The sequence below is a fragment of the Streptomyces sp. NPDC003379 genome (assembly GCF_053589195.1).
Genome location: NZ_JBSFRK010000003.1, coordinates 230687 through 286288, shown reverse-complemented (window position 1 = coordinate 286288; position 55602 = coordinate 230687). Strand labels below are relative to the sequence as shown.

The 55602-nt window shown below is 72.0% G+C and carries 52 protein-coding genes and 1 pseudogene (1 of these 53 running past the window's edge); 31 read left to right on the top strand and 22 right to left on the bottom strand.

Annotated elements, in window-relative coordinates; all coding sequences use genetic code 11:
* The 7 genes in view from ACWDVB_RS04945 to ACWDVB_RS04915 are tightly spaced (at most 48 nt apart) and all read left to right on the top strand, a layout consistent with a single transcriptional unit that may run on beyond the window.
* On the top strand, positions 1–604 hold the 3' portion of the coding sequence (locus ACWDVB_RS04945; protein WP_451513851.1) for a terpene synthase family protein. Its footprint begins 440 nt before the window's first position; only the last 604 of its 1044 coding nucleotides appear in the window; its start codon lies beyond the left edge, outside the window; its stop codon occupies positions 602–604.
* A gap of 38 nt (positions 605–642) precedes the next feature.
* Positions 643–1554, top strand: coding sequence for an oxygenase MpaB family protein (locus tag ACWDVB_RS04940; protein WP_451513852.1), 912 nt, complete (start codon positions 643–645; stop codon positions 1552–1554).
* Positions 1555–1561: 7 nt separating this feature from the next.
* Positions 1562–2596, top strand: a complete 1035-nt coding sequence (locus ACWDVB_RS04935; RefSeq protein ID WP_451513853.1) for a cysteine synthase family protein — start codon at positions 1562–1564, stop codon at positions 2594–2596.
* The gene (locus ACWDVB_RS04930) at positions 2593–3654 is read left to right on the top strand and encodes an ornithine cyclodeaminase (protein WP_451513854.1); all 1062 of its coding nucleotides are present in this window, start codon (positions 2593–2595) and stop codon (positions 3652–3654) included. The genes ACWDVB_RS04935 and ACWDVB_RS04930 overlap by 4 nt, the downstream gene beginning before the upstream one ends.
* A gap of 29 nt (positions 3655–3683) precedes the next feature.
* Positions 3684–4871 (top strand): CaiB/BaiF CoA transferase family protein, encoded by a 1188-nt coding sequence (locus ACWDVB_RS04925; RefSeq protein WP_451513855.1) that lies wholly within the window; start codon positions 3684–3686, stop codon positions 4869–4871.
* Between the two features lie 20 nt (positions 4872–4891).
* Positions 4892–6526 carry an AMP-binding protein gene (locus tag ACWDVB_RS04920; RefSeq protein WP_451513856.1) on the top strand — a complete coding sequence of 545 codons (1635 nt, stop codon included), beginning with the start codon at positions 4892–4894 and terminating at the stop codon, positions 6524–6526.
* Positions 6527–6574: 48 nt separating this feature from the next.
* Entirely contained in the window at positions 6575–7621 is a 1047-nt protein-coding gene (locus tag ACWDVB_RS04915; RefSeq protein WP_451513857.1) for an LLM class F420-dependent oxidoreductase, read from the top strand.
* 14 nt (positions 7622–7635) lie between these two features.
* On the opposite strand, the gene ACWDVB_RS04910 is transcribed toward ACWDVB_RS04915, so the two are convergent.
* Positions 7636–8256, bottom strand: a complete 621-nt coding sequence (locus tag ACWDVB_RS04910) for a DUF6875 domain-containing protein (RefSeq protein ID WP_451513858.1) — start codon at positions 8254–8256, stop codon at positions 7636–7638.
* 242 nt (positions 8257–8498) lie between these two features.
* Between ACWDVB_RS04910 and ACWDVB_RS04905 the strand changes: the two genes are divergently transcribed.
* Positions 8499–10577: a BTAD domain-containing putative transcriptional regulator gene (locus tag ACWDVB_RS04905; RefSeq protein ID WP_451513859.1), complete on the top strand. Its 2079-nt coding sequence runs from the start codon at positions 8499–8501 to the stop codon at positions 10575–10577.
* Between the two features lie 37 nt (positions 10578–10614).
* Here the strand turns inward: ACWDVB_RS04905 and ACWDVB_RS04900 are convergent, their stop codons facing one another.
* The 3 genes from ACWDVB_RS04900 to ACWDVB_RS04890 all read right to left on the bottom strand — a co-directional run bounded on the left by ACWDVB_RS04900 (position 10615) and on the right by ACWDVB_RS04890 (position 13818).
* Positions 10615–11847: a cytochrome P450 gene (locus tag ACWDVB_RS04900; protein ID WP_451513860.1), complete on the bottom strand. Its 1233-nt coding sequence runs from the start codon at positions 11845–11847 to the stop codon at positions 10615–10617.
* 85 nt (positions 11848–11932) lie between these two features.
* Complete coding sequence (locus ACWDVB_RS04895) at positions 11933–12592, bottom strand: response regulator (RefSeq protein WP_451513861.1); 660 nt, start codon at positions 12590–12592, stop codon at positions 11933–11935.
* A gap of 5 nt (positions 12593–12597) precedes the next feature.
* Positions 12598–13818 carry a histidine kinase gene (locus ACWDVB_RS04890; protein WP_451513862.1) on the bottom strand — a complete coding sequence of 407 codons (1221 nt, stop codon included), beginning with the start codon at positions 13816–13818 and terminating at the stop codon, positions 12598–12600.
* 109 nt (positions 13819–13927) lie between these two features.
* On the opposite strand from ACWDVB_RS04890, the gene ACWDVB_RS04885 reads away from it, so the two are divergent.
* The 4 genes from ACWDVB_RS04885 to ACWDVB_RS04870 all read left to right on the top strand — a co-directional run bounded on the left by ACWDVB_RS04885 (position 13928) and on the right by ACWDVB_RS04870 (position 16965).
* Positions 13928–14851: an ATP-binding cassette domain-containing protein gene (locus ACWDVB_RS04885; protein ID WP_451513863.1), complete on the top strand. Its 924-nt coding sequence runs from the start codon at positions 13928–13930 to the stop codon at positions 14849–14851.
* Positions 14852–14853: 2 nt separating this feature from the next.
* Positions 14854–15591, top strand: a complete 738-nt coding sequence (locus ACWDVB_RS04880; protein WP_451513864.1) for an ABC transporter permease — start codon at positions 14854–14856, stop codon at positions 15589–15591.
* A 124-nt stretch (positions 15592–15715) separates the two neighbouring features.
* Complete coding sequence (locus tag ACWDVB_RS04875) at positions 15716–16234, top strand: methanogen output domain 1-containing protein (RefSeq protein ID WP_451513865.1); 519 nt, start codon at positions 15716–15718, stop codon at positions 16232–16234.
* The gene (locus ACWDVB_RS04870; protein WP_451513866.1) at positions 16231–16965 is read left to right on the top strand and encodes a hypothetical protein; all 735 of its coding nucleotides are present in this window, start codon (positions 16231–16233) and stop codon (positions 16963–16965) included. Before ACWDVB_RS04875 ends, ACWDVB_RS04870 begins: the two co-directional genes overlap by 4 nt.
* On the opposite strand, the gene ACWDVB_RS04865 is transcribed toward ACWDVB_RS04870, so the two are convergent.
* Positions 16952–19561 carry a molybdopterin-dependent oxidoreductase gene (locus ACWDVB_RS04865; protein WP_451513867.1) on the bottom strand — a complete coding sequence of 870 codons (2610 nt, stop codon included), beginning with the start codon at positions 19559–19561 and terminating at the stop codon, positions 16952–16954. The genes ACWDVB_RS04870 and ACWDVB_RS04865 overlap by 14 nt on opposite strands.
* Before the next feature lie 5 nt (positions 19562–19566).
* Positions 19567–20391: an FAD binding domain-containing protein gene (locus ACWDVB_RS04860; protein ID WP_451513868.1), complete on the bottom strand. Its 825-nt coding sequence runs from the start codon at positions 20389–20391 to the stop codon at positions 19567–19569.
* Between the two features lie 71 nt (positions 20392–20462).
* Here ACWDVB_RS04860 and ACWDVB_RS04855 point away from each other — a divergent pair.
* Together ACWDVB_RS04855 and ACWDVB_RS04850 are read left to right on the top strand one after the other, a co-directional pair.
* Positions 20463–20567: pseudogene (locus tag ACWDVB_RS04855) on the top strand (LysR family transcriptional regulator); the annotation flags it as partial.
* A gap of 88 nt (positions 20568–20655) precedes the next feature.
* Entirely contained in the window at positions 20656–20964 is a 309-nt protein-coding gene (locus tag ACWDVB_RS04850) for a hypothetical protein (RefSeq protein WP_451513869.1), read from the top strand.
* On the opposite strand, the gene ACWDVB_RS04845 is transcribed toward ACWDVB_RS04850, so the two are convergent.
* From ACWDVB_RS04845 to ACWDVB_RS04830, 4 genes are all read right to left on the bottom strand, one after another.
* Positions 20946–21455 (bottom strand): flavin reductase family protein, encoded by a 510-nt coding sequence (locus tag ACWDVB_RS04845; protein WP_451513870.1) that lies wholly within the window; start codon positions 21453–21455, stop codon positions 20946–20948. The two genes, ACWDVB_RS04850 and ACWDVB_RS04845, sit on opposite strands and share 19 nt — an antisense overlap.
* A complete protein-coding gene (locus tag ACWDVB_RS04840) occupies positions 21452–22582 on the bottom strand; it encodes a zinc-dependent alcohol dehydrogenase (RefSeq protein ID WP_451513871.1) in 1131 nt (376 codons plus the stop codon). The genes ACWDVB_RS04845 and ACWDVB_RS04840 overlap by 4 nt, the downstream gene beginning before the upstream one ends.
* Before the next feature lie 48 nt (positions 22583–22630).
* Complete coding sequence (locus ACWDVB_RS04835; RefSeq protein WP_451513872.1) at positions 22631–23794, bottom strand: acyl-CoA dehydrogenase family protein; 1164 nt, start codon at positions 23792–23794, stop codon at positions 22631–22633.
* 331 nt (positions 23795–24125) lie between these two features.
* Positions 24126–24833, bottom strand: coding sequence for a response regulator (locus ACWDVB_RS04830; protein ID WP_451513873.1), 708 nt, complete (start codon positions 24831–24833; stop codon positions 24126–24128).
* A gap of 22 nt (positions 24834–24855) precedes the next feature.
* On the opposite strand from ACWDVB_RS04830, the gene ACWDVB_RS04825 reads away from it, so the two are divergent.
* Entirely contained in the window at positions 24856–26940 is a 2085-nt protein-coding gene (locus ACWDVB_RS04825) for a sensor histidine kinase (protein ID WP_451513874.1), read from the top strand.
* 53 nt (positions 26941–26993) lie between these two features.
* On the opposite strand, the gene ACWDVB_RS04820 is transcribed toward ACWDVB_RS04825, so the two are convergent.
* Entirely contained in the window at positions 26994–27170 is a 177-nt protein-coding gene (locus ACWDVB_RS04820; RefSeq protein ID WP_451513875.1) for a hypothetical protein, read from the bottom strand.
* A 603-nt stretch (positions 27171–27773) separates the two neighbouring features.
* Positions 27774–28400 (bottom strand): PepSY domain-containing protein, encoded by a 627-nt coding sequence (locus tag ACWDVB_RS04815; RefSeq protein WP_451513876.1) that lies wholly within the window; start codon positions 28398–28400, stop codon positions 27774–27776.
* Positions 28401–28592: 192 nt separating this feature from the next.
* Between ACWDVB_RS04815 and ACWDVB_RS04810 the strand changes: the two genes are divergently transcribed.
* The 3 genes from ACWDVB_RS04810 (at position 28593) to ACWDVB_RS04800 (ending at position 31587) form a co-directional block, all read left to right on the top strand.
* Positions 28593–30242 (top strand): RICIN domain-containing protein, encoded by a 1650-nt coding sequence (locus tag ACWDVB_RS04810; RefSeq protein WP_451513877.1) that lies wholly within the window; start codon positions 28593–28595, stop codon positions 30240–30242.
* 99 nt (positions 30243–30341) lie between these two features.
* Positions 30342–30485, top strand: coding sequence for a hypothetical protein (locus ACWDVB_RS04805; RefSeq protein ID WP_451513878.1), 144 nt, complete (start codon positions 30342–30344; stop codon positions 30483–30485).
* A gap of 103 nt (positions 30486–30588) precedes the next feature.
* Entirely contained in the window at positions 30589–31587 is a 999-nt protein-coding gene (locus ACWDVB_RS04800) for an SDR family oxidoreductase (RefSeq protein WP_451513879.1), read from the top strand.
* Between the two features lie 119 nt (positions 31588–31706).
* On the opposite strand, the gene ACWDVB_RS04795 is transcribed toward ACWDVB_RS04800, so the two are convergent.
* Together ACWDVB_RS04795 and ACWDVB_RS04790 are read right to left on the bottom strand one after the other, a co-directional pair.
* A complete protein-coding gene (locus tag ACWDVB_RS04795; protein WP_451513880.1) occupies positions 31707–33935 on the bottom strand; it encodes a catalase in 2229 nt (742 codons plus the stop codon).
* A 180-nt stretch (positions 33936–34115) separates the two neighbouring features.
* On the bottom strand, positions 34116–34343 hold the full coding sequence (locus ACWDVB_RS04790; protein WP_451513881.1) for a DUF5133 domain-containing protein: 228 nt from the start codon (positions 34341–34343) through the stop codon (positions 34116–34118).
* 175 nt (positions 34344–34518) lie between these two features.
* Here ACWDVB_RS04790 and ACWDVB_RS04785 point away from each other — a divergent pair, with 175 nt between their 5' ends.
* Complete coding sequence (locus ACWDVB_RS04785) at positions 34519–34674, top strand: DUF6131 family protein (protein ID WP_205035160.1); 156 nt, start codon at positions 34519–34521, stop codon at positions 34672–34674.
* A gap of 49 nt (positions 34675–34723) precedes the next feature.
* Here the strand turns inward: ACWDVB_RS04785 and ACWDVB_RS04780 are convergent, their stop codons facing one another.
* Positions 34724–35473: an iron-containing redox enzyme family protein gene (locus ACWDVB_RS04780; RefSeq protein ID WP_451513882.1), complete on the bottom strand. Its 750-nt coding sequence runs from the start codon at positions 35471–35473 to the stop codon at positions 34724–34726.
* A gap of 215 nt (positions 35474–35688) precedes the next feature.
* On the opposite strand from ACWDVB_RS04780, the gene ACWDVB_RS04775 reads away from it, so the two are divergent.
* The 8 genes from ACWDVB_RS04775 (at position 35689) to ACWDVB_RS04740 (ending at position 42062) form a co-directional block, all read left to right on the top strand.
* Entirely contained in the window at positions 35689–35880 is a 192-nt protein-coding gene (locus ACWDVB_RS04775; RefSeq protein ID WP_451513883.1) for a hypothetical protein, read from the top strand.
* Complete coding sequence (locus ACWDVB_RS04770) at positions 35877–36674, top strand: hypothetical protein (protein ID WP_451513884.1); 798 nt, start codon at positions 35877–35879, stop codon at positions 36672–36674. The genes ACWDVB_RS04775 and ACWDVB_RS04770 overlap by 4 nt, the downstream gene beginning before the upstream one ends.
* Positions 36671–37600, top strand: a complete 930-nt coding sequence (locus tag ACWDVB_RS04765; RefSeq protein WP_451513885.1) for a DUF6895 family protein — start codon at positions 36671–36673, stop codon at positions 37598–37600. Before ACWDVB_RS04770 ends, ACWDVB_RS04765 begins: the two co-directional genes overlap by 4 nt.
* Entirely contained in the window at positions 37597–38751 is a 1155-nt protein-coding gene (locus ACWDVB_RS04760) for a serine hydrolase domain-containing protein (RefSeq protein WP_451513886.1), read from the top strand. The genes ACWDVB_RS04765 and ACWDVB_RS04760 overlap by 4 nt, the downstream gene beginning before the upstream one ends.
* A 52-nt stretch (positions 38752–38803) precedes the next feature.
* Positions 38804–39496 (top strand): ribonuclease H family protein, encoded by a 693-nt coding sequence (locus ACWDVB_RS04755; protein WP_451513887.1) that lies wholly within the window; start codon positions 38804–38806, stop codon positions 39494–39496.
* 133 nt (positions 39497–39629) lie between these two features.
* Complete coding sequence (locus ACWDVB_RS04750) at positions 39630–40076, top strand: ATP-binding protein (protein WP_451513888.1); 447 nt, start codon at positions 39630–39632, stop codon at positions 40074–40076.
* A gap of 214 nt (positions 40077–40290) precedes the next feature.
* On the top strand, positions 40291–41274 hold the full coding sequence (locus ACWDVB_RS04745) for an ATP-binding cassette domain-containing protein (protein ID WP_451513889.1): 984 nt from the start codon (positions 40291–40293) through the stop codon (positions 41272–41274).
* Positions 41271–42062 (top strand): ABC transporter permease, encoded by a 792-nt coding sequence (locus ACWDVB_RS04740; RefSeq protein WP_451513890.1) that lies wholly within the window; start codon positions 41271–41273, stop codon positions 42060–42062. Before ACWDVB_RS04745 ends, ACWDVB_RS04740 begins: the two co-directional genes overlap by 4 nt.
* On the opposite strand, the gene ACWDVB_RS04735 is transcribed toward ACWDVB_RS04740, so the two are convergent.
* The 3 genes from ACWDVB_RS04735 to ACWDVB_RS04725 all read right to left on the bottom strand — a co-directional run bounded on the left by ACWDVB_RS04735 (position 42043) and on the right by ACWDVB_RS04725 (position 46332).
* Positions 42043–45210 (bottom strand): ATP-binding protein, encoded by a 3168-nt coding sequence (locus ACWDVB_RS04735; RefSeq protein ID WP_451513891.1) that lies wholly within the window; start codon positions 45208–45210, stop codon positions 42043–42045. The two genes, ACWDVB_RS04740 and ACWDVB_RS04735, sit on opposite strands and share 20 nt — an antisense overlap.
* Before the next feature lie 32 nt (positions 45211–45242).
* Positions 45243–45812: a tellurite resistance TerB family protein gene (locus tag ACWDVB_RS04730; RefSeq protein ID WP_451513892.1), complete on the bottom strand. Its 570-nt coding sequence runs from the start codon at positions 45810–45812 to the stop codon at positions 45243–45245.
* A 94-nt stretch (positions 45813–45906) separates the two neighbouring features.
* Positions 45907–46332 carry a pyridoxamine 5'-phosphate oxidase family protein gene (locus ACWDVB_RS04725; protein WP_451513893.1) on the bottom strand — a complete coding sequence of 142 codons (426 nt, stop codon included), beginning with the start codon at positions 46330–46332 and terminating at the stop codon, positions 45907–45909.
* Between the two features lie 121 nt (positions 46333–46453).
* Here ACWDVB_RS04725 and ACWDVB_RS04720 point away from each other — a divergent pair, with 121 nt between their 5' ends.
* The 4 genes from ACWDVB_RS04720 (at position 46454) to ACWDVB_RS04705 (ending at position 51086) form a co-directional block, all read left to right on the top strand.
* The gene (locus ACWDVB_RS04720) at positions 46454–47320 is read left to right on the top strand and encodes a LysR family transcriptional regulator (RefSeq protein ID WP_451513894.1); all 867 of its coding nucleotides are present in this window, start codon (positions 46454–46456) and stop codon (positions 47318–47320) included.
* A gap of 100 nt (positions 47321–47420) precedes the next feature.
* Positions 47421–47954, top strand: coding sequence for a 2Fe-2S iron-sulfur cluster-binding protein (locus tag ACWDVB_RS04715; protein ID WP_451513895.1), 534 nt, complete (start codon positions 47421–47423; stop codon positions 47952–47954).
* Positions 47951–48946, top strand: coding sequence for an FAD binding domain-containing protein (locus tag ACWDVB_RS04710; RefSeq protein ID WP_451513896.1), 996 nt, complete (start codon positions 47951–47953; stop codon positions 48944–48946). Before ACWDVB_RS04715 ends, ACWDVB_RS04710 begins: the two co-directional genes overlap by 4 nt.
* 43 nt (positions 48947–48989) lie before the next feature.
* Positions 48990–51086, top strand: coding sequence for a xanthine dehydrogenase family protein molybdopterin-binding subunit (locus ACWDVB_RS04705; protein WP_451513897.1), 2097 nt, complete (start codon positions 48990–48992; stop codon positions 51084–51086).
* 135 nt (positions 51087–51221) lie between these two features.
* Here ACWDVB_RS04705 and ACWDVB_RS04700 read toward each other — a convergent pair whose 3' ends face one another.
* The 4 genes from ACWDVB_RS04700 to ACWDVB_RS04685 form a co-directional block, all read right to left on the bottom strand.
* The gene (locus ACWDVB_RS04700) at positions 51222–52256 is read right to left on the bottom strand and encodes a PHP domain-containing protein (RefSeq protein WP_451513898.1); all 1035 of its coding nucleotides are present in this window, start codon (positions 52254–52256) and stop codon (positions 51222–51224) included.
* Between the two features lie 102 nt (positions 52257–52358).
* Positions 52359–52619: a hypothetical protein gene (locus ACWDVB_RS04695; RefSeq protein ID WP_451513899.1), complete on the bottom strand. Its 261-nt coding sequence runs from the start codon at positions 52617–52619 to the stop codon at positions 52359–52361.
* Between the two features lie 333 nt (positions 52620–52952).
* Positions 52953–54422, bottom strand: a complete 1470-nt coding sequence (locus ACWDVB_RS04690; RefSeq protein ID WP_451513900.1) for an aminotransferase class I/II-fold pyridoxal phosphate-dependent enzyme — start codon at positions 54420–54422, stop codon at positions 52953–52955.
* A 51-nt stretch (positions 54423–54473) separates the two neighbouring features.
* Positions 54474–55319 (bottom strand): SigB/SigF/SigG family RNA polymerase sigma factor, encoded by an 846-nt coding sequence (locus ACWDVB_RS04685; protein ID WP_451513901.1) that lies wholly within the window; start codon positions 55317–55319, stop codon positions 54474–54476.
* Positions 55320–55602: the final 283 nt, after the last annotated feature.

The following is a 55602-nucleotide window of genomic DNA, read 5'->3' as shown; positions in this document are numbered from 1 at the left end:
CCGCCCCTACACCTCCGACACCTGGCGGATCCGGCTCGCCGGGCACATCGGCGCGTTCTTCGACACCTGCGCGTGGGAGGCGGAGAACCGTCTGACGGGGCGCACACCGGACCCGGCCGAGTACATCGCGATGCGCGGCCGGGCCCTCATGCCGTACCTGGACCTCATCGAGGTCACCACGCACTTCGAGGTCCCGGCGGAGATCTACCGGCTGCCGGTGTTCACCGAGCTGAACCAGTCACTCTCCGACGCCGACCTGTGGACCAACGACCTCTTCTCCTGCGAGAAGGAGGCCCTCCTCGGCGACCCGCACAACCTGGTCGCCGTCCACCGGCACGCCCACGGCACCGACCTCCAGACCGCCGCGGACGCGGTGGGCGAGATGGTCCAGGGCCGCGTCACCACCTTCACCGAGCTCAGCCGGACGTTCCCCGAGGCGCCGCTGCGGGACTCCCTCGATCCGTCCCTGCTCGCTCCGCTGGCCCGCCATGTCGCGGGGCTGCGCAGCTGGCTGACCGGCCAGCTCCAGTGGCGCCATGAAACCCGGCGCTTCGACCCCACGCGCCCCGAAGTGACCAGCGCCGCCGGATCCACCCCGCTGTAGCCCACGGCCCCACCACCCGATCCGGATCGAGGAGCGACATGCGGAACCGGTATGCCACCGTTGAGTACTTGCGGTCCCTCGACCCGAAGGCGGACCACGAGGAAATCCACCGCACCTCCTCCGACCAGGAGTTCCCGTGGGACTACGGCCGGGGTCTGGAGGTGGCCATCTGGCGGACCTGCTGCATACCGAACATCTCCGAACTCCTCGACGGCACCGGCGAGTTCGCGCTGCGGGCGCAGAAGCGCTACGACGACACCCGGATCCTGCTCGGCGAGATCGTCCGCAACGGCTACACCTCCGAGCGCGGCCGGCAGGCCCTGCGGCAGATCAATGTGGCGCACCGCCGCTACTCGATCTCCAACGACGACATGCTGTACGTGCTGTCCACGTTCGTCTTCGAGCCCATCCGCTGGATCGACCGCTGGGCCTGGCGCAGGACCGTCGAGACGGAGCGGCTGTCCGCCTTCTACTTCTACCGGGAGGTGGGCGCCCGGATGAACATCCGGCAACTGCCCAGCGAGTACGGCGAGTTCGAGCGGTTCAACGTGGAGTACGAGCGGGCGCACTTCCGTCTGACCCCCAGCAGCGTGCGGGTCGGCGCCTCCGTCATGAAGCTCTACTCCTCCTGGTATCCGCGCCCCGTCTCCGACCTGGTGGCCGCCACGCTGCCGTGCCGGCTCGACGCCCCCGCACGGCAGGCGCTGGGCATACCGCGGGCGTCCGGACCGGCCAGAGCCCTGAACCGGGTGGGGCTGCGCGCCCACGCGCGGGCCGAGCGGGCGGCGCCGGCGCTGATGGCGCGGCTGATGACCCGGCCGACCGCCAGGACGTACCCGGGATATCCGCGCGGCTACCGCATCGGCGACATCGGCCCCGAGCACGCGCGGGGCACCGACCAGGACCCCCTCGCCCTCGGCCACTCCTCCGCCGAGAACCTTGAGAGCTGACCGGCCCGTGACCCACGTACCGACTCCCCTGCTGCCCGTACGCGTCCCCCTGCCCGGGCGGCGGTCGCTGCGCCTGTGGCTCAAGCTGGAGGCGCTCGGCCCCTTCGGCTCCATCAAGGCGCGTACCGCGGAGGCGCTGCTCGACGCGCTGGTGGAGGCCGGCAGGCTGCGCCCCGGGGACCGGGTGGTGGAGTCCACCTCGGGAAACCTGGGCATCGCGCTGGCCGGCCTGTGCGCGGCGCGCGGCTACCGGTGCACGCTGGTCGTCGAGCCCAGCACTCCGCGCGCGAGCGTCGCGCTGATGACGGAGTACGGCGCGGACGTGGTGACCGTGCCCGAACTGCCGTCCGGCAGGACGCTCGACGCCCGCCTGGAGGCGGTCGAGGACATCCTGCGCCGGGACGACACCGCTGTGTGGACCGATCAGTACGAGAGCAGCGCCAACCCGCGCGTCCACACCACCCGGACCGCCGTGGAACTGGCCGGTGACGCCCCCGAAGGCGGCTTCGACGCGGTCGCCGTGGCGGTCTCCACGGGCGGGACGCTGGCCGGGGTGGCCGACTACTTCCGGGCGCACCGGCCCTCGACGCGGATCATCGCGGTCGACGCCGTGGGGTCGGCGGCGCTGGGCGGGACCCCGGCGCACCGCCCGGACAAGCTCGCCGGGTTCGGCTCCGGGCGGGCCTCGCGGTTCGTGGCGCGCCACCACTGGGACCGCCTGGCGCGCGTCCGCGACCTGGACGCCGTCGCCGCCTGCGCGCGGATCCGGGAGCACACCGGCCTGTCGCTCGGCGGCAGCGCGGGCGCGTCGGTGCTCGCCGCCGTCATGGACGCGGCCCGGAGCCCGGGGACGGCCGACGCGGCCTGTCTCTGCCCGGACGGCGGCGACAAGTACCCGCAGCTCACCGGCGCCGTGACCCGGAACCCGACGGGGGTCACCGCCGAGGTCGCGGCGGCCCTGGACGCCCTGGGGCGCGCCCGCTCCGAGGAGTACGAGCACCCCGGCACACCCCCGGTCACCGAAGGAGCGGCGAAGCCATGACCGTGCACACCCAGCCCCCGCCCTCGCCCCCGTCCCCGTCCCCACCCCCGCTCACCTATCTCGCGAGCGCCGATGTGGCACGCGTCTGCGCCGAGCTGCCCGTCGTGGAGCTGGTGCGCGAGACGCTGCTGGCCGTGCGGGCGGGCAGGGCCGGGCTCACCCCCGAGGCCGCCCTGCGGTGGACCACGCCCTCGGGGGCGTCGGCGCGCAGCCTGGTCCTGCCGGGCTGGGCGGGCGACAACTACGGCTGCAAGATCATCAACGCGTCGCTGGGCAACCAGGCACTCGGGCTGCCCCGGGCCGCGGGCCTGATCGTGCTCGACGACCCCGAGACGGCACGCCCGCTGTGCGTCATGGAGGGCGCCCTGATCAGCGCCCTGCGGACGGCCGGGGTGTCGCTCGCCGCGGTGGGCGCGGTCCGTGACCTCGCCGGGATCGGCCGGGTGGCCTTCCTCGGCTGCGGCAGACAGGCCGAGGTCCATCACGGGCTCCTCGCACCCCACGCCACCGGGCTGCGGGAGGTGATCCTGCACGACCGGGACGGCTCCCGCGCCGAGCGGGCCGCCGCCACCTGGGCGGCGGCCCGGCCCGATGTGGCGGTGTCCGTGGCCGAACGGCCCGAAGAGGGCGTGACACGGGCCGAGTTGACGTTCGCGGTGACCACCACGACCGAGTCCTACGTCGAACTGGACTGGGTGCCCGAGGGCGGCACGTTCGTCAACGTCTCCCTCGACGACGCGGCCGAGAGCCTGCTGCTCGGCTGCGACCACCTGTTCGTCGACGACTGGCGGCTGGTCTCCGAGGACGACCACCGCCTGCTGGGCGTGCTCGCCGGCCGGGGCCGGGTCACCGGCCCCGGCGCCCCCGCCCCCGAGGGCGGCCGGTCCGTCGACGCCGCCCTCCCCGACCTGCTCGCGGGCGCCTACCGGCGGCAGGTGGCCACCCGGGACCGGGTGGTGATCAATCCGTTCGGCATGGGCGTGCACGACATCGCGGTGGCCGCCGCGGTGCACGCCAGGGCGGCCGAACTGGGCCTCGGCACGCGGTTGCCGCACTGACACCGACAGACCGACAAGGGGGAGCAGCCATGGACGACGTGACATCGGGCACGGCCGGGACGGCGGGGTGGCCCGGCCTGACCGGGCTGCGGGTGCTGGATCTGTCCCGCCTGCTGCCCGGCGGTTTCGCCACGCTGCTGCTGGCCGACCTCGGCGCCGACGTGATCAAGGTCGAGAGCCCCGACGGGGGCGACTACGGCAGGCTCGTCGACCCCGACACGTTCGCCGCGCTCAACCGCAACAAGCGGTCGGTCGTCCTCGACCTCCGGGAGCCCGCGGGCCGCGACACGCTGCTGCGCCTGGTCGAGCGCAGCGACGCCGTCGTGGAGAGCCACCGGCCGGGCGTGCTGGAGAAGATGGGGCTCGGCTACGCGCGGCTGCGTGCCGCCAACCGCCGCGTCGTGCTCTGCTCCATCAGCGGCTTCGGCCAGAGCGGGCCGTACGCGGCGCGGCCCGGCCACGACCTCAACTTCCTCGCCCTGTCCGGCTTCTTCGCGGTGCCGCACCGTGCGGCGGGCCCGGTGGACCGGGTCGGGGTCCGGGTCGCCGACACGGCAGGCGCCATGTACGCGGCGCTCTCCATGGCCGTGGCGGTGTTCGGGGCACGGGCCACGGGCGAGGGCCAGCACCTCGACGTCTCCCTGCACGAGGCCGCGGCCGCCTGGGCGGCCCCGCTGGCCCTGTCGCGGCACGGCCGGGCGGGGCCGGGCGAGAACCCGCTGGTCACCGGCGACAACGACGTGTTCGTCCTGGCGTGCGGGCGGCGGCTCACCCTCGCCACCTTCGAGGACAAGTTCTGGATCGCCTTCCGCGGCCGGTTCGCGGCGGAGTTCCCCGCGCTCGCGGACGACGCGTACGACCGGCGGGCCGACCGCACCCGGGCCAAGGAGAAGGTACGGGCGCTGCTCGCCGACGTGTTCGCGCGGCACGACCTCACGTGGTGGTCCGCCGCCCTGTCCGGCCTCGACGTGCCCTGGGCCCCGGTCTACGAGTCGGCGGACGAGTTCCTCGCCGACGGGCACGTGGCGGCCCGCGGCCTCGTCGGCACCGTTCCGGGCCCGCCCGGCGAGGGTCCGCGGACGCAGGTCCGCTTCCCCGTGCTCTTCGGGGCGGGGCTGGAGTCCCTGCGGGGCGCCGCACCCGCGCACGGGGAACACACCGCCGAGGTGCTGGCGGAGATCGACGCCGTAGACCGACGACATGAGGAGCCACAGTGACCGGCCGAACCGTACGGGCAGTGAACGGAAGCCCGAGACCGCGCCCGGGCTCGGTCCGCCGCGCGGACGGGCGCAGTCCGCTCGCCGACCTGACCATCGGCGCGCTGCTCCGGGAGACCGTGGCGCGCAGCCCGGAGGCCATCGCCCTGCGCGGCGTCCCGGACGGCGGCGGCACGCCCCGCCAGTGGACGTACGCGGAGCTGCTCGCCGAGGCGGAGAGTGTCGCGTCCGGCATCCTCGCCCGGGTCCCGCGCGGCGGCCGGGTCGCCATCTGGGCGCCCAACGTCCCGGAGTGGCCCGTGTTCGAGTACGCGGCCGCGCTCGCCGGGGTGACCCTGGTGACCCTCAACCCGGCGTTCCGCGCCGCCGACCTGACGCATGCCCTCGGTGTCTCCGAGGCCCAGATGCTGGTCCACGCCGACCGCAGCCGCGCGTACGACATGGCGGCCGTGGTGTCGTCGGTCGCCGCCGGGCTGCCGCGGCTGCGCCATGTCGTCTCCCTCTCCGACTGGGACGAGCTCAAGGGCGGCGGGCCGCTTCCCGTGGAGGACGAGCCGTCCTCGACCGCCCCGGCCCAGATCCAGTTCACCTCGGGGACGACGGGTGCCCCCAAGGCCGTTCTCCTGTCCCACCGGGCCGTGGTGAACGTCCCCAAGCTGACCTTCGAGGCGCTCGGGGTGCGTCCGGGCACCACGGTCGTCAGTCCGCTGCCCATGTTCCACACGGCCGGCTGCGTCATCTCCTGCCTGGGTCCGCTCTGGAGCGGCGGCACGTTCGTCCTGCTCGAACGCTTCGACCCCAAGGTGCTGCTCAGTACGTTGAGCGAGGCGCCCGGCGCGGTGCTGACCAGTGTGCCCACGGTGCTGAGCACGCTCAACGACGCCGCCCGCGACATCCCGGACCGCCCGGTGCTCTCGTCCGTCCTGACCGGTGCCGCCCCGGTCCGCGCGCAGCTCATCGCGGAGACCGAACAGCTCTTCTCCACCACTGTGTTCAACCTCTACGGCCAGACCGAGCTGGCCTCCGTCCTCACGCTCACCCGGCCCGACGACACCGTCGAGGACAAGACGAGCACCGTCGGACGGCCCCTCCCGCACGCCGAGTGCAGAATCGTCCACCCCGAGTCGGGCGCCGTGCAGCCGCTCGGGGTCCAGGGCGAGATCTGCGCCCGCGGCTACCAGCAGATGATCGGCTACTACGGAGACCCCGCCGCCACCGCGGGCAAGGTGGACGCGGAGGGGTGGCTGCACACCGGCGACATCGGCTCGATGGACGCCACCGGGGCCCTGCGGATCGACGGGCGGCTGAACGACCTCATCATCCGGGGCGGCGAGAACATCGCGCCCGCCGCCATCGAGGAGGTCCTCGCCGAGGTGCCGGAGGTGAGGGAGGCCGTGGTCGTGGGCGTCCCCGACGACGTGTGGGGCGAGGAGGTCGCGGCCGTGGTCCAGCCCGTGCCGGGTGCGGCGCTCTGCCTGGAGGCCCTGCTGGCCCAGTGCGAGGGGCGGCTCACGCCGTACAAGATCCCGGTCCACTGGTTCCTGGCGGCGGACCTCCCCCTCACCGCCTCCGGGAAGATCCAGCGGTTCCGCGTCGCCGAACTCGCCGTCAGCGGCCGCCTGGAACGTCTGGGCAGCAGCACGCCCACCGTCTGAGCCCCTCCTCGCCTCCCTGCCCCTGCCCTCCTGGACCCGGAGCACACCATGCGGATTTCCATGCAGTTGCGGTACGACGGCGACATCGTGGCCGCCGCCGAGCAGGTGGCGGAGCTCGAACGCGCCGGTCTCGACCTGATCTGGGTGCCCGAGGCGTACGGCCACGACGCCCCGAGCTTCATGGGCTTCATCGCCGCTCGCACCCGGCGGGTGGAGATCGGCTCGGGCATCATGTCCGTCTACACCCGCACCCCCGCCCTGCTCGCGATGACGGCCGCCGGAGTCGACGCCCTGTCAGGCAGGCGCTGTCACCTGGGCCTTGGCACCTCGGGCCCCCGCGTGGTGGAGGGGCTGCACGGCGTCCCGTACCGCGAGCCGGTGGCACGGACCCGGGAGACCATCGCGGTGCTGCGCGCCTTCTGGCGGCGCGAGGAACCGGTGACGTACGAGGGCCGGGTGCACCGCCTGCCGCTGCCCGCGGGCGAGGGCGGCACGGGGCTAGGCACCGCCATGAAGCTGCTGACGCCGCCGGTGCGGCCGGCCGTTCCCGTCTGGGTGGCGTCGCTGGGACCGCGCAACGTCCGGATGACCGCCGAGGTCGCCGACGGCTGGCTGCCCATGTTCTTCGACCCCGAACGGTACGACGAGGTGTGGGGCGACGACCTGCGGGCCGGGGCGGCGCGGCGGGACCCCGGGCTCGGCCCACTGCGGATCTCGGCGGGCGGGCTCCTCGCCATCGGCCCGGACGCCGCCCGGGCCAGGGAGCTGGCCCGCGGCCAACTGGCCCTGTTCATCGGCGGGATGGGCGCGGCGGGGCACAACTACTACTACGACCTGGTCTGTAAATACGGGTATCGGGCCGAGGCCGAGGCCGTGGCACGGCTGTTCGGGGCGGGTGACCGCGCGGGGGCGGCGGCGGCCGTTCCGGCGGAGCTGCTCGCGGCGACCACGCTGTGCGGGCCCGAGGGCTATGTGAAGGAGCGGGTCGCCGCGTATCGCGCGGCCGGGGTGACCGACCTCCAGGTCGTCCCCGTGCCGCAGGACGGCCAGACGGAGGCAGGGCTGCTGTCCCGGCTCAAGGAGATCTGCGGCTGACCCGCCCCTGCCGTTCAGTGGTCCTTGCCGAAGCGGCGGAGATACTCCGCCAGCTGCTCCGGGTCGTCCTTCAGAAACGGCAGATCTGTGGGCACCATGTGACGTATCGCCAGCAACGGCACCGGACTCTTCAAGGGGCGGAATTCGGGGTTCCACAAACCGCCCTTGGCCGGTGGCCCATCATGGAACTCGCCTATCATCAGCCCTTGCGAGACATAGTCCGCTTTCAGTAATACCTGGGTGTTCTCAATAATTTCGACCACCCTGTCCCGAGGCAGTTCGGGAAAGAGCACGAGAATCGTCGTGTACTGCGCGGCGCCCCCGTGCCGGTCGGCGAGTTCGAGGAACCAGTCGCGGTATCCGCGCAGCGCCTCCGCGGTCGCCGCGGAGCTTTCCGGAACCCCTGGTTCCACCGCCAGATAGAACAGCTCCCTGTTCAACGACGTCTTGACGAACGGGCAGACATGCCCTTTTCGCCCCACTTCAGGGTGGGGTCGGGAGAGGTAGCTGGACGCCCAGTCGACTATCTCACGCAGGGACTCCTCGTGCTTCGCAAGTCGCGGGGGAAGATCATTTCGCGCGAGGTCGCCCAGCTCGACCAGGCTCAGCCGCGCACTGCTTTCGCGAATCAGCATGGCTGAGTCACTCCCACCCGGGCACACCCACCCTGACGTTTCGCTTACAAGGGATCATCCAGCACAATCAATTTCAAAGCGGATCTTCGTCGACGCGCAGAAATATTTCCATGGCGCTCACGCGTCTCACTGGATAGACACTGGATGCACGATCTGCCTCTTCCGCAGCGTCGTACAGACGTGTCAAATACCTAGCTGGAATGGGTGTCAGGAATGGCTGCTCGTCGACGGACGGGGGATGAATGGCGGTCCAAGGCGCATTGCACGACCAGACCGACGATCTCGGGGAGGTGGTGAGAGACGCGAGAGACAGAGCCCGGCTGAGTCAGCGGGTGGTGGCCGAGCGGTCCGGAATCAGCCTCCGTACACTGCGGGAGATCGAGAACGGCCGGGTCCGCATGCCGCGACGGCACTCCATACAGCGCCTGGCCGAAGTGTTACAGGAGCCTCGCCTGCTCGACCAGGCGGCCGCCAAGTCCCTCCTCGACGAGGACGCGTACGGCGAGGGCGACCGGCTGACGCTCCGCGTCCTCGGTCCGCTCAGAGCGGTACGCGGCCGGAGCGTCCTCAACGCCGGCACGCCCATGCAGCAGAGCCTGCTCGGCCTGATGGCCCTGCACGCGAACGAGAGCGTCTCCCAGGCGGAGATCGTCGACGTGCTGTGGGGCGAGGCACCCCCGAACTCCTTCAACCAACTGGTCCATACCTATGTCTCGCGGCTGCGCGCCCTGCTGGCCAAGCACAGCGACCCGGGCTCCGACGCGTCGGCGATCGTGCGCCGCAACGCGGGCTACGAACTGCGGATCGGCTCCGACCAGCTGGATTTGCTGCGCTTTCGCGAGCTGGCCAAGGACGCCGAACACGCCCGAGCCGGCGGGGACCTCACCCTTGAGGTGCGGCTCCTGACGGACCTGCTGCGCCTGTGGTCCGGCCCCGTGCTGCACGGAGCGTCGCCGCGGCTCCAGCAGCACCCGCTCGCCCTGGACTCCAACCAGCGGCAGATCACCGCGGCGCTGCGCCTGTCGGAGCTGGCCGTCGCCTACGGCCACTACGAGAAGGCCATCGACCAGCTGCAGCCCCTCGTACGGCACCATCCGCTGCACGAGGGCCTGCACGCCCAGCTGATGGTCGCGCTGGCCCGAGCCGGCCAACAGGTCGAAGCCCTCGACCTGTTCGGCAAGTTGGACCGCACCCTGCGCAACGACTTCGGCATCGACCCCGGACCCGAACTGCGCGCCGCCCAGCTGTCCGTGCTGCGGGGCGTCAACCGCGCCACGGACGACAAGGCCGTGCAGGTCGCCCCGGACCGGGCGGAGGCCGAGCGTCCGTACGGGCTGCCGCCGGACACCCCGGACCTGGTGGGCCGCAGCGAGCACCACCAGGTGCTCCAGCACCTCACCCAGAGCGGTTCGCCCGGCGGCCTGTTCGGCCCCTCGCCGGTCGCCTCCATCTACGGACCGCCGGGGGTCGGCAAGTCCGTCCTCGCGGTCCGCGTGGCGAACTCGTGCAGGCTCCGGTACGTGGACGGGGTGCTCTACGCCGACCTGCGCAGCGACACCCAGGCGGACGGCCACGGCACGTACACCGTGCTGCACCGCTTCCTGCGGGCGCTGGGCATGGCCGAGGCCGAGATCCCGCGCATGCTCACCGAGCGGATCTCCGCGTACCGCAGCCTGCTCGCCGAGCGCCGTGTCCTCGTCGTCGTCGACAACGTCGTACGCGACGAGCAACTGCAGCCGCTGCTGCCGGGCGGGTTCACCAGCGCCCTGCTGTTCACCAGCCGGGCGCCGCTGTCCACGATCCCGGGGGCCCGGCACTTCCCGCTCTCCCTCTTCACCCCCGAGCAGTCGGTCAGGCTGCTGACCCGCATCGTGGGCGAGGAGCGGGTGCTCGCCGAGCGTCAGATGGCGGAGGAGACCGCCGAGTTGTGCGGGCATCTCCCGCTCGCCATCCGGATCGTGGGCCAGCGTCTGATCGCCCGCCCGCACTGGTCCCTGACGCGCATGGTCCAGCGGCTCACCGACGAACAGGGGCGCCTGTCGGAGCTGTCCCACGGCGAGCTGGACGTACGCGCCCGCCTCGACACGCACCTCGTGTCCCTGGCGAGCGCGTCGCGGCGGGCCCTGCTGGCGCTGGCGAGAGCCTGCGGGGTCTCCTTCACCCTGCGGGCGGCCGCCGCCTCGCTCGGCTGCAGCCTCCTCGCCGCCGAGGACGTGGCCGAGACACTCGTCGACCACCAGCTCCTGGAGGGGCCGGACTCCACGGGCCGCTACGCGTTCCCGGTGCTCACGAGGCTGCACGCGCGCGAGCGGTTCGCCTGACGAGGGCGGGGCCCCGGCCCCGCCTCAGGGCCCCGCCTCAGGCCGGGGTGAAGGCGACCGGAAGGCTGCTGAAGCCGTTGAGGAAGTTGGAGTGCACCCGCCGCGGTTCGCCGGTCAGCTCAAGCGCCGAGGCGTGGGCGCGCAGGGCGTCCAGTACGGCACCGACCTCCGCGCGCCCCAGGGAGGCCCCGATGCAGAAGTGCGGTCCGTAGCCGAAGGTGAGATGGCGGTTGGCCGCCCGTGACAGCAGGAACCGGTCGGGCTCCTCGAACACCTCCTCGTCCCGGTTGGCCGCGGTGTTCCAGAGCACGACGACCGAGCCGGGCCCGATCGTGCGGGAGCCGATCGTCACCTCCTCCAGCGTGGTCCGCCCGAAGTGCATGGCCGGGGTGGTCCAGCGCAGTACCTCGTCCACGGCGGTGTCCGTCCCCACCTCGCCCGCGCGCAGCAGCTTCCACTCCCGCGGGTGCTCCGCCAGCGCGTGGACCGCGCCGATCATGGAGAGCCTGCTGGTCTCGTCCCCGCCGATGACGAGGCTGTAGCAGTTGAAGACGATCTCCTCCTCCGTGAGCGGCCGGCCCCCGACCGCGCCGTCCGCGAGGGCGGAGATGGCGCCCTCGCGAGGCGTCTTCCTGATGCCGTCCAGGAGGTCCAGGAAGTAGAGGAGGATCTCGTTGCGGGCGCGGACGGCGGCCTCTTCGGTGGCGTCCTCGTGCTCCGAGCCGAGCGCGGACTTGGTGAGGGTCAGCAGGTGCGCCTGGTCGCTCTCCGGGACTCCCAGCAGATGACAGATCGTCCCCATCGGGATCTTCTCCGCCACGTCCGCCGCGAAGTCGCCGCCCCCCTCCACCACTTCACGGATCAGCCGGTCGGCCATGTCCCGCACCCGGCGCTCCACGGTCCGCAGGAACCGGGGCGAGAAGGCCTTCAACATGACGTTGCGCAGCTCCCGGTGGCGCTCGCCGTCGCTGACCGCGAGCATCTTTCCCGCCGCCGAGTCGCCGCCCGCGAGCAGCGTGGTGAGGACGTTGCCGCGCTCGGAGGTGAACCGCCCGTTGTCGCGGTAGACGCGCTGTACGTCCTCGAACCGCGTGAGCGACCAGAACCCCGGCCGGTCCTCGCGGGGTTCCGTCCAGAAGACCGGGTGCTCGGCCCGGAGCCTGCGCCACAGCTCGTACTGGTCGTGGTGCCGGAAGAACCAGGGGTCGGCCAGGTCCACCGTGGTGCAGTCCTTGGGGAGCTCCCGCACACCGCTCATCTGCTTCCTCACGTATCGCGTCGTGGGCTCGATGGACACGCAGGCTAGCCGCGCGGGCGGGCGCGGTTCTGTCGGCGGACTACACGGTCAAGTGCCGCTACTCGTCCGCCCCCGCGGTGATGAAGCCCGACTCGTACGCCGTGATCACGGCCTGGACGCGGTCGCGCGCGCCGAGCTTCGCCAGCACCGCGCTCACGTGCGTCTTCACCGTCTCGGTGCCCAGGTGCAGCTCGGCGGCGATCTCCGCGTTCGTCAGGCCGCGCGCGACGCACCGCAGCACCTGGCCCTCGCGTTCGGTGAGCGCGGCGTTCTCCAGTGCCCGCCGCGACGACTCGTCGCCGTGCGCGGCGGCCAGCGAGCGCAGCACGGGCGGGAAGAGCAGCGACTCGCCCTCGGCGACGATCCGCACCGCGTGCACGATCTCGGTGGGCCGGGCGCGCTTCAGCAGGAACCCGTCGGCTCCGGCGCGCAGAGCCCCGTACACGTACTCGTCCTCCTCGAACGTGGTGATGACGAGGATCCTCGGCGGGTCGGCGACCGTCCGCAGCACGGCCCGGGTCGCCTCGATGCCGTCCATCAGCGGCATGCGCACGTCCATGGCGATGACGTCCGGCCTCACCTTCCCCACCAGGGGGATGACGGCGGCGCCGTCCGCCGCCTCGCCGACGACCTCGATGTCGGGCTGCGCCTCAAGGATGGCGCGCAGTCCGGCGCGTACGAGCGCGTCGTCGTCGACGAGCAGGACGGTGATCGGCATGCCGGTCACTGTAGTGGCAGGGTGACGTGCACCCGCCATGCCCCGTCGTACGGCCCGTACGTGGCCGCGCCGCCGAGCAGGACGGCCCGCTCGCGCAGCCCGCGCAGCCCGGAGCCACCGCCACCGGACCCTTCGTATGCGGCCGCCCGCTTGTTCAGCACCTCCAGCTCCAGCCACGCGTCGCGGACTTCGATCCGTACGGTCACCGGCACCGAGCCCGCGTGCCGCAGTACGTTGGTGAGGCACTCCTGGAGCATCCGGTAGCCCTCGCGGGAGATCGGCCCGGGCACGGCGTCGAGGTCCCCGTCGATCCGGGTGGTCACATCGGCGCCGGCCCCGCGCGCGGAGTCCACCAGCCGTCCGGCGTGCGCGAGCGTGGGCCGCTGCGCCGTCGGGTCGGCGTCCTCGCGCAACAGCCTGAGCACGCGGTCCAGTTCGGACAGCGCCTCGCGTCCGGTGTCCTCGATGGCGGCCAGCGCCCGGTCGGTGAACTCCTGCGTCCCGGCCGCGCGCGCCGCGCCCGCCTGCACCACGGCGATGGTGAGCGCGTGTCCGATGGTGTCGTGCAGCTCGCGGGCGAGCCGTGTGCGCTCCAGCAACCGCTCGGTACGCTCTTCCAGTTCGGCGAGCCGTTCCACCGGGGACGGGCCGAGCAGCCGGGGCGCGAGTCCGGCCATCAGCGTGCCGGACCCCCATACGACGGCGGCCAGCGCGGCGCCGGAGACCGGGGCGAGCAGCGGGTACCACCATCCCCACCGTTCGGGCAGCAGCATGGGCGCGGGCCCGAACGGCGGCCACAGGGACGGCATCAGCAGACCCAGCGTCAGTACGAGGCCGTTGAGCGTGACCACGGTGACCCCGAACCCGAGCCACAGCCGCAGGGTCAGCCACACGAAGACCCGCCACCGGTCGCCCCACGAGGCCGAGGGCGAACCGGCGATGTCCGGCGCCGGATGCTCGTGCGGTGACCGCGGCCCGGGGTAGAGCAGCAACCGCGCCTGCATCGTCTCGGCGACCCGGGTGCCGGGGACGGACGCGGCGAGCGCCAGCAGCGGGAGCGGCACGAGGAGCAGCAGCAGCCACCTGCCCTCGCCGGGATCCTCAAGGCCGGGGAAGGCCACCCCGACCACCACCACGGCGGCCACCGCGCCGATGAACAGGTGCAGCCACCGGGTGTACGTGACCGCACGCGACACGGGCAGCAGCAGCCGATGGAGACGGTTCATGAGGGTCATGTTCGCAGCAGGTCAGGGCAGTTGCCTCCCCCTCGTGGGGGAGGCCGTTCCCTCCGCCGGGGGAAGCGGGCGCCGCCCCGTGGAGGGCACCGTCGTCACCATGACTGCCATCGAAGTGAAGGACCTGACCAAGGTCTACGGGCAGGTGCGCGCGGTCGACCGCCTCACCTTCTCCGTCCGGCCAGGACAGGTCACCGGGTTCCTCGGCCCCAACGGCGCGGGCAAGTCCACCACCATGCGCCTCATCCTCGGCCTCGACCGCCCGAGCGCGGGCACGGCGACGATCGGCGGCCGCCCGTTCACACGGCTCGACGAGCCGCTGCGGCATGTGGGCGCCCTCCTCGACGCCCAGGCGCCGCACGGTTCCCGCACCGCCCGCAGCCACCTCCTGGCTCTCGCCGCGAGCAACCGCATTCCCGACGTGCGGGTGGACGAGGTCCTCGAACTGACGGGCATCGCGAGCGCGGCGTCCCGCAGGGTGAAGACGTTCTCCCTCGGCATGCGCCAGCGCCTCGGCATCGCCGCCGCCCTGCTGGGCGACCCCCAGGTGCTGTTGCTCGACGAGCCGTCGAACGGCCTCGACCCCGAGGGCATCATCTGGATCCGTGAGCTGATGCGCCGCCTCGCGCGGGAGAACCGCACCGTGCTGGTCTCCAGCCATCTCATGGGCGAGACGGCCTCGTTCGCCGACCACCTGATCGTCCTGGGCAAGGGCAGGCTGCTGGCGGACACACCGACGAAGGACTTCATCGCGGCCCGCGTCAAGCCGCGGGTCCGCGTCCGCACGACGGAGCCCGCACGGCTGCGCGAGGTCCTGCTGCGGCACGGCCACACCCCCGTCGACTCGGACGACGGGCGCATCCTGATCGACGACGCGGAGATCGACGCCATCGGCCCGCTGGCCGCCCAGGAGGGCATCGTCCTCCTCGAACTGGCCGCCGAGGAGGCCACGTTGGAGCAGGCGTATCTCGATCTCACCGCCACCGCCACGGAATTCTCCGCACGAGCCCCGCAGGAGGCCTGATCATGTCCACCGCAGCCGTACTCCGCTCCGAGTGGATCAAGATCAGGACCCTGCGCGGCACCGCCTGGTCGCTGCTGGCCGTCTTCCTCCTGACCGCCGGCTTCGCCGTCGCGGCCAACGCGGCCATCGGCGACTCCGAGGCGGACAGCGCCGACTTCGACGCGCTCTTCTCCGTCTTCCTCGGCCTCAACCTCGGCCAGATCGCGGCGATCTCCTTCGGCACGATGGCCATGTCGTCCGAGTACCAGGGGGGAGCCATCCGGGCCTCGCTGACGGCGGTGCCCAACCGGGGTCTCTTCTACGCGGCGAAGCTCGCGAACGTGGCGGGCCTCGCCCTGGCGATGGGCCTGGTGACGACGCTCGTGTCGTTCCTGGGCGGCAGCGCCTTCCTGGGTGACGCGGCGCTGAGCCTCGGCGACGGGGACGCGCTGCGCGCCTGCCTGGGCGGAGCCCTCTACCTCGCGCTGATGGCGCTCTTCGCGGCCGGCCTGACCGCGGTACTGCGCAGCGGCCTCGCCGTACTCAGCATCCTGATCCCCTTCATCCTCATCGTCTCCATGATCCTGGGCGAGACCTCCGGCTCCCTGGCCGACTACCTGCCCGACCGCGCCGGACAACAGATCCTCTACGTGGACCCGCCGGGCGACCTCGCCCCGTGGGCGGGGCTCGGGGTGACGGCGCTGTGGACGGGCGCGGCGGTCCTCGCGGGATGGTGGTCCCTCAGGCGCAGAGACGCGTAGGCCGAGTGGAAATGGATCGGGGGTTGGCCGAAACCGGTCGACAGGACGCGTCACGGTACGCAATCATGTCGTGACGTTAGGCAAGTGCCGTCTGTCGTGCGGTGCGCCTCGAGGGGGCCTTCCCGTGGAACCATCCGAAGCACCCATCGCCCTCGACCGCGATGTGTTCATGCGCAGTCTGATCCGTGAACTGGCGCGTGTCCTTGAGGACGTGGTCGGCCTGGAGGAGGCGGCGGGGTACGTCAGCCTCGTCAGCCAGACCATCGGCGGTGACATCAACAACCAGTACGTCAAAGCTCTTTCGGTGGACCGTCTCGACCGTGCGCAGGTGGCGCGGACCATGGTCGATCTGAAGATGCGGCTCGGCGGTCAGTTCTTCGTCATCGAGGAGAACGAACAACGCATCGTTCTGGGCAACCGGGTGTGCCCGTTCGGTGAGAAGGTCGTGGGCCGCCCCTCGATGTGCATGATGACGTCGAACATCTTCGGGACCATCGCGGCGGAGAACCTCGGCTATGCCCGTGTGGAGCTGGAGAAGACCATCGCCCGCTGGGACGTGGGCTGTCGCGTGGTCGTTCATCTGCGCCCGCCGTCGGAGCCGGAGCACGGCACCGGGCGTGAGTACTACGGCGATCTGCTGTGATCCGCGTCGAGGCGCTCACCCTCTTCCGGAAGATCACCGGTCTGCTCACGGAGCCCGTGCTGCTCGTCGCCGCCGACACCCGGGTGCTGGCCGCGAACCCGGCGGCGGTCCGGCTGCTGCCGGGGGTCGAGGACGGTACGCCTCTGAGCGGCCTCGTCTCCGAGTCCGCCGATGATGTCGCCCTGCGCGTCCGGCAGTGGCTGCGCACCAGCCACCCGACGCCGGCGGGCCTCACGCTGCACGGCTTCGACGGCACGCGGGTGCGCTGCCGCTGCTTCGGCGCCCGCGCCCAGTGGCTGCCCACGCCGACCGTCCATCTGCGTGCGGTCCGCGTCGACCCCTGCGACCGCTTCCTCACTCTGAAGGAACGCCTCAACGCCCTGGAGCGCGAGCGCACACTCCGCTTCCGTGCCACCGAGGACCGCATCGCGCTCACCACGTCCCTCGCCGCGGCGCACGCCAGGCTCGACCGCCTGCACGCGCTCGTCGTGGCGCTGGCCACGGCCACCACACCGGCAGCCGTCGTCCGGTCGGTCGCCGAACACGCGGCGCCGGTCCTGGGCTGTACGACAGCCGACCTGCACCTCACCCCTCCGGCCCCCGCACCCGCCCGCCTCCACATCCCTGTCCCCCCGCATGCCGCCCTTGTCCTGGCGGCGGACAGCCCGCCCGCTCCGGAGCATCTGGAGTCGGTGACGGCACTGATCGGCGCCGCGCTCAGGAACGTGTAGGCGGCGCGGATCCGCAGCCTCTCCAGATACGGTCCGGGCGCAGGGGCAAGGAGGCGAAGCGGACGCCGGTGGCGTCGCGTACGGCGTTGGCCAGCGCCGGGGCCACGGGGTTGAAGGGCAGCTCGCTCATCGGTTTCGGATCCACCGCGCCGTCCCCGTCCGCGTACTCGACGAAGTGGACGTCGGTGGGCGGCACTTCACCGAAGTGAGGGATGGTGTAGGTGCGCAGGCCAGGGGTGGTGACATGGCCCGCGGGGTCGGTGGGCAGATCTTCCCGCAGTGTGGTGCCCACGCCTTGGACGACGGCTCCCTCGACCTGGCCGCGGCACTGCGCGGCGTCCATCACCGTGCCGGCGTCCGCCGCGTGCACGCTGTCGAGGACGCGCACCAGTCCGGTCGCGGTATCGACCTCGACGCGGAACCACTGGGCGCTGAACGCCAGCGACGGGACGACGTCCTCCGCGAGGCAGGTGGCGGAGGCGTGGAGCGGGATGTCGGCCGTCCGGGCGTCGGCGCGGAGCGCGGTGAGGGTTTGGCACGCCCGGGCGACGGCGCGGCCCGTGAGGGTGAGGCCGGTGGAACCGAAGCCGCCGCTGTGGTGGCCGGTCCGATCCGTGTCGGCATCGCTGAGGTGCACATGGTCGCAGCTGGTGGAGAGGGCGCGGGCGGCGATGCGGCGCAGCACGGTGCTGGTGCCGCTGCCGAAGTCGGGGACGGCGGTGGCCACGTCGTAGTGGCCGTCCGGGCGCAGGGTGACAGTTGCCTGGGCGATGTGCTGGTCGGCGGGGACGGTGTAGAGGGTGGCCACGGCCATGCCTTCGCCCACGAGGTGGCGCTGCCCGCTGCGTACGGGGTGAGTGCGCAGGCGCTCGGCACGGGCTCGGCCGATCAGGTCCAGGCAGCGGCCGAGGCCCGCGTCCATGACGGGGCGGTGCCCGCCGGCGCCGGGAAACGGGGCCTGTTGGCCGGGGCGGAGGTAGGCGCGTTCACGGATGGTGAGGGGGTCGAGGCCAAGGCGGCGGGCGAGGTCGTCGAGGGCGGATTCCAGGGCGAAGGCGAGCTGGCCGCCGCCGTATCCGCGGAAGGCGCCCGCGGGGACGTTGTGGGTGCGCACGCAGTAGCCCTCGACGGTCAGGTTCGGGCAGCGGTAGAGGGCCGGGGTCTCCGTGCAGGCGACGTTGAGGACGGACGGGCCGTGGTTGCCGTAGGCGCCGGTGTCGGCGACGATGCGCAGTTTCACAGCGGTGAGGGTGCCGTCGCGGCGTGCGCCGAGGGTGACGCGGACCTCAAAGGGGTGGCGGGTGGTGGTGGCGGTCAGCTCGTCGGTGCGCGTGTTCTCCAGCTGCACGGGCCGCCCGGTGTGCAGGGCGGCGAGCAGGGCGACGTCCTCGGTCTGCAGATCCTGACTCCGGCCGAAGGAACCGCCCAGGCGGCCGGCGGTGACGCGCAGGCGGTCCGGGTCGAGTCCGAACACCTGGCACAGCCTGCGGCGGACCAGATGCGGGGCCTGGGTGGCGCAGTGCAGGTGCAGGCGGCCGTCGGCTTCGGCCCACACCCGGCTGGCGTGGCACTCCATGGCGGTGTGCTGGACCCGCTGCGTGCGGAAGGTGTCCTCGTGGACGATGTCCGCCTCGGCCAGGCCCCGCTCGGTGTCTCCGGTGGTGTGGTGGAACTCCCCGGCGATGTTGCCGTCCTCGCACACGCGTACCGCTCGCGGGGCCAGTGCCTGGTCGGGGTCGGTCACAGCGGGCAGGACCTGGTAGGTGACGCGGACGAGGTCGCGGGCGCGGTCGGCGGCGCCGGGGCTGTCGGCGACGACGACGGCGACGCGCTGCCCGACGTGCCGTACGACGTCGTCCAGGACGCGCGTGTCGGCGGGGTCGTCGTCGGTGTCTTCGTGCAGGGCCGTGGAGAAGCGACCTCGCGGAGCGTCGTGGTGGGTGAGGACGGCGTGCACGCCGGGCGCGGCGCGAGCGGCGGTGGCATCGACGCCCAGCACACGGGCGTGCCGGTGGGGGGATCGCACCAGGGCGATGTGCAGCAGGCCCGCCGGCTCGGGGTGGTCGAGGGTGAAGCGTGCGGTGCCGGTGACGATGTCGTGGGCGACCGTGTCCCCTTCATCCCGGACGCCGGACGACTCGTATCCCTCACCGTTTGCATGCCGCGCCGCCTCTACCGCCTCGCCGATGGGCCGGTACCCGGTGCACCGGCACAGATTGCCCTTCAGGGACTGCGGCAGGTCGGCGAGCTGCTGGGAGGTCAAGGCGCCCGCGGTCATGACGAGCCCCGCGGTGCAGTAGCCGCACTGGAAGGCCCGCGACCGGGCGAAGGCCTCCTGTACGGGATGCGGTGGTCGCGCGCCGGCGCCCAGGCCCTCCACGGTCGTGACGGTCCGTCCGTCGGCGCGGTGCGCCGGATACAGGCAGCTGTGCACGGCCAGCCCGTCCACGTGAACGGTGCACGCTCCGCAGTCGCCCGTGTCGCAGCCCTTCTTCACCCCCGTCCAGCCGCGCTCCCGCAGGTAGGTGCGCAGGCACTGCCCCGGCCGTGGCGGCTCATGGCTTTCGCTGTCGTTGATCCGTACGGAGAACGTCATGCCGCCTACCGCCTCTCCCCCGGCTCGCACCTGGCCTCTTCCGCCAGGAGTTCGACCAGGTGACGGCGCCAGTCCGCCGGTCCGTGCACATCGTCGAGCAGGAGGTCTGCCGTGAGCGCCTCCCGCAGGGTGTGCCGCAGTTCGGGGGCGGACGGCCTGCGGGTGAAGGAGAGGGGTACCGGCCGTGTCGTGGCGGCGGTGACGGTGACGGCCCATCGCCCGGTCTGCCGGTCGTCGGTGCCGATCACCAGGGCGGCCGACCTGCCCCACGTGTGGGTGCTCACTCTGCGCACCGTGCAGCGTTGGGCCAGTGCGGTGGCGGGCAGCACGAGGGAGCGCAGCATCTCGCCGGGCAGCAGCACCGTGTTCCCGGGCCCGGTGACGAACCGCTCGGCGGCCACGGTCCGTGCGCTTCCGTCGAGGTCCACGATCCGGCACTCCCCGCGCAGCGCCACAGCCAGGGAGATCATGGGGCCGACAGGCAAGGCGGTGCAGAGGTTCCCGCCGACCGTGGCGGCGTTCCACACCTTGAAGGACGACGAGAACGCCCGGCAGCAGTCGGCGATGAGTGCCCGGCCCGTCGGCCAGGGCCCGCCCGGCGCCTCGGCGAACGACAGCAGCTCGGCGATGGTGCAGGTGGCCGCCACCTCGACGCCGGCCCCGGTCACGGTGACCGGCCGCCATCCGCACGGCGCCAGATCCCGCAATCGCCGCACGGTCGGCTGGGGCTCACCGAACAGTGCCGTACCGCCCGCCAGCCACGCGTCCCCCGGCAGCCAGGGCAGCCGACTGCGCCCATCCACCACATGGCGCACCGCTGTCAGATCCATACGCCCTTCCATCCCTCTGAGCATCAACCATCATCATGCTCACTTTCCGGGCGCCGGGCGAAGTCGGCGGCGGGCCGTTCGACGAGACGGGCCTGACCGGGCGCGAGCTGCGCGCCGACGATCCGTCGGCCCGCCGCTGGTTCCGCTTCCCGGAGGGCACCGATCCCCTGTGGCGGTGACACGAACCCGTTGGGCCGCTCCTTCGTACAGATGGCGACCGCCTCGCTACGGTGGTCACACCAGGACTGAACCGGGAGGCGCAGCATGCAACTCGCAGCGGAGAAGGGCGACATCACCACCATCATCGGGGGCGTCGCCCCCGACTGGGGACCCTTTGGCGCGCTGGGCACCGAGGCCAAGACCATGGTGCAGGTCGTCATGGCCCTGGCCCTGTTGCTCTGTCTGGCCATCGCCATCTGGGGCGCGGCCAAGCAACGGATCGGTGCCACGGCGCTCCGCGACACGTTCAGCGCGGAACAGGGCAAGGGGTTGATCGTCGCCGGTCTGACGGGTGTCTTCATCATCGGCTCCCTGGGGACGCTCTTCACCATCGTCTACGGGATGGCCATCTGACGGCCACGCAGGGGCGCCGGGCGGCAGAAGGAGCGGTCGCAGTACAGCAGGGGCGGTCGCTGTCCGACGTACGTGGTCTCGACGCGGCCGATCAGGATGCCGTGGTCGCCTCCGTCGACGAGCTCGTGGAGCCGGCATGCCACCCGTACCGCCGCGTCGGGCAGCCCCGGCAGTCCCCTCTCGCAGGGTTCCATGTCCCCCGCCGCGAAGCGGTCGGTGCCCCGCGCGGCGAACCGGGCGGCCACCTCGGCCTGGTCCGTGGCCAGCACGTTGACGAGGAAGTGCCGTGCCTCGGCGAAGGCGCCGTACACACTGGCCGTACGGCCGACGCAGACCAGGACGAGAGGCGGTTCCAGGGACAGCGACGAGAAGGAACTCGCCGTGAAGCCCCATGGCCGCCCCGCCCCGTCGACGGTGGTGGTGACCGTGACGGGGGCGGGGACTCGTGCCATGGCGTGGGTGAAGGCCGTGCGGTCCAGGTCGCCGGTCATCGGCCGTCCTCCTGTGCGCGGGTGTCCTCCCCGGACCGGTCGGGGCCCGCCTCCAGCAGGAGAGGCGGCCGGAAGTCCACGATGGTCTTCAGGTCGGTCGTGGCCCGGTAGTTGGCCAGGATGTCGACGAGTTGGTCGTAGTCGTCGAAGGGGCACACCGTGGACAGCAGACCCTTGCCGTCCACGATGCCCGTCGCCAGCATGTGGGCGGCGGCGACGATCACGTTGGCGGTGCGGTGCATGGGGAAGCTGCTGACGTCGAACGGGGCCGAGCTGATGTTGAGGCCCTTGGCCAGCATCAGCCAGGTGTCGAACTGCTGCATCTCCTGCGAGGCCCCGTACAGGACGTATCGCCCTTGTGGCTTGAGCTTCCGCATCGCCAGCCGGCGCGGGTCCTTCTCGCGGTCCGTCGCCTTGACCGTGGGCAGGGCGTCGAAGACGTAGTCGAAGGAGTTGTCCGGTACGCGGCTCAGCTCCTCGGGGAGATGGGCGCGTTCGGAGAAGTGCGCCTCGGCCTGCGCGTTGCGCCGCTGGTTGGCGTCGACCGACACCACGCTGTGCGGCGCGAACAGGCGCTTGATGACGCTGCCGGCGATGATGCCGATGGGCCCGGTGCCGAGGATGAGGACCCGGTCACCGACCCTCGGCGGATGTGTCAGCATGGAGCGCAGCGCGCCCGTGGTGGGCTCGATGAACGACGCCTCCAGGTCGCCGAGGGAGTCCGGGACCTTCACGGCGGCCGCGCGGCGGTCGTCGAAGAAGTCCCGGTCGGCCCAGAAGAGGTCCTCTTTGTCCTCACCGGAGAACACGGGCCGCAGGGACCGGTACTCGGCGAACCCGCCGAAGTCGGTCTGGCCCCAGTAGACGATCCGGTCGCCGATGGAGATGTCCACGGCGCTGCGGAACTCCGGTCCGATGTCGACGACTTCTCCGAGGTACTCGTGGCCCAGGATGATCGGATACTCCGAGGGATAGAGGTGCCCCTCGAAGAAGGAGATGTCCGTGGAGCAGATGGACACGCACCGTGTCTTCAGCAGCAGGCCGTCGGGCGGCGTCGCGGGGACGGGTACCTCGGCGAGGACGGTCTTGCGGGGGGCGATGAGTTGGAGCGCTTTCATGTTCGGCATGGTGATGCCTCTTCCTTTCAGTGGGATCTCAGTGGTGTCAGTGGGATTTCAGTGGTGCAGGACCGGGCCGTCACCGAGCAGGTACTGGCCCACGGTCTCGAAGTGCGCCGACGACAAGGTGATGTGCTTGACAGCCGTGTGGATGTCGCGGAAGCACCGTTCGAGCCGGCCGCTGGTGTAGACGGCGCGTGCGCCGGCGAGGTCGTAGAGGGAGTCCACGGCGGCGGTGGCGTCCTCCGCCACGGTCGCCGCGGTCAACTTGACCAGGGCGCTGAGCGGTTCACCGCCGTTCTGGCCGTGGGCCGAGACGCGCCGGGCCGCGTCGGCGAGCAGCAGAGCCGTGCGGCGCACCCGCATCTGGGCTCGCGCGTAGCCGGCGTGGACAGTCCCGCCGGGAGCGGTGCCGGAGTCCGACAGCAGCTCGCGGAACGTCTCCACCGCGTCCTGTGCGATGCCCAGGACCGTTGAGGCGGATGTGAAGGGCCCGAAGTCGTAGTAGCCGATGGCGTACGCCCGTGAGGCGCGGCTCGGCGGCGGGCGCAGCATCGCCGCTCCGTCGACGGTGAACTCCTCCGGTACGAAGGCGTCGTCGACGTCGAAGTGGTTGCTGCCGGTGCCGCGCAGGCCCAGCGAGTGCCAGGTGTCCCGCGGGCGGACCGCCGACCGGGGCACGAAGAGCATGCGCGGCGCCCCGTCCGGTACCTGTGCGGCGCACACCAGCCAGTCGGCGTGCGCGGAGCCGCTGGCGAACGGCCAGGTGCCGGTCAGCCGGTAGCCGCCCGGCACCGCGCGGGCCCGGCCCGCGGGGCGGACACTGCCCACGACCAGTCCGGTGTGTTCGGCGAAGACGGCGTGGGCCGCCGCTTCGGGGAGGTAGTCGGACAGTCGGCCTATGGCCCCCTGTACGCCCATCTGCCAGGCCACCGAGGCGTCCAGCCGTGCCAGCTGCCGCAGGACGGCGGAGCCGGTGGTCAAGCTGACGTTTCCGCCGCCGAAGTGGCGGCCGACCCACATGCGGTGCAGGCCGTTGGCCCGCAGTACGTCGATGACGGGCGTCGGGGTGACGCGGTCCCGTTCGGCCTGCTCCCGGTGCTCGCGCACCACGGGTGCGATCGCCTTGACCCGGTCAAGCCATTGCATGCCGCCGTCGGGAGCCGATGCCGTCTGGAGCAGTGGGGGGCGGCGCTGCGTGTGAACTGTGTGGGCGGTCACGGTGATACCTCCTGTGCGTGGTGACGCTGTGACTGTTACGCCGTCGCCAGGGCGATCGGCATGTCACCACCGTGGCGGCCCGGCCGTCCCGGGCGCCTGAGCCGTGCTGCCTCTTCCCGTACGTACCGAGGCCGGGACGGGGCCGGGCGGCGGGTGGGGCACGCGGCTCTGCGCGGGAGCGGGACGCGGATGAGCTGTGTGGCCCACGCGGCCGGGCGCATGGGCGCGCGAGACTGGCCTGCGGGGGACGTCCCGTGAGGAGGTCGCCGTGAGAAGCAGAAGAGTGGGCCGACCGCGATCGGCGTACCGAGCGTGTCGAGGGTGTAGGTGCTCAGTCCTGGCCGCTGGGCGACGGCGGGGCGTCCGCGCCCAGCCCCGCGTTGCGGGCGCGGACGATGGCCTGTGCCCGGTCGTTGACCTGCAGTTTGGCGAAGACGTTCGCGACGTGGTTGCGGACCGTCTTGTCGGAGATGGTCAGCCGACGGGCGATCTGACGGTAGTTCAGCCCGCCGGCCAGCAGATCGAGGATCTCCAGCTCCCGCGGGGTCAGTTCCGGGAACGCGGACCGTCCCGGCGCGGCCGCCAGCGAGTCGAAGTACGTACGCAACCGCAGGGCGACCCGGGGACCGAAGACCGCACCGCCGCGCGCGACGGTGCGCATCGCCGTCAGGATCTCCTCGCGGTCCGCGCCCTTGACCAGATAGCCGTGGGCGCCCGCCCGCATCGCCGCCAGGACGTTGTCGTCGTCGTCCGACATGCTCAGCACCAGCACCTTGACGTCGGGACGGTCGACGAGCAGGCGCCTGGTGACCTCGATGCCGGACCCGTCGGGCAGCCCCAGATCGAGGACGACCACCTGGGGTGCGGCGCTGACGCTCAGCGCGACGGCCTCGTCGGCGCCGCCCGCCACCCCGACGACCCGGAAGCCGTCCTGGGGCAGGAAGACGCCGCGCAGCCCCTCCAGGAACATCGGGTGGTCGTCGACCAGCAGAACGGTGATCGTGTCCGCGTCGGCGCCAAGAGCGCTCTCCTCTGCCACGGCGATTACTATAGGTGATCACATGACTTCAGGCAGCGACTATGTGGTGGTCGGCGCCGTGCGTCGAACGCCGGCGGAGCGGCAGTTGGCCGCCGCGACGCTGTGCGCCGCGGGCACCGTCGCCATCACCGCTCTGTGGATCTGCTACCTCCTGGCGCGCCTGGGCGCTCCCGGGGTGGCGCTGAGCGCACCGGGGCTGTCCGTCCTCCCCTACGGGCTGGCGGCCGCCGCCGGAGGCGTCCTGCTGCACGCGCACCGCCCGGGCAGTCCGGCGGGATGGTTGCTGCTGGCCTTCGGTGTCTGCGCGATCCTGCCGAGCGCGGCGGCCGCCCCGGTCCTGGTGGAGCAGCCGGGACCCGCGGTGCGCGTCCTGGTCACCGTGCTGGAAATGGTAGGCAATCTGGTCTACGGCACGATCTGGTACACGCTGACGCTGTGGTTCCCCGACGGCCGGCTGACCAGCCGGTGGTGGCGGCTCTACGTGGCCGCCGTCGCCCTGTGGATGGTGCCGCAGGTGTTCGTCGTCGCGGCGGCCCCCGGACGGTTCGGCCTGCCCAATCCCCTCAGCGGCGGCTGGTGGGGACAGACGGCGGCCCTGCTGGACACCTCCCTGACCACTGCCTGGGAGGTGTCCTACTACCTGCTCATCGGCGTGGGCGTCGCCGTGCTGCTGGCGCGCCTGCGCTCCGGCGAGCCCGGTCGGCGGCGCCCGATCCTCCTGCTCGCCGCGGGCTACGTCGTGATGGCGGCCGGCCAGTCGGCCTTCCGCTATCTGCATGGCGGCCACTACTGGCCCGCCTTTGGCCTGTACGTCCTCGGCTCGGCCCTGTGGACGGCGTCCTTCGCCCACTTCGTGATGCGCACCGGCTCCTGGCGCATCAGCCGCTCGGCACGGCGGATGCTCGCCGGGCTCATGGTCGGAACGCTGCTCACGGCCGGCTTTGTCGCCGCGACCGCCGTGCTGGTCACCGGACTGGCGTTCGGCGAGACCGTCGACGCCTTGGTCCTGGTGGCCGTGGCCTTCCTGCTGGGCGCCGGACTACGCCGCACCATGGCCTGGGCGACCGGCCTGGTGGACCGCCTCTTCTACGGCAACCGGGCGCACCCCTACCAAGTCCTGCACACCCTCGCCACGCGCATCAGCCGCGCGGTCACTCCCGAGGAGATCCCGGCCACCCTGTGCGCCACCATCGTGGAGAGCCTGCGTCTTCCGGGCGCGGCCCTGGTCGTCCACACGCAAGCGGGTCCGCACCTGCTCGCCCGGGAGGGCCGGGTGGGGCCCGAACCCCGCCACTTCGACCTGCTGCACCAGGGCGTCGCCATCGGCCGGATCTCGGTCGGTGTGCGGGAAGGGGAGACGACGCTCGACGCCCGGGACACCGGCGTCCTGTCGTCACTGGCCAACCAGGCCGCCCCGGCACTCGCCTCCCTGCGCCTGCAGGAGGAACTGCGTACCAGCCGGGAGCAGATCCTCACGGCGCGGGAGGAGGAGCGGCGGCATCTGCGGCGCGACATCCACGACGGGCTCGGACCGACCCTGGCCGGGCTCCGGCTCCGCGTCGAGAACACGACCACGCGGCTGACCGCCGAGGACCCGGTCCGGGCAGCGTTGCACGCCGTCCGCGACGACCTCGGCATGGCGATCAGGGAGGTCAGGCGGATCACCGAACGCCTCGGCCCGGCGCCGCTGGCCGAACTGGGCCTCACCGGCGCCCTGGGCCAGCTGGCCTGCGCCTTCGGCGCGAACCGGACCCGGATCGACATGGACCTGATGCCCTCTCCCCTGCCGCCTCTCCCGGCGGCCGTCGAGGTCGCGGCCTACCGGATCGCCGCCGAGGCGCTCAACAACGTCGTACGCCATGCCCAGGCCGCACGCGCGCAGTTGCGGGTCCTGGTCGACGACGACCGGCTCACCCTCGTCGTCCAGGACGACGGAATCGGCGTCGATGCCGCCCCGCGTCACCGTGGCATGGGACTGCCGTCCATGATCGAGCGGGCCGCGGAGATCGGCGGCCACTGCACGATCGACCGCATGCGGCGCGGCACCCGGGTGTGCGCCGTTCTCCCCCGGTCCATTGGAGCGACGTACGGTACGGCGCGAACGTGACAGCGCCCGCTGTCGCGCGGGACCGCGGCAGCGGGCGACAGCTCGCGGGACGGTCAGGGTGCCGCCTTGTGGCATGCTCCCGGCTTGCAGCAGCTGGGGCAGGCCCGGCCCTTGCCGCCCGACTGCGAGGTGCCGGACGCGTGGGCCGCCTGGAGCTTTCCCTGCCTGGCCACGACCGCGGTGGCGAGTGCGGCGCATGCGACGGCCGAGGCGATGATCTTGTTCCTCATGGTGGGTCCTCCAGTGGGCGAAGACGGGGTTTCCCCGAGAGAGCGCGGCGCGCCCTCAGAAGAAACGTTTCATCTCCGTCCGCCCAGGCACATGGGCCCCACATCCCACTCGTGACCCGACTGCGGAAAGTCGCGACCCGACTCCGCTGGGCGCTCGTGTCACAGGGGATGGCCTGCGTGCCGTTCTCCTTCTTCGCCGTACCGACGACGCAGCGCAGGAGTTCGTCTCCCCCGCGCGCGGGGTCGCGGCGCGCCGCGGAACGCGGCAGAAGTAAATCTCCGGACGACGTTGCCGCCGATCACGTCGATGATGCCGAAGGCGAACATCGCGGCGGTCAGGGATCAGGTCCGGTCCCAGTTCCGGTCCCAGTGGCCATGACGGTGGGCCGGTGCCGGGTCGCCAGATGCGGTGTACAGAGTTCGCCGGAGGCCGGACGCGGCTTGTACGCGACGCAACACGACCGGACGTCGGCGGCGATGACGGTCGCCTACTGCCGCGCGGCGGCGTCCGGCGGAATCGCGGAGCGGGGCCTCATGGTGTCCAGGTCGGCATCACGAGGCCCCGCTGGGGGGCGCATGGGCGTACAGCGGCATGCGCGTCGGTCAGTCCCGGTCTACGTGCTCCCGAAGGATCTTGCGGTTGGTCGCGTCGATGTCGAACGTCGTCTTGTTCCAGTCGTTGGTCGTCACGACGTCGACAGACCACTTCGGCGCGCCTCCGTCGGAGTCCTCCAGTTCAATGGAGCTGACGGTGCCCTTGGTCTTGTCCGTGGCGGTCTTCGCGGCCTGTTCGGCGGTCACGGTGGCCTTGCGGAGGCGGTCCGCCAGCTCGCGCTTGTCGTCGCTGTCCTGGTCCGAGTCGGCCCGCGCCTTGCCTGCCTTGCCGCTGACCGCGTCGACGTCGAGCTTGTGACTGGCTCCGTCGGCCGTCGCCACCTCGGCCTCCCACTTGGGGCTGTCCGGCGTCCCCTTCAGCTCGATCGAGACCGGCTTCGACTTGTCCACCGCCGCCACCGCGGTGCGCAGCGCCTCGTCGTAACCGATCTTGGCCTTCGGGATGAGAGCCTTCCGCTCGCTCTGGTCGTCGGTGAGAGCGCCGTCGCTCGCCGACGGGGAGGGCGACGTCGCAGGCGTCCGCGCGACCTTGGCCGCGTCGGTCTTCGTGCCGCCGCCGTCGCCGTCATCGCCACAGCCGGTGAGCAGGGCCGCCGCCACGGCCGCGGCGCACATCAGGCCGGCGCCTCGCGAGAGCGGGTGACGTCGACACCTTGAAGCGGAAATGTTCCTTTTAGTGACCATACGGGCACATTAAGCGAGATTTCCATCCGGCGCCCGGAAAGAACCACCGCCGGGGTCAGCGAGCCGTCAGGAGGGTCTGCGAGGCTCCGGCCCGGTGCGTCCGACGCTCAAGGGTGGGTCCGTATGCGCAGTGGCAGCAGTGGCAGCAATGGCAGTGTCCGTACGCGTGGGTGGTCGGTCGTGTGGCTCCTCGTCACCGCGCTGTCCGTCGTGGCCGCCCTGCTGTCCGCGCGGACCGCGACGGCTTCGGCTTCGGCTTCGGCTTCGGCTTCAGCCTCGGCTTCGGGGGCCGACACACCGGTCAACCTCCTCAACGTCCACAGCGGCAGGTGCATGGAGGTGGAGAACTCCTCCAGCGCCGACGGGGCGAAGATCCGGCAGTGGGACTGCGACGGCCAGCCCGGAGCGCGCTGGCTGCTTCGGCCCTCGGCCGCCTCGACCCGCGCGGTCCACATCGTGAACGCGCACAGCGGGAAGTGCCTGGCCGTACGGACGGACGCGCCCGCGGACGGCACATCGGCCCCGCGGGTCGAACAGTGGGGCTGCGCCGGCTCGCCGGGGGTCGACTTCGTGCTCGACAGCCGTGCGGACTCCGCCTGGATCCTCTCCATGACGACCACGCCGATGCGCTGTCTGGAAGTGGAGAACTCCTCCGAGCGCCGGGGCGCCCCCATCGTGCTGTCGACCTGCGCGAACCAGAAGGGGATCGCTTTCCAGCAACGGCAGGACCGCGTCGGCAACGACATCCGGCGTGACGACCTCTCCGCCCTCTACGGGTACGACAACGGGTCGGTCTCGCTGTTCCGCTTCCCCACAAACGGCGCGGGAGGGTTCGAGATACCGGACGTGCCGTGGAGCTCCCCCGCCGGCACCTGGGACTTCGCCCAGAGCCGGATCACCTCAGGCGACTTCAACGGTGACGGCCGCAGGGACGCGGCCCTGCTGCGCGGCCATGGCGACGGCTCCATCGCGCTGTTGACGATGCTCGGCACCGCCGACGGCGGGTACGCGGCCCCCTTCAAGTCGTGGGAGCGGCCACCGGGCAACTGGTGGGGCAGCCACGTGCAGTTGACCGCCGGGGACTACGACGGCGACGGCCGTGACGAGGCCATGGCCCTGTACGGCTACGACGACGGCAGCGCCGCGCTGTTCCGCTTCGGCACCACTCCTGAGGGCGCCTTCCAGGTCCCCTCCACTCCCTGGAGAGCGCCCGCCGGCACCTGGGACTTCACGCAGAGCCGGATCGCCACGGGCGACTTCGACACCGACGGCCGCCAGGACATCGCCCTTTTCAAGGGCACCCGGGACGCCGCCGCCGAACTGCTCACCCTCGTCGGCACCGCGGACGGCGGGCTCGGTGCGCCGCTGAAGTCCTGGCAGCGGCCGCCGGGCAACTGGTGGGGCAGCCAAGTGAAACTGGCCGCGGGGGACCATGACGGTGACGGCCGCGACGAGCTGATCGCGATGTACGGGTACGACGACGGGTCCGTCGCCCTGTTCCGGTTCGCGACCACCGCCGACGGCGGCTTCCAGGTGCCCACCGTTCCGTGGAGCGCTCCGGCCGGTACTTGGACGTTCTCCCACAGTCATCTCGTGTCCGGCGACTACAACGGCGACGGGCGGCGGGACATCGCGCTGTTCAAGGGAACTGTGGACGGGGCTGCCACGCTGCTCACCCTGACCGGCACCGCCGACGGCAGGCTCGCCGGGCCCCTCACGTCATGGCAGCGGCCGCCGGGCAACTGGTGGGGCAGCCAAGTGAAACTGGCCTGAGTCCAGGATCCGGGCGTCAGCAGGCGGCAGTACTTCTCTGCGGCGGGGTATACGGAGCTGTGCAGGATACGTTCGCCACCCCGTCACAGGAGGAGAGTCATGCCAGGAATGCTGACGAAGATCAAGCAGTTCGTCCGGAGCCCGCAGGGCCGACGCGCCATCGAACAGGCGCGTCGTGCCTCCGCCGACCCGCGGCGACGCGCCCAGGCCCAGCGGTTCCTGGGCAGGCTGCGCCGGCGTTGACGCCGGTGCCGTCCAGCGCTGAGCCGGTTGCCCGTCTCCCGAGTGCGACGCGGGCGTGCCCGCGGTCCACTGCTTGCGTGTAGGTCGGAAGGAGCCGATTCTCGTGGCTGAACAGGGCAAGGTCGTGGTGATCACCGGGGCGTCGAGCGGCGTCGGGCGGGCCTGCGCGCAGCGGTTCGCGTCCCGGGGCTGGTCGGTGGTGCTCGCCGCGCGGCGGGCCGAGGAGCTGGAGCGGGTCGCCGCCACGTGCCGGGAGCGCCGCGGGGCACGGGCGCTCGTGGTCCCCACGGACGTGACGGACGCGCAGGCGGTCGACCACCTTGCCCAGCGGGCCGTCTCCGCGTTCGGACGGATCGACGTATGGGTCAACGACGCGGCGGTGGCCGCCTTCGGGTCACTGGAGGACATTCCGCCGGAGGTCTTCCGGCAGGTCGTCGACGTGGACGTCCTGGGCTGCGTGAACGGAGCGCGCGCCGCGCTCGGTGTGATGCGCGAGCAGGGCAGCGGCACTGTGATCAATGTGTCCTCGGTGGTCGGCGCGGGCGTCGTCCCGTACAACATCCCGTACGTCATCTCGAAGGCTGCGGTCCGGGCGCTGAGCGGCAGCCTGCGTCAGGAGCTGCGGCTGGCCGGGCAGCACGGCGTCCACGTCTGCACCGTGCTGCCCGCGACCATGGACACGCCCTTTTTCCGCAGCGCCGCCAACTACTCGGGCCGCGAAGTGACCCCCATGGCGCCCGTGTACACGGCCGAACGAGCGGCGCGGACGGTGCTCCGGCTGACCCGCCGGCCACGGCGTGAGGCCTACGTCGGTCCGGCGGGCCGACTGCTCGGCATGCAGGCGAAGCTGATGCCCGGCCTCACGGAGCGGGCCCTGGCGCACCAAATGGACCGCTCCCACCTGTCCCGCGAGCACACCGCCGAACCGACCTCCGGCAACGTACTGCGCCCGCTGCCGGGGACGGCGGCGGTGCACGGCGGGTGGCACGGGCGCAGGCGCACGGCGATGAGGCGGCTGGGCGTCGGGACGGCGCTGGCCGTGTCCGTGGGCGCCGTGTGCGCGGCCAAGCAGCGGGCCCGGAACGGATCGGGCCGGGCATAGGCGCATAGGCCACTTGGCGTCGCCGTCGCCGAGGATCTCGGCTGGTCCCGCCCCCGACCAGGGTGCGGGACCAGTGCCGCTCGCCACCCTCGCCACCGCCCATTGCGGCGGCAGGAAGGTCAGACGGCGGCGGGGAAGCGGTCCCAGACACGGTGTTCGGCCAGAAGCTGGGCCACTTGCTCCAGCACCTGCACGCCGCCGTCCGCCAACACCACGCCCGGCGCCGCGTCCGTGATTCCGGCCGCCCGGAGCGCTGTTTCCGCCCCTGCCCAGCCGCCGATCGCCTTGCCGTGGCGGAAGGCCTCGGACGCCATGAGCAGGACCCTCGGATCGATGAGGCCGCCGACGTTGCCGGGGCTCGTCGGCTCACCGGCCTTGGCGTCCCTGGCTCCGTAGGCGTCGGCGCCGGGCGTCGGTGAACCGGCGAGCAGGAGCGCGTCGAACTCGACCGACCGTGCGTTGACGAACGTACGCTGCACGGCGAGCGCGTCCTTGCCCGAGCCCAGTTGGCCGCCGGTGGGGGCGATGACGAGCGGGACCATGCCCGCGTCGAGCACCGCCTGGCGTACGGAGCGGATTCCGTCGAGGTCGGTCGCCCCGTCGGTGATGATGCCGACGATCCGGCCCTGCACGGGCCAGGCCTTGCCGATCTGGGAGAGGGCGGGGCTGGGCAGGGGGTCCCTCAGGGGGACGGTCGGCTGCGGTGCGGGCAGGCCGAGCCCGTCGGCGACCTGCTGGCACAGTTCCGGGTCGATGTTGGCGAGGACCTGGAGTGCCCGCTCCTTGATGGCCTGTTCGTAGCATTTGCTCAGCTCGAAGGTGTAGGCCGCGATGATGTGTTCCCGCTCCACGGGTGTCATGGAGAGCCAGAACATCCGGGGCTGGCTGAAGTGGTCCGAGAAGGATTCCGGGGCCTCCCGGACCTTCCTCGCGGCCGGTACCTCGACGGGGACCTCCACGTACGCGCCGTTGTCCGCCCCCGCGAGGAACGGGCAGCCGCCGTCGAGCGAGTTGGGCCGGTACGGCGCGGTTCCGGCGTGGACGGCGGTCTGGTGCATGCCGTCGCGCAGCATGTCGTTGACCGGCGCGTGGGTGCGGTTGATCGGGATCTGGGCGAAGTTGGGGCCGCCGAGCCGGCTGATCTGCGTATCGAGGTAGGAGAAGAGGCGGCCGGTGAGCAGCGGGTCGTCGGTGATGTCGATGCCGGGGACGAGGTGGCCGGGGTGGAAGGCGACCTGTTCGGTCTCGGCGAAGTAGTTGGTCGGGTTCGCGTTCAGTGTCAGCAGCCCGATCGGCTGTACGGGGGCCAGCTCCTCGGGGACGATGTTGGTCGGGTCCAGCAGGTCGATGCCCTGGAAGGTCTGCTCGGCGGTGTCGGGGAAGACCTGGACGCCGAGCTCCCACTGCGGGAACGCGCCGGCCTCGATGGCGTCGGCCAGGTCGCGGCGGTGGAAATCGGGGTCCATGCCGTTGGTGATCTGTGCTTCTTCCCAGGTCAGGGAGTGCACGCCGAGCTTCGGCTTCCAGTGGAACTTGACCAGCGTGGTCGCGCCCTCGCTGTTGACGAGCCGGAACGTGTGGATCCCGAAGCCTTCCATCATGCGGTAGGAGCGGGGGATCCCGCGGTCCGACATGTTCCACAGGGTGTGGTGGGCCGCTTCGGTGTGGAGGGTCACGAAGTCCCAGAAGGTGTCGTGTGCGCTCTGGGCCTGCGGGATCTCCCGGTCGGGGTGCGGTTTCCCCGCGTGGATGATGTCGGGGAACTTGATGGCGTCCTGGATGAAGAAGACCGGGATGTTGTTGCCGACGAGGTCGAAGGTGCCTTCTTCGGTGTAGAACTTGGTGGCGAATCCCCGGGTGTCGCGCACGGTGTCCGATGAGCCGCGCGACCCCAGCACCGTCGAGAAACGTACAAAGACGGGTGTCTCGGCGTCCTTGGCCAGGAATGCCGCCTTGGTGATCTTCGCCGCTGTCCCGTACCCCTGGAAGATGCCGTGCGCCGCCGCGCCGCGCGCGTGCACCACGCGCTCGGGGATGCGTTCATGGTCGAAGTGCGTGATCTTCTCGCGCAGGTGGTGGTCCTGCAGCAGGACCGGCCCGCGGGCACCGGCCTTGAGGGAGTGGTCGGTCTCGTACAGTCGGGCGCCCTGGGCCGTGGTCAGATAGGCGCCGCTCTGGGCGCGCGCGGAGGCGGTGGCGCCGGTGGGCTTGCCTGTGGGGGACACCGCCTCCGGGGCCTCCTGATCGGGCTTCGGGGGCAGGGGCTCGTGCGGCGTGGTGGGCTCTTCGACCGTCGGGGGCTGCGGGGTCGGCGCTCCGGGGATGTCGTTGCGGTTCTTGTCGCTCATGGTCGCTCCAGACGTGAGGGAGGGGGGTGTCACAGCCATGGCCTCAGGAGGGCGAGCGCAAACAGGCATACGTCCGTCCAGCCGTGCGCCTGAGAGCCGTGCGCCTGTGGGGAAGGCGTGCTGCGCGCCTGCCGCCCCGTGTGCCCGGGGGCCACGGGGCGAAACGGAGGACCTGAGCGGTCAGGCGGCCAGACTGGAGTCGTGCTGGGAGGCCACTCCGGCGAGCTGGGCGCGGGCCCAGGCGAGGGCCTCGTCGATGGTCCGCGTACCGGTGGAGACGCAGAGGGTGTACGCGACGTCGTCCAGCTGCTGGCGGACCGCCGCGGAGTCCTCCTTGGCCTGGAGGTCTCGGAGCATGGCGTGGGTTTCGAGCAGGGAGCGCAGGAACGAGGTGTGGGGCCTGAGCACGGTGGTAATCCTTCCGTCCGGTGCGAGGAGACGCTGTTCTGCGGGGAAAGCGTCGTTCGGCTGTCCCCTTGTGCCCCCTCGGACGGGCGGTATGCACAGAAACTTCGGGAGGTCCCACAAGGCGAAAAGGCGCATACTTGAATGATTCAGAGGCTCGCGAGGGTCGGAGGATTCAATGATCGCTCTCGGAATCATCCTGCTTGTCATCGGCCTGGTGGCCGGCATCTCCATCCTGTGGACCATCGGCCTCATCCTGGTCATCATCGGTGCGGCCCTGTGGGTCCTCGGCTCCGTGGGCCACGCCGTGGGTGGCCGACGGCACTACTGGTAGCCGGGGCCGGCACCAGTCGTCACCGTCGGCCGTCCGGTGGGCGTCGGCCTCAGCGGCCTCGGCCCATCGCGAGGTCGGCGCGGGCCAGTTCCAGGCACTCGCCCACGAACTCCGCGTAGGAGGCGAGCACTTCGATGCCCGCCTCCACCATGGCGTCGAGCAGGTGGGGCCGGTCGGTCAGGGCCCTCTCCAGCATGCGCCGGTCCAGGGCGATGTGGCCGACGTCCACGACGACGTGCTCGTCGAGAAAGGTGAAGCGTGAGGGGTCGTCGCCCATGGCGCGCTTGCAGTTGGCGACCAGCTCGATGGCGAAGCCGGCCGAGAGCTGCTCCATCTCGTACAGCGCGGCCACGGTGCACACCGGGTCCTCACCGCCGCTGAGGCGCTCGAACAGGGCGTTGTACCGGGCGGCCGAGGCGAGCGCGGGGGCGTCCGCCAGGATGCCCTCGGTGTCCAGGACGGTGCCGCCCTTGTCGGCCAGCAAGGGGACCATGGAGCGGGCGTCGTGGACCATCAGCCGGTCGTGGCCCGTCTCGCCACGGGCGTGCTTGATGAGCCCCTCGCCCACGGAGGCGTGGCCCGCGGCCCGGGACCGGGTCCCGGCGGCCTCGATGACGCGCTGCATGTCCTGAGTGACGTGCACGCCGTGCAGGCAGTAGCGGTAGTGCCACTGCGCAAACAGCGTGACGTCGATCCGAGGTGACCCCAACTCGCGGACGGCGGGGTGCTCTGCGAACCCCTTCCTGCCTGCCTCGGCGCGCGCTTCGTACTGATCCAACTGATCCAATACAGCGGCCATGCGCGATCTCCTCCAACTGACGGGAACCTGGCGGGCGTTACGGCCCTCCAGTGTGCGTTCGCCCCCTGACAGTGGACTGACGCGCGTCGGCGTGCCCCCCATGCGACCTCGAACAATATGAACTAAACAGACATTACTGGCGTATTGCCCTAAAATAGTCCGAGGGTGGGCGTCACTGGACATAGTGACGACGTCTTTCTCTATGAGGAGGCATAATGCTTGCTCAGCACACACCGCTTCTCGTCACTCCGACAGAAGCGACTGCGCTCGGAACGGCCATGGTGGAACCGGAGGCGATTCTGAGCGACGCTCCGATCTACGCCCCTGAGGCGGCGGGCAAGCTCCTGGCGCTGCTGCTCGCCTCACCGCAGGAGCCCAAGGAGCCGAAGGAGCCGAAGGACAAGTGAGTCCCGATCAGTCGCAGACCGCGTACGCGACGTCGGCGGCTGACCTGGCTCTCCGTGCCCTTGATGCCCTCCGGGGCATCGGGGGCACGGCCCTGGTCGCCCAGTACGTCGAGAGCGCCGACGATCCCAAGGCGGCGCTCGCCGCCGTTCGCGTCGTCGGCGCCGACCTCTTCGCCCCCAGTCTGCTGGGCGACACGGTCTTCCATCCGCAGGACGCGGCTACCGTCGTACAGTCTTTCGATTTGTTCCCGCCCGCGGTGAGTACGCCTCCCGCGCCGCCGGAAGGGCTCGCCGAGCCCTGGCTCATCGCCTGGCGGGACTGGGCCACGGCCGCGCTGCTCGCCCGCTTCACCGACCCCGCCGACACGGGACTGGCCGGGGCTCTTCTGGCCCCACAGCCCTTTGGCGCCCCGGTGCTCTCGGAGGATACGAATACGGATACGGATACGGATACGGACGCCGACATCGACACCGACACCGACTGGCAACACTGGTCCGTCCGCATGGGCCAGCTCTCGCCCCTCGCCCTGCCGGAGCTCGAAGGACCGGTGCACGACGCGGCCCGCGCCGCCCCGCTGGCCCTCGCGCGCGGCGCCGCCCGCGCGGTGCTGCGCCGCGACTACCCCACCGCCGCCCGTATCGCGCGCTGGCTCGCCCTGCTGGGCGCCGAGGGCGTGTCCCTGCCCTTCGAGCCGGCACCGCTGATCGAGCATCTGCGACTGCACGGCGGCGGTTCGCGGCTCGCGCTCGACGTCGCGATCTCCGGGCGCCTGCTCGCATTGGAGACCCCATGAAGGCGTCCGTGACGCGGAACGCGCACCAGGTGAGCGCACAAGCCCTGGCCTGGCTCTACTCCCACCGCGAGCGTGGCGCGCTGCCCGCCGGCACCACCGCCGATCTCTGCGACCCGGACAGCGTCTACAAACCCCTCGGCGAGACCGCGCTCGCCGCCTCGCTCGTGCTGCGCGAGTCGGCGGCCGGCAGCACCGAGCTGGGCATGGCCCGCGAACTGATGGACTTCTGCTGGCGGCAGCTCGGCGACGGCGACATGCTGTACGAGCGGCTGCTGCGGTACTCGATGATGACCGATCCCTTCGAAACGTACGCGCCCTTCGCGCGCTGCGGCCTGCGCCACGAGCCCCTTGAGCGGCTGCTCACGCACACCACCGCCCTGCGTTCGGTCCGGGGCGTCGAGATGCAGCCCAACCGCAGGCTCGCCGTCGCCAACGCGGCCCACGTCGTCGGCCTCGACCGGGGGGACCGCGCGTACGACTGGCCGAGCCTGACCCGCGCCACCTGGCTCGGCGGGATGCCCGAGCCCTGGCTCATCGACTGGATGACCGGCTACTCCCTCACCCACGCCGTCTTCCACCTCACCGACTGGGGCGGTTCGCCCACGGGGCTCCCGGACGACCTCACATCGTACGTACGTACATGGCTGCCGGTGTGGATCGACATCTGGGCCGAGATCGAGCAGTGGGACCTGGTCGCCGAACTGATGATCGTCGGCTGCTGTCTCAAGGAGCCGTACTGCGAGCCCGCCGACTGGGAGCGGCTCGCCGGGGTGCAGCATCCGGACGGTCTCGTGCCCCGTGACGGCGACCCGGTCACCGACGACCCCGATCAGCGGTTCGTGGCCCACCAGCACACCGCCGTGGTCGCCGTGGTCGCCGGCACCCTCGCGGTCTCCCGCACCATGGGCGGGGCGGGCCCGCGGTGACTTTCCGCGGTCTCCCGCACGCGGGCCGGAGCGACGCGCCCGCCGTAGTGGCCCCGGAGAGCCCGGACTGGGCGGCCGACCTGCTCGCCGCCCTGCGTGGTGCCGCGCCCGGCGCGAGCACCGTGGCGCTCGCCGTGCGGCGCGGCCCCGAGCGCGCCCTCCTCGCCACCGGGGAGACCGCGCTGCGCGGCGGAGCGCCCGCCGGCCCCGACACCCGTTTCGAGATCGGTTCGCTCACCAAGACGTTCACCGCGCTGCTCCTGGCCGAGATGGTCGCGCGCGGCGAGGTCGCGTACGACGACCCGATCACCCGTTTCCTGCCCCGCACCGCCGCGCCGCACCTGCGGGGCTCCCCCATCACCCTCCTCCACCTGGCCACCCACACCTCGGGCCTGCCGCGGCTGCCCCCGGGCTTCCTGCGCGGCGGTGCGACCACCCGGTTCAACAATCCGTACGCCGGCTACTCCCGCGAAGCGTTCCGCCGCGCCCTCGCCCGCACGCGACCGCACGCGGCCCCCGGCATGCGCGTGCGCTACTCCAATTTCGGCGTCGGCCTGCTCGGCGATCTGCTCGCCCGCGCCGCCCACGGCGCCGATGGCCCCGACGGCGCCTTCGCCCCTCTGCTCGCCGCCCGCGTACTGGATCCGCTCGGCCTGGCCCGCACCAGCTGCGCCAGCGATCAGCCCCAGGCCACCGGGTACTGGCACGGCAGGGCGCGCCCCAGCTGGCGGATGGACGTCATGCCGGGTGCCGGAGCCGTGCGTTCCAGCGCCCGGGACCTGCTGACCGTCCTGGACGGCCTCCTCGACCCCACCAGCGTGCCCACGGGCGTCCCCGGCACGCTGCGGGCCGCGCTCGCCGACGTCACCGTGCCTCGCATCGCCCTGCCGCGCACCGGCAGACGTATCGCCCTGGTCTGGAACATCAGGCCACGCCCCGGCCACGATCTGTACCACCACTCCGGCGGCACCCGGGGCTTCACCACCTTCGCGGGCTTCAGTCCCCAGACGCGCATCGCCTTCGCCGCGCTGGCCAACACCAGTCCCGCCGTGACCGGCGGCTTCATCCAGCGGGCGTATCTGGGTCTGTGGGCGCTCGCCCAGGGCGAGCGACTGCACCTGCCTTCGTGCGGGCCGGTCGCCTACAGGTGAGCCGGGCCGACCGGAGGTCAGGGAGCGCCGGCTCCCGTGAAATCATCGGGGAATGTCTGACTTGATCATTGCCGCCTGTGACGGTGCGGCGAAGAAGAATCCCGGGCCCGCGGCCTGGGCCTGGGTGGTCGCCGACGCCGAGGGCCGCCCGCAGCGCTGGGCGGCCGGTCCGCTCGGCCACTCCACGAACAACGTGGCCGAACTGTCCGCGCTCGCCGAGCTGTTGGAGGCCACGGACCCGGCGCTGCCGCTTGAGGTGCGGATGGACAGTCAGTACGCGATGAACGCGGTCACGAAGTGGATCGCCTCCTGGAAGCGGAACGGGTGGCTGACCGCGGCGAAGAAGCCGGTCGCCAACAAGGACCTCGTCGTACGCATCGACGCACTCCTGCAAGGCCGCACGGTGACGTTCCGGCACGTGGCCGCCCACCGCGTGGACGGTGATCACCTCAACGCGATCGCCGACGTCGCGGCCAGCGACGCCGCCACGACCCAGCAGCCCGCGGGCACGGCCCACGGCGCGCTGGAGATCCCCGAACCGCGTGCGGAGCGCATGACCGCCTCCCCCGCGAGCCGCACCCCCCAGAAGGCCGCCGACCGCGCGAAGAAGGCGGGTTCGGGCGCCGTCATCAAGGCCAAGTTCCCTGGCCGCTGCCACTGTCAGAAGCCGTACGCCGCCGGGGAGAAGATCGCGAAGAACCCGCACGGCTGGGGCCACGTGGAGTGCCGGGACGCCGGCGACTGACAGCGCCAAGCCCTTTTACAACGGTTCGGCAACCGACGTTTCCCGGCCACCCCGAGCGCATTAAACCTGCCACTTTTCGGGCAGGGGTTCTACTCGAACAGCCATCACACAGGAGGACCCGGAGGAGGGGCTCATGCGGACGCGGCAGACACGGCTCCATGACGTGCCGCCCGGGACGGCTGCCTCCGACGAGGAGCCCCGGACAGCGACCTTCGCCAAGGAGCCCCAAGCGGTCACCGACGCGCGGGACGTCACGCGTGACTTCATCGCCGACCTGACTCCCGCTGTGGGCGACCAGACCGCCGCGAGCATCGAACTGGTCGTCTCCGAGCTCGTCACCAACGTCGTACGCCATGCCCGTGGCGCCTTGTGCTCGCTTCGGCTGCAGGCGCGGTCCGACGCCATAGCCATCGCGGTCTCCGACGCGGATCCGCGACCGCCTCAGGAGCGGACTCCCGATCTCGTAGGGGGAACGGGCGGGTTCGGCTGGCCCATGGTGCGGAATCTGGCCGAGGCCGTGAGCGTCACGCCGGGCGCGACCGGCAAGACGATCTGCGCGGAGCTGGCGAGAAGCGCGTGAGCGGCCGCGTCCCTGTCCCACGAAGGCCGCGGCCGCTCAGCTCACAGGAGGCACCGTCCACTGACCGTTCGACGGCGCCATCAGGTTGTCACCCCTGGTTGTCACCCCTGCACCCGTCGCCTGCCCCTCACGGAGACGCTCACACCTGCCGAACGAGCTGGGCTGAAACCGTCGTGAAACCGCGCTGAATGCGCCCTGCCGCAACCTCTGCGGCATGACGACCACGACGACAGCGACATCGCACCCACTCGCCATCGCGGCCAAGGGGCTGCGCAAGTCCTACGGGGACAGGACCGTCCTCGACGCCATCGATCTGGCGGTGCCGACCGGTACCGTCTTCTCCCTGCTCGGGCCGAACGGCGCCGGCAAGACCACCGCCGTGAAGATCCTCTCCACCCTGATCACCGCCGACGCCGGTGACCTGCGCGTCGGCGGCCACGATCCGGCCACCGACCCGCAGGCCGTGCGGGCCGCGATCGGTGTCACCGGGCAGTTCTCCGCCGTCGACGGCCTGATCACCGGCGAGGAGAACATGCTCCTCATGGCGGATCTGCACCATCTCCCCCGCCGCGAGGGGCGGCGGGTCGCCGCCGAGCTGCTGGACCGCTTCGACCTGGCGGAGGCCGCGAAGAAACCCGCCTCCACCTACTCCGGCGGCATGAAGCGCCGCCTGGACATCGCCATGACGCTGGTCGGTGCCCCGCGGATCATCTTCCTCGACGAGCCCACCACCGGCCTCGACCCGCGCTCCCGGCACAATATGTGGGGCATCATCCGCGAGCTGGTGTCCGGTGGCGTGACCGTCTTCCTCACCACCCAGTATCTGGAGGAGGCCGACGAACTCGCCGACCGCATCGCGGTGTTGAACGGCGGGGAGATCGCCGCCGAGGGGAGCGCGGAGGAGCTGAAGCGGCTCGTCCCGGGCGGGCACGTGCGACTGCGGTTCGCCGACCCGGCCGCCTACCAGTCCGCCGCCACCGCCTTGCGCGAGGTCACGAGGGACGACGAGACCCTCACCCTTCAGATCCCCAGCGACGGCAGCCAGCGCGAGCTGCGCTCCATCCTCGACTGGCTTGACTCCACCGGCGTCGAGGCGGACGAACTGACCGTGCGCACCCCCGACCTCGACGACGTGTTCTTCGCCCTGACCAGTGACAACGCCGCCCCCGTCGGCCGGCCCAAGGAGTCCGTCCGATGAGCGCCCTCTCTCTCGCCGTCCGCGACTCGTCCACCATGCTGCGCCGCAACCTCCTGCACGCGCGCCGCTATCCGTCCCTCACCCTCAATATCCTGCTGACGCCGATCGTCCTGCTGCTGCTCTTCGTCTACATCCTCGGCGACGTGATGAGCGCGGGCATCGGCGGAGGTGGCGCCGACCGCTCGGCGTACATCGCCTATCTCGTACCGGGCATCCTGCTGATGACCATCGGCGGCACCCCGGCCGGGACCGCCGTGTCCGTCGCCATGGATACGACCGAGGGCATCATCGCCCGCTTCCGTACGATGGCGATCCACCGCGGATCCGTGCTCATCGGGCACGTCGCCGGCAGCGTGCTGCAGGCGGTCATCAGCGTGGTCCTCGTGGGCGCCGTCGCCGTGGCCATCGGCTTCCGGTCCACGGACGCGAGCGCCCTGGAGTGGCTGGCGGCGTTCGGGCTGCTCGCGCTGGTCGCCATGGCGTTCACCTGGATCGCGGTCGGCATGGGCCTGGCCAGTCCGAACGCCGAGGCGGCCAGCAACAACGCGATGCCACTGCTCCTCCTCCCGTTCATGTCGAGCGCCTTCGTCCCGGTCGGGGCGATGCCGGGCTGGTTCCAGCCGATCGCCGAGTACCAGCCGTTCACGCCGGCCATCGAAACCCTGCGCGGCCTGCTCCTCGGCAGCGAGATCGGCCACAACGGATGGCTCGCCATCGCCTGGTGCCTGGGTCTCACGGTGCTCGGCTACTCCTGGTCGACCTCGCTTTTCAGCCGCGACCCGAAGTGAGCGCGCGGGCCGCGTCCCGCAGTTCGTCCCGATTCAGGGCGGCGTACTCCGACACCGCGTCGGCGTACGCCGCCCCGTCGGTGTCCTCGGCCGTCTGCCGGGCGCGGGCCGCCGACATCGTCGGCTGGAATTCGCGCAGCACCCGCAGCCGCTCGGCCAGCGCGATCATCCGTACGGCACGGGCGTCGCCGGACGCGAACCCCGCCATGCCGAGCGCGTGCAGCACCGTCCCGAACACGGGGAGCTCCATGGGTGAGCGGGGCGGGCCGCAGAGCAGCGTCCGCAGCCGCTGCCGGAGCCGGTCGACCGGCTCCGCGACGAGTTCGAGACGGCCTGCGTGCGCGTGCGCCGTCACCGCCGCCGACTGGATCTGCAGCGCCCATGGGTCGAGCCAGGGATCGCCGCTGTGCGTCGAACCGGCCTCGGACAGGCGTTCCAGGGCGCTGCGCCACAGGCCGAGCCCGGCCTCCGTCAGTCCGCGCGTGAGCGCGATCTCGGCGCGCGCGCCGAGATCGGGGCTGTAGAAGTCCTCCTTCTGCGGGATGTTGCCGCCCTCCGACTGCCGCAGCCAGTACTCGGCCTCGTCGGGGTCGCCGCGCTGCAGGCAGGCGAGGGCGAGGGCCGAGCGGATGCCGATGTAGTCCTGCTCGTCGCCCACCCGCGGCAGCGCCTGACGTGCCGCCTTCAGGTGCTCGTACGCGGTCTCGCCCCGGCCCGTCCGCAACGACAGTTCGCTCAGCCGGGAGTGCCCCATGAGCTGCAGGGACGGGTTGTCGACCGGCGCCAGCACGGCGATCGCCCGGCGAGCCGAGGTGAGCGCGCGGTCGATGTCGTGCTCGTACTCCCATACGTAGGTGGCGACGCACTCGGCGATACCGGCGACCAGCGGCCGCCCGCCGTCGCTGTCACGACCACAGAGCCGGTGCAGCACTTCGTAGTCGGGTGGCTGCATCTCGGGGATCGCGCTCAGCACTACCGCGGTGGCGCGCAGCAGCGTGTCGGGCGGGGCCGGGGGCAGCCGCCGGAGGGTGACGAGTTGGCGTACGACGTGCGGGCCGTAGTTCATGAACAGGCTCGCCGTGCACAACACCGCGGCGGCGCGGGCGGCTTCGACGTATGCGGGCTCGGGGTGGTAGTGCGACAGCGGCGGGCCGGTGTCGGCGGCCAGGGCGGCGAGGCGGGGGTAGTTGGAGTCGGTGGACCAGAGTGCGGCGAGGACGGCGGTGAGGGCGGCGGTGGTCGGGCCGTCCGTCCGGGCCAGGGCGTGCCGCAGGGCCAGTACGAGGTTGTCCTGCTCGGGCCTGATCCGCTCCCAGGCGGCCAGGGGCCGCGAGCCGAAGGGGACATCGTGGTGGGCGACCCCGAAGTCCCGTGCCCAGGCGAGGAACCGGTCGACGGCCTCGCTCTCCTCGCCGGCCTCCGCGCGGCGGGCCGCGCTGAACTCCCGTACGGTCTCCAGCATCCGGAATCGCACACCGACCGAGGTGTCGGCGACGGTGAGCAGCGACTGGTCGGCCAGCTGTTCCAGCAGGAGCAGCGCGTCCTCGCCGAGGACGTGCTCCGCCGCTTCGCCGGAGAAGCCGCCGGGGAAGACGGAGAGCGTGCGCAGCGCCGCCCTGGCGTCCTGTGCGAGCAGGTTCCAGCTCCACTCCACGACCGCGTGCAGCGTGCGGTGACGTTCCGGCACGTCGCGGGCTCCGCCGCGCAGCAGCGTGAACCGGTCGCCGAGGCGGCGGGCGATCTCCGGTACCGACAGGGCCCGGACCCGTGCCGCGGCCAGTTCCACGGCGAGCGGCAGTCCGTCGAGGTGGCGGCAGAGTCCGGCCACCGCGTCCGGTGGCAGCTCCACGCCGGGTCTGGCGGCCCGGGCCCGCTGCGTGAACAGTTCGACCGAGGTGTCGAGAGCGAGTTGCGGCAGCGCGTACAGCGCCTCCGATGTGAGGTCCAGCGGGGCCCTGCTGGTGGTGAGCACCCGCAGGTCCCTCGAGGACGAGAGCAGGGACTGTACGAGGCGGGCGGCGCCGCGGACGACCTGCTCGCAGTTGTCGAGGACCAGCAGGGCGGGGCCGGGGCCGAGCGCGCCGAGTATGCCGCACAGCGGGTCGGCCAGCGGATCGGTCAGCGGGTGGTCGGCCGGGGCGCGGCCGCTCATGGCGCCGTGCCGCCCCTCTCCCGCGCCGAGCGCGGACGCCACCTCCGCGGCCAGGTCCTCGTCCGCGGTGACGCCGGCGAGCGGCACGAAGTGGACGACGCGCTGCTGGGCCCGGCGGCTGACGGCGTGCGCGAGGCGGGTCTTGCCGAGGCCGCCGGGGCCGACGACGGTGACGGCGCGGGAGGCGCGCAGCAGCCGCTCCACGGCGGCGATGTCCTCGTCCCTGCCGAGCAGCGGGTTCGGCTCGTGCGGTACGCCGTGCCGGACCACGGGTGCCTCGCCGTGCAGCAACTCCCGCTGTACGGCCTTGAGTCCGGCGCCGGGGTCCGTGCCGAGTTCGTCGCGCAGTTCACGGCGGTACGCCTCGTACCGTGTCAGCGCGGCGGACGGGCCCGCCGTCGCCGCCTCGGCGCGCAGCAGTTCGGCGAGCACCTCCTCGTCGCGCGGGCGCCGGGAGGCGGCGACGGCCAGCGGCTCGGCCGCCTCCGCGGGCCGGCCGAGGCGGGCGAGCGCGAGCGCCCGCGCGCGTACGAGCGCGCTGTGGACGGGGGCGCGCTCGGCGCGCAACGCGGCTACGGGGTCGTCGGTTTCGGCGGTCCCGTCAGGGCTGCCCGCCCACAGCGCGAGTCCGGCCTCGGCCGCGGCGAGCGAGCCCGCGTGGTCGCCCGCCCTGGCCCGCTCGGCGCTCGCGGCGGCGTGCAGCAGCAGGGCGGAGCTGTCGACCTGGTCCTCGGTGAGGGAGAGCCGGTATCCGGTAGGCGTGCCGGCGATGACGCCGGCGCCCAGCTGGGCCCGCGCCCTGGACACAAGGACCTGCACGGCCTTCGCCGGCCGCTCGGGCAACTCGCCCGGCCACAGCCCGGCCACGAGCCGCTCGGTGCCGCACCCGGTCCGCAGGTCGCCCGCGAGCAGTGCGAGGAGAGCGCGGAGCCGGGGCGCGGTGACCTCCTGCCCGCGATAGGCGACACCGGGCAGGAGGGTCAGGTCGGTGCTCACACGTGCAGATTAGCCGGGGTGCGAGCCGGTGCTCAGAGGCCGAACTCCTGCGGGGACACGCCCAGTGCGGCGCACGCCTCGCGCAGGACCTGCTCCTCGGCCGGGGCGATGTATCCGTCCGCACCGGCGACTACGAAGCCGGTCTGTACGACCGCCTTGGCCTCCATCGGCTTCTTCGCCGCCTTGGCGATCTCCTGCATGGCCTGGGTCCTGCCCTGCTGGAAGTTGACCGTCAGCTGGTCCACGTGCTTGTTGAACCGCTGGCGCAGCTGGTCGGGCGGGAAGTTCTGCAGGACGTCGTTCTGCAGGATCAGCGTCTCCACGTGCTGCCGCTCGGCGGGGTCGACCGATCCGTCGGCGGCCGCTACCAGGGCGCACATCGCCATGCTGGCGTCCCGGTAGGCACCGCTCTTCAGTTCCGTCTTGAGGGAGGCCAGCTGGGACTTGAGCACGCCCACGAGCTGGGCCTTCGATCCCCCGCCGGGTTTCGATCCCCCGCCGGACCCGGAACCCGGCTGTCCGTGGCCGCCGGAGCTCCGTGCCCCCTGCGACTGCTGCTGCAGACCCTTGGCCTGGTCCTTGAGCCGGTCCCACATCGCCATCCGTGCCACCTCGGTTAAGCGTTCACTTGGCCGCGCGTGATCCGCGCGTCCTTCTGCCAACGCCTCCGCGGCTTCCGAAGTTCCGGGGTCGAGCTCACGGCGAGCCGAGGTCGGCGGAGTACCAGTGTTCGGGGCGCAGGTAGTAGACGGCCTGTTCGCCGTGCTCCTTCTGCGCGAACTGGACGTACTCCTCCACCTTGTCGGCCGGAAGGTAGCGGGTCGACATCTCCCGCAGCTGCTCGCTCGTGGCGTCCTCGCTGCGGACCACGGGGCCCTCGACGGAGACGTAGCGGATGGTCGGCTCCAGGCGGTCGACCATCAGGGAGAAGCGTCCCGCCGCGGCGATCAGCCGGCCCTTCTTGGAGTGGCGTCCGGTCATCACCCACAGCTCGCCGCCGGGTGCGTACTGGTACCAGATCGGGAGCGTCAGTGGGGCCCGCCCCTTCTCCCCGGCCACGGCCAGCGCCCCGATGTGGGGTTCGGCCAGGAACTGCTCACGCTCTTCGACGCTGAGGGGCATGCGGCTCTCCTTCGGTGGTATGGGCCATGACAGCTCACCTGAACCTCAACTCGACTGCCCCGTGCGGGCATTCCCCGTGCTCGCGTCGTACCGTCGGCGGCCGCCGTTATGCTCCTGAGGCATGACCATCGAGCTGCGGCACCTGCGCGCGTTCCTCGCCATCGCCGAGGAAGGCAACGTCACCCGCGCCGCCGTCCGCCTCAATCTGAGTCAGCCCGCGCTCTCCCGTACGCTGCGCCAGCTCGAAGACCACCTGGGGGCCCGTCTCGTCGACCGTTCCACGCACCACCTCGAACTGACCTCCGAGGGACGTACATTCCGCGACAAGGCCGCCGCCGCTCTCTCCGCCGTCGAGACCGCCCTCGATCCCGGTGGGCTGAGCAGCTGGCCGCTGCGGCTCGGACACACCTGGGCGGCGCTCGGTGATCACACCGTTCCGCTGCTGCGCCGCTGGGACGAGACGCGTCCCGGCACTCCGCTGGAGCTGCTCCGCGTCGACGACCGCACGGCGGGGCTGACCCGGGGCAAGGTCGACGCGGCCCTGCTGCGCGGCTCCGTCACGGCGCCGGGACTCCGTACGGAACTGCTGCTGCGCGAGGAGCGCGTGGCGGTCATGCCGGCGGACAGCCCGCTGGCGGCCCTCCCCCAGGTCACCCTGGCGGACCTCGCCGCCCATCCGATCGCCATGAACACCGTCTCCGGCACCACGACACCGGAGCTGTGGCCCGCCGGGGCCCGTCCGGTGTCGACCGTCGAGGTCGGCAACACCGACGAGTGGCTCATCGCCATCGCGGCGGGACGTGCCCTGGGGGTCTCCACGTCGGCGACCCCGAGCAACCACGCGCACCCCTCGCTGGTCTACCGTCCGCTCGCGGACGCGCCGACCGTCCCGCTCGTCCTGGCCTGGCGCGAGGGACCGGGACAGCACCCGGCCCTCTCCGATCTGATGGCCGTCGTACGGGAGATCCTGGCGACGGGCGGAGGCTGAGACACCTGCGGCTCCCTCCGGCATGCCGGAACGTGTGTCCTGGCTCAGGCTGGATAAACGGTCACCTCATGGACCACGTCGGACGAGGGAGCAGAGCGTCATGGGAACCGAAGTGTTCCACTCGGAAGTGCCCCTGACGGTGAACGGCGAGTCCTGCCGCGTCACCGTCGACCACCGCTCGACGCTGCTGGACGTCCTGCGCGAGCAGCTGGGCCTGACCGGCGCCAAGAAGGGCTGCGACCACGGCCAGTGCGGTGCCTGCACCGTCCTCGTCGACGGGCGCCGCGCGAACAGCTGTCTGTTGCTCGCCGTCGCCCATGAGGACTGTGACATCACCACCGTGGAGGGGCTGCGCTCCGCCGACGGCGAGGGCACGCATCCCCTTCAGCGGGCCTTCGTGGAGCGCGACGCCTTCCAGTGCGGCTACTGCACCCCGGGGCAGATCTGCTCCGCCGTCGGGGCTGTCGCCGAGGCCGAGGCGGGCCACCCCTCGCATGTCACGGACCCGGGCGCGGACACGGGGGCGCCCGTGGAGCTGACCAGGGACGAGATCCGCGAGCGGCTCAGCGGCAACCTGTGCCGGTGCGGCGCCTATCCGCACATCGTCGAGGCCGTGGAGGACGTAATCCGGTGAAGTCCTTCATGTACGTACGCGCCCACAGCGTCGACGAGGCGACCGCGGCGCACGCGGGCCGCCCCAGCTCCCGCTATCTGGGCGGCGGCACCAATCTGGTGGACCTGATGAAGCTGGGCGTGGAGCGTCCGGAAACGCTGATCGACGTCAGTGGGCTGCCGCTGGACTCGGTCGAGGAGCTTCACGACGGGTCCGTCCGCGTCGGGGCGACGGTGCGCAACAGCGACCTCGCCGCCCATCCGCTGGTGCGCGCTCGCTATCCGGTGCTGTCCCAGGCGCTGCTCGCGGGCGCCTCCGGTCAGCTCCGCAACATGGCCACGACCGGCGGCAACCTCCTCCAGCGCACCCGCTGCCCGTACTTCCAGGATCTGAGCAAGCCGTGCAACAAACGGGAGCCGGGCACCGGCTGCGCGGCGCGGGACGGCGTCCACCGCGACCACGCGATTCTGGGCCAGTCGCCGCAGTGCATCGCCACGCACCCCTCCGACATGGCGGTGGCGCTGGCCGCGCTCGACGCGCGGGTGGAGCTGTACGGAGCGGCCGGCCGGCGCACCGTCCCGGCGGCCGAGTTCCACCGTCTGCCGGGCGACCGTCCCGACGTGGAGACGGAGATCAGGCACGGCGAGCTGATCACCGGTGTCCTGCTCCCGCCCTCGACCGCCGGGCTGCCGTCCGCCTACCGCAAGGCCCGCGACCGCGCCTCGTACGCCTTCGCGCTCGCCTCCGTGGCCGTGGTCCTGAACGTCGAGGCGTCCGTCGTACGCGACGTACGGATCGCTTTCGGCGGTCTGGCGCACCGGCCCTGGCGCGCGCTGCGTGCCGAGCGGGCGCTGCTGGGCGCCGCGCCGACCGAGGAGGCGCTGCGGCGGGCCGTCGACGCCGAGCTCGCCGCCGCGGAACCGTTGCGGGACAACGCGTTCAAGGTGCCCCTGGCCCGCAACATCGCGTGTGACGTCCTGCGGCGCCTGGCCGCGTCGTCCGCCGTCTCCTGACTCGGCCCCCGCCCCCTCCTCCGCCATCCAGGGAGAAACACCCATGCCGGACACCGTCAGTGCTCTCGGGGCACCCACCGAGCGCAGGGAAGGCCACGCCAAGGTGACCGGGGCCGCCCGTTACGCCGTCGAGCGCACACCCGACGGCTGCGCCTACGCCTGGCCGGTCCCGGCCACGGTGGCGCGCGGCGAGGTCACCTCCGTCGACGACACGGCGGCCCTCGCCCTGCCCGGCGTCATCGACGTCCTCAGCCATCTGAACGCGCCCCGCCTGGTCGAGCCGGACGACGCGACCCTCGCCGTCCTCCAGGACGCGCACGTACCGCACCGCGGCTGGTACGTCGCTCTCGTCGTCGCCAGGACCCTGGAGGCGGCCCGCGAAGGCGCCGCCGCCGTCCGGGTGAGCTACGCCGAGGAGCCCCACGACGTCACTCTGCGCGCCGATCACCCCGACGCCTACGTGCCCGAGGACTCCGACGGCACCTCCGGAGAGCACGCACGCGGTGACGCCGAAGGCGCGTTCGACTCCGCGCCCGCCCGCGTCGATGTCGTCTACCGGGTGCCGCCGCTGCACAACCACCCCATGGAGCCGCACGCGGCGACCGCCCGCTGGCACGACGGGCGGCTGACCGTGCACGACTCCAGCCAGGGCGCCACCACCGTGCGCGACACCCTGGCAGCCATGTTCGCGCTGCCGAAGGAGCGGATCACGGTCGTCTCCGAGCACGTCGGCGGCGGCTTCGGTGCCAAGGGCACGCCCCGGCCGCACGTGGTGCTCGCCTCCATGGCCGCCCGCGTGACCGGACGGCCGGTGAAGATCGCCCTGCCGCGGCGGCAGTTGGCGACCGTCGTGGGCCACCGCTCGCCGACCCTTCAGCGGGTGCGGCTGGGCGCGGAGGCGGACGGCACGCTGACCTCCGTGATCCATGAGGTGACCTCGCACACCTCACGTATCAAGGAGTTCGCGGAGACGGCCGCCGCCGCGACGCGCGTCATGTACGCCTCGCCGCACGGCCGTACCGCCCACCGGGTGGTGCCGCTCGACGTGCCGAGCCCTTCCTGGATGCGGGCGCCGGGCGAGGCGCCCGGCATGTACGCGCTGGAGTCGGCGATGGACGAACTCGCCGTGCGCCTGGACATGGACCCCATCGAGCTGCGGCTGCGCAACGACACCCGGACGGAGCCCGACAGCTCCCGGCCCTTCAGCAGCCGGCATCTCGCCGAGTGCCTGCGCGAGGGGGCCCGGCTCTTCGGCTGGTCCGAGCGCGATCCTCGGCCCCGCTCGCGCGCCGAGGGGCCCGTCCTGGTGGGCAGCGGGGTCGCCTCCGCGACGTATCCGGTGCTCGCCTCGCCGTCCCGGGCGAGCGCGCACGCCTACCCGGACGGCAGCTTCGTGGTCCGCGTCAACGCCACCGACATCGGTACGGGCGCCCGTACCGTGCTCGCCCAGGTCGCCGCCGACGCCCTCGGTGTCCCGGTGGAGCGCGTGCGCGCCGACATCGGCAGCAGCGACCTGCCGGACGCGCCGCTGGCGGGCGGTTCCTCCGGGACGGCGTCCTGGGGGTGGGCGGTCCATGAGGCGTGTACGCGACTGGCGGCGCGCCTGTCCGGGCAGCAGGGGCAGCAGTTGCCGCCGGAGGGAGTGGGCGCCACGGCCGACACGACGGGCGCCGCGGACGCGGACAGCGACTACGCCCGGCACGCCTTCGGCGCGCACTTCGCCGAGGTCGGCGTCGACACGGTGTCCGGCGAGGTACGCGTGCGCCGGCTGCTGGGCGTCTACGCGGCGGGCCGCATCCTCAACGCCCGCACGGCGCGCTCCCAGTTCATCGGGGCGATGACCATGGGCCTGGGGATGGCGCTGACGGAAAGCAGCACCATGGACGCCGCCTTCGGCGACTTCGCGGAGTGCGACCTCGCCTCGTACCACGTCCCGGCCCACGCGGACGTCCCCGCGATCGAGGCGCACTGGATCGACGAGGAAGACCCCCATCTGAACCCCATGGGCAGCAAGGGAATCGGCGAGATCGGCATCGTCGGAACAGCCGCGGCCATCGGCAACGCGGTCCACCACGCAACCGGCGTACGGCTACGGGAACTACCGCTCACGCCGGATCGGCTGCTGGCGGGGGGCGGCTGAGCGCTCCGCTGGGAGTGCCGCGACGCGATGTGCCGTAGGTCGACTGCGGCGCCGTCGTGGCTGGTCGAGCAGTTCCCCGCGCCCCTTCGGGCGCCTGCCGATGGTGGCGTCCGGCCCGTGGCCGGGTCAGGATGGTCAGGATGTGGGTCTGGCTCGGCTCTCGCGGGTCCAGGCCAGCAGTTCGTCCGCAGGCCAGGTCGTCACCACGCGGTCGGCGGGGACACCGCACTCCTCGGCCCTCTCGCACCCGATGATCTGCCAGTCCAGCTGGCCCGGGGCGTGCGCGTCGGTGTCCACGGAGAAGAGGGTCCCGGCCTCGACGGCCCGGCGCAGCAGGCGGCGCGGCGGGTCGAGCCGCTCGGGACGGCTGTTGATCTCCACCGCCGTGCCGGCCGCCGCGCACGCGGCGAACACCTCGTCCGCGTCGAACTGCGACTCCGGCCTGCCGCGCCCGGTGACGAGCCGGCCGGTGCAGTGGCCGAGGACATCCGCCCGGGGGTCGCTGACGGCGGTGACCATGCGGCGCGTCATCGCGGGGGCGTCCATGCGCAGCTTGGAGTGGACCGACACGACCACCACGTCCAGCCGGTCGAGCAGTTCGGGCTCCTGGTCGAGGGAGCCGTCGTCGAGGATGTCGCACTCGATGCCGGTGAGCAGCCGGAAGGGCGCCCAGCGCGTGTTGAGGTCCGCGACCACCTCCAGTTGCTCGCGCAGCCGCTCCGGCGACAGCCCGCGCGCGATGGTCAGCCGCGGCGAGTGGTCGGTGAGTACCGCCCACTCGTGCCCGAGGGCCTGGGCCGCGCGGCCCATCTCCTCGATCGGGCTGCCGCCGTCGGACCAGTCGGAGTGCAGGTGGCAGTCGCCGCGAAGCAGCGCGCGCAGCTCGGCGCCGGCGCCGCCTTCGGTGAGCGGGCCCCCCGCTTCGCCTTCCAGGCGTTCCAGATACGCCGGTACGCCACCGGAGAGCGCCTCGCGGACCACGCCCGCGGTCTTGGGCCCGACGCCCTTGAGCGACTCCAGGGTCCCGTCGGCGGCACGCCGGGCGACTTCGCCGTCGGCCAGCGCTCCGAGCACGGCGGCCGCGGTGCGAAAGGCCCGCACGCGGTAGGTCGGGGCGCGTCCGCGTTCCAGCAGAAAGGCGATCCGCTCCAGCGCCTCCACGGGCTCCATCGGCACCTCCGGCCGCCGGTGTACGTGTCCTTCCAGCGTCGCGCATGACGGGCCGCCGGGCACGGCGAGTCCCGGGTCACCGGGCGTTTGGGGGGCGTGGCCTCAGCCGGTGGGTTCGTCCGGCTGCGGGTGATCGGTGCTGCCGGGGCCCGACGCGTCGGCGTCCGATGTGTCGCGCCTGCCGGTTCCGGCCTCGTCCGTGTCGGGTACGTCGGCGTCGGCGTCGCCCGGTGTGTTGCCCTCGGCGGCCGGTTGCTCGTCCAGGTCCCAGGGGTCGTTCTCGTCGGAAGCCTGCTGGTCCGGCAGGTCCCTGGGCACGGGCGGGCCGTCCTGGCCCGGGGACGGGGGATTACGTTCGGTCATGGGCTGTGCTCCGTTCCCTCGGCGCTGTTTCGACCTTACGACGTGGAAGCGCAGGTACCCGCCGCCGCAGCGACGACACCCCGGTTCGGGTGCCGGTTGCACAGGCTGTCGGCGCACCGCCGCCTCCACCAGAGGGAGGGGCTGCGGCGTTCGTGCGCCGCCATCAGTGCCATGCCATCGCCGGCAGCGCCGTGGCGGTCCTCTCGACCGTCGCCGCCGCGCGCACGAGCGCCGAGGCGGCTCCGTCCACCACCTCGGCGCTCGCCGCCGGTTACCGGGCGGCGGCCTTCGTCGTCGCGGCCGTCGGCGCGCTGCTCGGCGGCCTGCTGATCCTCACTCGGCGACGACCCGTACGGTGTTCAGTTCGCTGTCCTTGGCGTCGGGGAGGTTCATCCCGGCGGCCACGCCGCTGCGCAGATAGCGCAGCACGGGCTCGGTGAGCCGCTCGCCGGGGAGCGCGGCGGGGATGCCGGGCGGATACGGAGTCATCATCTCCGCGGCGATCCGCCCCGCCGCCTCGGTCACCGGCACGTCCTCCACGGCCCCGAAGAACGCGTCGCGGGGCAGCATCGCCTGCCCCATCCGGAGTTCGGCGGCGGAGGGAACCTCCACCGGCGGCGCGGGGCGCGGGATCAGCGGGGTGTGTGCCAGTTCGCGCAGGGCCGCCAGCAGCGGGCCGGTCGTTCCGTGGTCGTCGCCGTGGGTGATCTGCGCGCTGATCCGGCGGTGGTCGCTGAGGTGCGCGTCGATGGAGTGGTGCCGGCGCAGCCAGTCCGCCGCCCGGTAGCCGCTGGTCCCCAGGCCGTCGACCTCGATGACGACCGGCAGTGGATCGAAGTCCGCCGCCAGGCCGGGCCCGCAGAAGTCGGCGCGGTCGTTCACGTGCAGGCCGTCGATCTCCTCGATCTCCGCCCGTACCCCGGACGCCAGGTCCAGTGCCCCGCCCATCAGTTGGTGGCCGTGCAGGGCCATCTGCCGCCGCCAGCCGTCGAGACCGGCGTAGATGAGGACGGAGGGGCTGGTGGTGCCGAGGAGGTCCGCGCAGTTCTCCAGGATCTCCGGGTCGATCAGGTCGCCCTGGAGGTGGAAGACGGAGCCCTGCTCAAGGCCGCTGCCCATCTTGTGGACGCTGGTCACGCAGATGTCGGCGCCCGCGTCCATCGCCCAGGACGGCAGGTCGGGATGGAACGGCAGATGCGCGCCCCATGCCTCGTCCACGACGAGCGGCCGCGACCGGCGGTGGCAGACGGCCGCGATGCCGCTCAGGTCGGCGCAGGCTCCGTACGGGGTCGGGCTGGTGACCAGGGCGCCTCGCGCGTCGGGGTGGACGGCGAACGCCGCCTCGAACTCCTCCGCCCCCGGCGGGTGGGCCAGATGGCGCTTCTCGTCCCACCTCGGTTCGACCCACACCGGCTCGATCCCGGAGAGGATCAGTCCGGAGACGACGGACTTGTGGGCGTCCCTGCCGATGAGCAGCTTCGTGCCGGGGCTCGCGATGGCCAGCATGGCCGCCTTGACCGAGAGCGAACTGCCGCACGTGGAGAAGAAGGTGTGCTCGGCGTGCACGGCGTCCGCCATGAGGTGCTCGGCCCGTTCGAGGACGCGGCCCCGGGTACGCCGGTCGTCGAGTCCTCCGGAGGCCAGCACGTCACCGTGGAAGGCGGCGTCACCGAGCACTTCGCGTACGGCCGGATCGGCGCCGCGGGCCTGTTTGTGGCCCGGCGGCGTGAAACCGATCCGGCCCTCGCTCCGGCGTTCGGCGAGAGCCTCCAGGACGGGGGCGCGGGTGTGATCAGGCAGCATGGGTCACGCGTTCCTGGGAGTCGAGCCGTCCTGTCCGGGTCAGCGGGGCGCTCACGCGGCGTGGGCGCGCTCGGCACCCGCGTGGCCGGCGTCGGCCTCGGCGCGCACCCGGGCGCAGCTGCGGCTGATCAGACGCGAGACGTGCATCTGCGATATGCCGAGTTCCTCCGCGATCCGGCTCTGCGTCATGTCCTCGAAGAAGCGCAGGTACAAGATGGTCCGCTCGCGTTCCGGCAGCTGCCGCAGGCCCGCCTTGGCCGCCTCCCGGTCGGTGATGCAGTCGTACGCGGGGTCGGGCGCCCCCAGTGTGTCGGCGAGGCTGAAGCCGTCCGGGTCGGCGGAGGAGATCTCGGCGTCGAGCGACAGGGCGCTGTAGCCCTCCATGGCCTCCATGCCGTCCCGGACCTCGTCCTCGGTGAGCCCCGCGTGCTCGGCGATCTCGGCGATGCCGGGCTCGGGACCGCTGCCCGGCCGGTCGAGCAGCTCACGGCGCGCGACACGGACCTTGTTCCGCAGTTCCTGGACGCGACGGGGCACGCGCACGTCCCACATGCGGTCGCGGAAGTGGCGCCGCAGCTCGCCGGTGATGGTGGGCACCGCGTAGCTCTCGAAGGCGCCGCGTCCGGGCTCGTACCGGTTGACCGCCTTGACCAGACCCATCGCGGCGACCTGCTGCAGGTCCTCGATGCTCTCGCCCTTGTTCCGGAACCGACCGGCTATCCGGTGCGCCATGGGCAGCCAGGCCTCGACGATCTCCTCGCACAGCAGCTCGCGCTCGGGGCCGTCCTCAAGGGTGGCGAGGCGGGCGAATTCCGCCGCGGTGTCGGGTGCGTCGTTGTGGGGGTGCCGGGTCGTCGAACGACGACGGGCAGAGTACGCAGTCAGGTCCGTAAGCATCAGTGAATCGCTCCTCAACGGTGCCGCCAACAGGGACCGCGGGAAACGGGGCGCCCCGGTGACAGGCATCCACCAGGAGTCGACATACCGCTCCCGCGAACGCGCCTCCGGTCCGAAGCACGATATTCGCCTGCCCTTCGAATCTGCGCCCAAACAGACTCCTCCGCAAAGCGAGCCGGGGGCATATCTCCGGTCAGAGGGGGCAGACGCGCCCGGGGGTGCGCAGCGTCGGAACGGCCATGGACGCCACGCCTCGCCGACCGGCCGCATTGGGGTGCGGCCG

What these genes read in the sequence shown, in the direction of transcription:
- ACWDVB_RS04940 (WP_451513852.1), top strand. Translation starts at nt 643, where the DNA reads ATGCGGAACCGGTATGCCACCGTTGAGTACTTGCGGTCCCTCGACCCG.
- ACWDVB_RS04930 (WP_451513854.1), top strand. Translation starts at nt 2,593, where the DNA reads ATGACCGTGCACACCCAGCCCCCGCCCTCGCCCCCGTCCCCGTCCCCA.
- ACWDVB_RS04925 (WP_451513855.1), top strand. Translation starts at nt 3,684, where the DNA reads ATGGACGACGTGACATCGGGCACGGCCGGGACGGCGGGGTGGCCCGGC.
- ACWDVB_RS04915 (WP_451513857.1), top strand. Translation starts at nt 6,575, where the DNA reads ATGCGGATTTCCATGCAGTTGCGGTACGACGGCGACATCGTGGCCGCC.
- ACWDVB_RS04910 (WP_451513858.1), bottom strand. Translation starts at nt 8,256, where the DNA reads ATGCTGATTCGCGAAAGCAGTGCGCGGCTGAGCCTGGTCGAGCTGGGC.
- ACWDVB_RS04905 (WP_451513859.1), top strand. Translation starts at nt 8,499, where the DNA reads ATGGCGGTCCAAGGCGCATTGCACGACCAGACCGACGATCTCGGGGAG.
- ACWDVB_RS04895 (WP_451513861.1), bottom strand. Translation starts at nt 12,592, where the DNA reads ATGCCGATCACCGTCCTGCTCGTCGACGACGACGCGCTCGTACGCGCC.
- ACWDVB_RS04890 (WP_451513862.1), bottom strand. Translation starts at nt 13,818, where the DNA reads ATGAACCGTCTCCATCGGCTGCTGCTGCCCGTGTCGCGTGCGGTCACG.
- ACWDVB_RS04885 (WP_451513863.1), top strand. Translation starts at nt 13,928, where the DNA reads ATGACTGCCATCGAAGTGAAGGACCTGACCAAGGTCTACGGGCAGGTG.
- ACWDVB_RS04880 (WP_451513864.1), top strand. Translation starts at nt 14,854, where the DNA reads ATGTCCACCGCAGCCGTACTCCGCTCCGAGTGGATCAAGATCAGGACC.
- ACWDVB_RS04865 (WP_451513867.1), bottom strand. Translation starts at nt 19,561, where the DNA reads ATGACGTTCTCCGTACGGATCAACGACAGCGAAAGCCATGAGCCGCCA.
- ACWDVB_RS04860 (WP_451513868.1), bottom strand. Translation starts at nt 20,391, where the DNA reads ATGGATCTGACAGCGGTGCGCCATGTGGTGGATGGGCGCAGTCGGCTG.
- ACWDVB_RS04850 (WP_451513869.1), top strand. Translation starts at nt 20,656, where the DNA reads ATGCAACTCGCAGCGGAGAAGGGCGACATCACCACCATCATCGGGGGC.
- ACWDVB_RS04845 (WP_451513870.1), bottom strand. Translation starts at nt 21,455, where the DNA reads ATGACCGGCGACCTGGACCGCACGGCCTTCACCCACGCCATGGCACGA.
- ACWDVB_RS04840 (WP_451513871.1), bottom strand. Translation starts at nt 22,582, where the DNA reads ATGCCGAACATGAAAGCGCTCCAACTCATCGCCCCCCGCAAGACCGTC.
- ACWDVB_RS04825 (WP_451513874.1), top strand. Translation starts at nt 24,856, where the DNA reads ATGACTTCAGGCAGCGACTATGTGGTGGTCGGCGCCGTGCGTCGAACG.
- ACWDVB_RS04820 (WP_451513875.1), bottom strand. Translation starts at nt 27,170, where the DNA reads ATGAGGAACAAGATCATCGCCTCGGCCGTCGCATGCGCCGCACTCGCC.
- ACWDVB_RS04815 (WP_451513876.1), bottom strand. Translation starts at nt 28,400, where the DNA reads ATGTGCGCCGCGGCCGTGGCGGCGGCCCTGCTCACCGGCTGTGGCGAT.
- ACWDVB_RS04810 (WP_451513877.1), top strand. Translation starts at nt 28,593, where the DNA reads ATGCGCAGTGGCAGCAGTGGCAGCAATGGCAGTGTCCGTACGCGTGGG.
- ACWDVB_RS04805 (WP_451513878.1), top strand. Translation starts at nt 30,342, where the DNA reads ATGCCAGGAATGCTGACGAAGATCAAGCAGTTCGTCCGGAGCCCGCAG.
- ACWDVB_RS04795 (WP_451513880.1), bottom strand. Translation starts at nt 33,935, where the DNA reads ATGAGCGACAAGAACCGCAACGACATCCCCGGAGCGCCGACCCCGCAG.
- ACWDVB_RS04785 (WP_205035160.1), top strand. Translation starts at nt 34,519, where the DNA reads ATGATCGCTCTCGGAATCATCCTGCTTGTCATCGGCCTGGTGGCCGGC.
- ACWDVB_RS04780 (WP_451513882.1), bottom strand. Translation starts at nt 35,473, where the DNA reads ATGGCCGCTGTATTGGATCAGTTGGATCAGTACGAAGCGCGCGCCGAG.
- ACWDVB_RS04775 (WP_451513883.1), top strand. Translation starts at nt 35,689, where the DNA reads ATGCTTGCTCAGCACACACCGCTTCTCGTCACTCCGACAGAAGCGACT.
- ACWDVB_RS04765 (WP_451513885.1), top strand. Translation starts at nt 36,671, where the DNA reads ATGAAGGCGTCCGTGACGCGGAACGCGCACCAGGTGAGCGCACAAGCC.
- ACWDVB_RS04755 (WP_451513887.1), top strand. Translation starts at nt 38,804, where the DNA reads ATGTCTGACTTGATCATTGCCGCCTGTGACGGTGCGGCGAAGAAGAAT.
- ACWDVB_RS04750 (WP_451513888.1), top strand. Translation starts at nt 39,630, where the DNA reads ATGCGGACGCGGCAGACACGGCTCCATGACGTGCCGCCCGGGACGGCT.
- ACWDVB_RS04745 (WP_451513889.1), top strand. Translation starts at nt 40,291, where the DNA reads ATGACGACCACGACGACAGCGACATCGCACCCACTCGCCATCGCGGCC.
- ACWDVB_RS04740 (WP_451513890.1), top strand. Translation starts at nt 41,271, where the DNA reads ATGAGCGCCCTCTCTCTCGCCGTCCGCGACTCGTCCACCATGCTGCGC.
- ACWDVB_RS04730 (WP_451513892.1), bottom strand. Translation starts at nt 45,812, where the DNA reads ATGGCGATGTGGGACCGGCTCAAGGACCAGGCCAAGGGTCTGCAGCAG.
- ACWDVB_RS04725 (WP_451513893.1), bottom strand. Translation starts at nt 46,332, where the DNA reads ATGCCCCTCAGCGTCGAAGAGCGTGAGCAGTTCCTGGCCGAACCCCAC.
- ACWDVB_RS04720 (WP_451513894.1), top strand. Translation starts at nt 46,454, where the DNA reads ATGACCATCGAGCTGCGGCACCTGCGCGCGTTCCTCGCCATCGCCGAG.
- ACWDVB_RS04715 (WP_451513895.1), top strand. Translation starts at nt 47,421, where the DNA reads ATGGGAACCGAAGTGTTCCACTCGGAAGTGCCCCTGACGGTGAACGGC.
- ACWDVB_RS04705 (WP_451513897.1), top strand. Translation starts at nt 48,990, where the DNA reads ATGCCGGACACCGTCAGTGCTCTCGGGGCACCCACCGAGCGCAGGGAA.
- ACWDVB_RS04700 (WP_451513898.1), bottom strand. Translation starts at nt 52,256, where the DNA reads ATGGAGCCCGTGGAGGCGCTGGAGCGGATCGCCTTTCTGCTGGAACGC.
- ACWDVB_RS04695 (WP_451513899.1), bottom strand. Translation starts at nt 52,619, where the DNA reads ATGACCGAACGTAATCCCCCGTCCCCGGGCCAGGACGGCCCGCCCGTG.
- ACWDVB_RS04690 (WP_451513900.1), bottom strand. Translation starts at nt 54,422, where the DNA reads ATGCTGCCTGATCACACCCGCGCCCCCGTCCTGGAGGCTCTCGCCGAA.
- ACWDVB_RS04685 (WP_451513901.1), bottom strand. Translation starts at nt 55,319, where the DNA reads ATGCTTACGGACCTGACTGCGTACTCTGCCCGTCGTCGTTCGACGACC.